This is a genomic window from Burkholderia sp. ABCPW 111 (genome assembly GCF_000773065.1).
GTDB lineage: Bacteria > Pseudomonadota > Gammaproteobacteria > Burkholderiales > Burkholderiaceae > Burkholderia > Burkholderia savannae.
In genome coordinates this window covers 1-57524 of record NZ_JPWT01000063.1, presented here as the reverse complement: position 1 = coordinate 57524, position 57524 = coordinate 1, and the positions used below count along the sequence as shown (strand labels likewise).

General features: G+C 70.3%; 49 protein-coding genes and 2 pseudogenes (1 of these 51 running past the window's edge). 21 read left to right on the top strand and 30 right to left on the bottom strand.

Annotated features, from left to right (window positions below; genetic code table 11):
• The 4 genes and pseudogenes from X946_RS12520 to X946_RS12500 form a co-directional block, all read left to right on the top strand.
• Positions 1-222: the final stretch of a c-type cytochrome gene (locus X946_RS12520; RefSeq protein ID WP_052145074.1), read on the top strand. The gene continues 1077 nt to the left of window position 1, outside the view; 222 of the gene's 1299 nt are visible here — the last part of the coding sequence; its start codon lies off the left edge, out of view; its stop codon occupies positions 220-222.
• A 593-nt stretch (positions 223-815) separates the two neighbouring features.
• Entirely contained in the window at positions 816-2231 is a 1416-nt protein-coding gene (locus tag X946_RS12510; RefSeq protein ID WP_038747886.1) for a CoA transferase, read from the top strand.
• Positions 2232-2379: 148 nt separating this feature from the next.
• Positions 2380-2743: pseudogene (locus tag X946_RS12505) on the top strand (aspartate/glutamate racemase family protein); the annotation flags it as partial.
• A 104-nt stretch (positions 2744-2847) separates the two neighbouring features.
• A complete protein-coding gene (locus X946_RS12500) occupies positions 2848-3747 on the top strand; it encodes a LysR family transcriptional regulator (RefSeq protein ID WP_038747884.1) in 900 nt (299 codons plus the stop codon).
• Between the two features lie 333 nt (positions 3748-4080).
• On the opposite strand, the gene X946_RS12490 is transcribed toward X946_RS12500, so the two are convergent.
• The 4 genes from X946_RS12490 to X946_RS12475 all read right to left on the bottom strand — a co-directional run bounded on the left by X946_RS12490 (position 4081) and on the right by X946_RS12475 (position 7643).
• Positions 4081-4893 (bottom strand): glycine betaine ABC transporter substrate-binding protein, encoded by an 813-nt coding sequence (locus X946_RS12490; protein WP_038747880.1) that lies wholly within the window; start codon positions 4891-4893, stop codon positions 4081-4083.
• 57 nt (positions 4894-4950) lie between these two features.
• Positions 4951-5964, bottom strand: a complete 1014-nt coding sequence (locus X946_RS12485; RefSeq protein ID WP_038747877.1) for a zinc-binding alcohol dehydrogenase family protein — start codon at positions 5962-5964, stop codon at positions 4951-4953.
• A 121-nt stretch (positions 5965-6085) separates the two neighbouring features.
• Positions 6086-6589 (bottom strand): hypothetical protein, encoded by a 504-nt coding sequence (locus X946_RS12480; RefSeq protein WP_152611700.1) that lies wholly within the window; start codon positions 6587-6589, stop codon positions 6086-6088.
• Positions 6590-6671: 82 nt separating this feature from the next.
• Entirely contained in the window at positions 6672-7643 is a 972-nt protein-coding gene (locus X946_RS12475) for a LysR family transcriptional regulator (RefSeq protein ID WP_186448656.1), read from the bottom strand.
• 168 nt (positions 7644-7811) lie between these two features.
• Between X946_RS12475 and X946_RS12470 the strand changes: the two genes are divergently transcribed.
• Genes X946_RS12470 through X946_RS12460 form a run of 3 tightly spaced genes read left to right on the top strand, consistent with a single transcriptional unit; the run spans position 7812 to position 11548 of the window.
• Positions 7812-9131 (top strand): MFS transporter, encoded by a 1320-nt coding sequence (locus X946_RS12470; protein WP_038747872.1) that lies wholly within the window; start codon positions 7812-7814, stop codon positions 9129-9131.
• A 22-nt stretch (positions 9132-9153) separates the two neighbouring features.
• Positions 9154-10500, top strand: coding sequence for a Zn-dependent hydrolase (locus X946_RS12465; RefSeq protein WP_038747869.1), 1347 nt, complete (start codon positions 9154-9156; stop codon positions 10498-10500).
• 25 nt (positions 10501-10525) lie between these two features.
• On the top strand, positions 10526-11548 hold the full coding sequence (locus X946_RS12460; RefSeq protein ID WP_038747866.1) for a histone deacetylase family protein: 1023 nt from the start codon (positions 10526-10528) through the stop codon (positions 11546-11548).
• Positions 11549-12024: 476 nt separating this feature from the next.
• Here X946_RS12460 and X946_RS12455 read toward each other — a convergent pair whose 3' ends face one another.
• The 4 genes from X946_RS12455 to cobA form a co-directional block, all read right to left on the bottom strand.
• Positions 12025-14202 carry a hypothetical protein gene (locus X946_RS12455; protein ID WP_038747863.1) on the bottom strand — a complete coding sequence of 726 codons (2178 nt, stop codon included), beginning with the start codon at positions 14200-14202 and terminating at the stop codon, positions 12025-12027.
• Between the two features lie 1318 nt (positions 14203-15520).
• Positions 15521-16582 carry a CmpA/NrtA family ABC transporter substrate-binding protein gene (locus X946_RS12445; RefSeq protein WP_038747858.1) on the bottom strand — a complete coding sequence of 354 codons (1062 nt, stop codon included), beginning with the start codon at positions 16580-16582 and terminating at the stop codon, positions 15521-15523.
• Positions 16583-16599: 17 nt separating this feature from the next.
• On the bottom strand, positions 16600-17196 hold the full coding sequence (locus X946_RS12440) for an ANTAR domain-containing response regulator (RefSeq protein WP_038747855.1): 597 nt from the start codon (positions 17194-17196) through the stop codon (positions 16600-16602).
• 104 nt (positions 17197-17300) lie between these two features.
• A complete protein-coding gene (gene cobA, locus X946_RS12435) occupies positions 17301-18128 on the bottom strand; it encodes a uroporphyrinogen-III C-methyltransferase (RefSeq protein ID WP_038747853.1) in 828 nt (275 codons plus the stop codon).
• A gap of 791 nt (positions 18129-18919) precedes the next feature.
• Here cobA and X946_RS12430 point away from each other — a divergent pair.
• From X946_RS12430 to X946_RS35875, 5 genes are all read left to right on the top strand, one after another.
• Positions 18920-20245 (top strand): MFS transporter, encoded by a 1326-nt coding sequence (locus X946_RS12430; RefSeq protein ID WP_038747850.1) that lies wholly within the window; start codon positions 18920-18922, stop codon positions 20243-20245.
• Positions 20246-20268: 23 nt separating this feature from the next.
• A complete protein-coding gene (gene nirB / locus X946_RS12425; protein ID WP_038747848.1) occupies positions 20269-22884 on the top strand; it encodes a nitrite reductase large subunit NirB in 2616 nt (871 codons plus the stop codon).
• A gap of 37 nt (positions 22885-22921) precedes the next feature.
• Positions 22922-23275: a nitrite reductase small subunit NirD gene (gene nirD / locus X946_RS12420; protein WP_038747845.1), complete on the top strand. Its 354-nt coding sequence runs from the start codon at positions 22922-22924 to the stop codon at positions 23273-23275.
• Between the two features lie 41 nt (positions 23276-23316).
• A complete protein-coding gene (locus X946_RS12415) occupies positions 23317-27588 on the top strand; it encodes a bifunctional nitrate reductase/sulfite reductase flavoprotein subunit alpha (protein ID WP_038747843.1) in 4272 nt (1423 codons plus the stop codon).
• Between the two features lie 719 nt (positions 27589-28307).
• Complete coding sequence (locus tag X946_RS35875) at positions 28308-29027, top strand: hypothetical protein (protein WP_197427728.1); 720 nt, start codon at positions 28308-28310, stop codon at positions 29025-29027.
• A 304-nt stretch (positions 29028-29331) separates the two neighbouring features.
• On the opposite strand, the gene X946_RS12400 is transcribed toward X946_RS35875, so the two are convergent.
• Both X946_RS12400 and X946_RS12395 read right to left on the bottom strand, forming a co-directional pair.
• A complete protein-coding gene (locus tag X946_RS12400) occupies positions 29332-31044 on the bottom strand; it encodes a peptidoglycan D,D-transpeptidase FtsI family protein (protein WP_038747838.1) in 1713 nt (570 codons plus the stop codon).
• 374 nt (positions 31045-31418) lie between these two features.
• Positions 31419-32489 carry a D-alanyl-D-alanine carboxypeptidase family protein gene (locus X946_RS12395; RefSeq protein WP_038747836.1) on the bottom strand — a complete coding sequence of 357 codons (1071 nt, stop codon included), beginning with the start codon at positions 32487-32489 and terminating at the stop codon, positions 31419-31421.
• 348 nt (positions 32490-32837) lie between these two features.
• Here X946_RS12395 and X946_RS12390 point away from each other — a divergent pair, with 348 nt between their 5' ends.
• Positions 32838-33554, top strand: a complete 717-nt coding sequence (locus tag X946_RS12390; protein WP_052145077.1) for a dienelactone hydrolase family protein — start codon at positions 32838-32840, stop codon at positions 33552-33554.
• Positions 33555-34124: 570 nt separating this feature from the next.
• Here X946_RS12390 and X946_RS12385 read toward each other — a convergent pair.
• On the bottom strand, positions 34125-34670 hold the full coding sequence (locus X946_RS12385) for a lytic transglycosylase domain-containing protein (protein ID WP_081989538.1): 546 nt from the start codon (positions 34668-34670) through the stop codon (positions 34125-34127).
• On the opposite strand from X946_RS12385, the gene X946_RS33700 reads away from it, so the two are divergent.
• The gene (locus tag X946_RS33700) at positions 34669-35154 is read left to right on the top strand and encodes a hypothetical protein (RefSeq protein WP_152611699.1); all 486 of its coding nucleotides are present in this window, start codon (positions 34669-34671) and stop codon (positions 35152-35154) included. The genes X946_RS12385 and X946_RS33700 overlap by 2 nt on opposite strands.
• 177 nt (positions 35155-35331) lie before the next feature.
• On the opposite strand, the gene X946_RS12380 is transcribed toward X946_RS33700, so the two are convergent.
• The 10 genes from X946_RS12380 to X946_RS12335 form a co-directional block, all read right to left on the bottom strand.
• Positions 35332-36474, bottom strand: a complete 1143-nt coding sequence (locus tag X946_RS12380; protein WP_038747830.1) for an EscU/YscU/HrcU family type III secretion system export apparatus switch protein — start codon at positions 36472-36474, stop codon at positions 35332-35334.
• Positions 36471-37253, bottom strand: coding sequence for a type III secretion system export apparatus subunit SctT (gene sctT, locus X946_RS12375; RefSeq protein WP_038747827.1), 783 nt, complete (start codon positions 37251-37253; stop codon positions 36471-36473). Before sctT ends, X946_RS12380 begins: the two co-directional genes overlap by 4 nt.
• A 10-nt stretch (positions 37254-37263) precedes the next feature.
• Positions 37264-37533, bottom strand: a complete 270-nt coding sequence (locus tag X946_RS12370) for an EscS/YscS/HrcS family type III secretion system export apparatus protein (protein ID WP_038747825.1) — start codon at positions 37531-37533, stop codon at positions 37264-37266.
• An 18-nt stretch (positions 37534-37551) separates the two neighbouring features.
• Positions 37552-38202, bottom strand: coding sequence for a type III secretion system export apparatus subunit SctR (sctR, locus tag X946_RS12365; RefSeq protein ID WP_038747822.1), 651 nt, complete (start codon positions 38200-38202; stop codon positions 37552-37554).
• Positions 38203-38287: 85 nt separating this feature from the next.
• On the bottom strand, positions 38288-39442 hold the full coding sequence (locus X946_RS12360) for a FliM/FliN family flagellar motor switch protein (protein WP_038747819.1): 1155 nt from the start codon (positions 39440-39442) through the stop codon (positions 38288-38290).
• A complete protein-coding gene (locus tag X946_RS29530) occupies positions 39423-39998 on the bottom strand; it encodes a hypothetical protein (protein ID WP_052145073.1) in 576 nt (191 codons plus the stop codon). The genes X946_RS12360 and X946_RS29530 overlap by 20 nt, the downstream gene beginning before the upstream one ends.
• Positions 39999-40014: 16 nt before the next feature.
• On the bottom strand, positions 40015-40362 hold the full coding sequence (locus tag X946_RS12350) for a hypothetical protein (protein ID WP_226383140.1): 348 nt from the start codon (positions 40360-40362) through the stop codon (positions 40015-40017).
• An 8-nt stretch (positions 40363-40370) separates the two neighbouring features.
• On the bottom strand, positions 40371-41780 hold the full coding sequence (locus X946_RS12345; RefSeq protein WP_052145072.1) for an EscN/YscN/HrcN family type III secretion system ATPase: 1410 nt from the start codon (positions 41778-41780) through the stop codon (positions 40371-40373).
• A complete protein-coding gene (locus X946_RS12340) occupies positions 41767-43854 on the bottom strand; it encodes an EscV/YscV/HrcV family type III secretion system export apparatus protein (RefSeq protein WP_038747813.1) in 2088 nt (695 codons plus the stop codon). Before X946_RS12340 ends, X946_RS12345 begins: the two co-directional genes overlap by 14 nt.
• A complete protein-coding gene (locus tag X946_RS12335) occupies positions 43851-44219 on the bottom strand; it encodes a secretion protein (RefSeq protein ID WP_226377295.1) in 369 nt (122 codons plus the stop codon). Before X946_RS12335 ends, X946_RS12340 begins: the two co-directional genes overlap by 4 nt.
• Before the next feature lie 160 nt (positions 44220-44379).
• Between X946_RS12335 and X946_RS12330 the strand changes: the two genes are divergently transcribed.
• Entirely contained in the window at positions 44380-47151 is a 2772-nt protein-coding gene (locus X946_RS12330) for a two component system sensor kinase (RefSeq protein ID WP_038747810.1), read from the top strand.
• A 20-nt stretch (positions 47152-47171) separates the two neighbouring features.
• Here the strand turns inward: X946_RS12330 and X946_RS12325 are convergent, their stop codons facing one another.
• Positions 47172-47822 (bottom strand): two component system response regulator, encoded by a 651-nt coding sequence (locus X946_RS12325; protein ID WP_038747807.1) that lies wholly within the window; start codon positions 47820-47822, stop codon positions 47172-47174.
• Positions 47823-47923: 101 nt separating this feature from the next.
• Between X946_RS12325 and X946_RS12320 the strand changes: the two genes are divergently transcribed.
• The 5 genes from X946_RS12320 (at position 47924) to X946_RS36195 (ending at position 51816) form a co-directional block, all read left to right on the top strand.
• Complete coding sequence (locus tag X946_RS12320; RefSeq protein WP_226377296.1) at positions 47924-48328, top strand: hypothetical protein; 405 nt, start codon at positions 47924-47926, stop codon at positions 48326-48328.
• 35 nt (positions 48329-48363) lie between these two features.
• Positions 48364-49851: an EscC/YscC/HrcC family type III secretion system outer membrane ring protein gene (locus X946_RS12315; protein WP_052145076.1), complete on the top strand. Its 1488-nt coding sequence runs from the start codon at positions 48364-48366 to the stop codon at positions 49849-49851.
• Positions 49852-49867: 16 nt separating this feature from the next.
• Positions 49868-51079 (top strand): type III secretion system inner membrane ring subunit SctD, encoded by a 1212-nt coding sequence (gene sctD, locus X946_RS12310; RefSeq protein ID WP_038747805.1) that lies wholly within the window; start codon positions 49868-49870, stop codon positions 51077-51079.
• A 21-nt stretch (positions 51080-51100) separates the two neighbouring features.
• A complete protein-coding gene (locus X946_RS12305) occupies positions 51101-51322 on the top strand; it encodes a hypothetical protein (protein WP_038747802.1) in 222 nt (73 codons plus the stop codon).
• A gap of 338 nt (positions 51323-51660) precedes the next feature.
• On the top strand, positions 51661-51816 hold the full coding sequence (locus tag X946_RS36195; RefSeq protein WP_235364022.1) for a CyaA/EF/ExoY family adenylyl cyclase toxin: 156 nt from the start codon (positions 51661-51663) through the stop codon (positions 51814-51816).
• Between the two features lie 86 nt (positions 51817-51902).
• Here X946_RS36195 and sctW read toward each other — a convergent pair whose 3' ends face one another.
• The 8 genes from sctW to X946_RS12265 are packed head-to-tail and all read right to left on the bottom strand — an operon-like array spanning position 51903 to position 57017.
• Complete coding sequence (gene sctW, locus X946_RS12300) at positions 51903-53015, bottom strand: type III secretion system gatekeeper subunit SctW (protein WP_038747799.1); 1113 nt, start codon at positions 53013-53015, stop codon at positions 51903-51905.
• Positions 52999-53673 (bottom strand): hypothetical protein, encoded by a 675-nt coding sequence (locus tag X946_RS12295; protein ID WP_038747796.1) that lies wholly within the window; start codon positions 53671-53673, stop codon positions 52999-53001. Before X946_RS12295 ends, sctW begins: the two co-directional genes overlap by 17 nt.
• On the bottom strand, positions 53670-54629 hold the full coding sequence (locus X946_RS29525; protein WP_161788662.1) for a type III secretion system domain-containing protein: 960 nt from the start codon (positions 54627-54629) through the stop codon (positions 53670-53672). Before X946_RS29525 ends, X946_RS12295 begins: the two co-directional genes overlap by 4 nt.
• A 38-nt stretch (positions 54630-54667) precedes the next feature.
• Positions 54668-55420 (bottom strand): type III secretion system inner membrane ring lipoprotein SctJ, encoded by a 753-nt coding sequence (gene sctJ / locus X946_RS12285; protein ID WP_052145070.1) that lies wholly within the window; start codon positions 55418-55420, stop codon positions 54668-54670.
• Positions 55417-55761, bottom strand: coding sequence for a type III secretion system inner rod subunit SctI (sctI, locus tag X946_RS12280; RefSeq protein ID WP_038747793.1), 345 nt, complete (start codon positions 55759-55761; stop codon positions 55417-55419). Before sctI ends, sctJ begins: the two co-directional genes overlap by 4 nt.
• Positions 55673-56068 (bottom strand): EscG/YscG/SsaH family type III secretion system needle protein co-chaperone, encoded by a 396-nt coding sequence (locus X946_RS12275; protein WP_063889467.1) that lies wholly within the window; start codon positions 56066-56068, stop codon positions 55673-55675. Before X946_RS12275 ends, sctI begins: the two co-directional genes overlap by 89 nt.
• Complete coding sequence (sctF, locus tag X946_RS12270) at positions 56065-56280, bottom strand: type III secretion system needle filament subunit SctF (protein ID WP_038747791.1); 216 nt, start codon at positions 56278-56280, stop codon at positions 56065-56067. Before sctF ends, X946_RS12275 begins: the two co-directional genes overlap by 4 nt.
• Positions 56281-56294: 14 nt before the next feature.
• Positions 56295-57017 carry a helix-turn-helix transcriptional regulator gene (locus X946_RS12265; protein WP_231752800.1) on the bottom strand — a complete coding sequence of 241 codons (723 nt, stop codon included), beginning with the start codon at positions 57015-57017 and terminating at the stop codon, positions 56295-56297.
• Positions 57018-57337: 320 nt separating this feature from the next.
• Between X946_RS12265 and X946_RS33695 the strand changes: the two are divergent.
• Positions 57338-57524: pseudogene (locus X946_RS33695) on the top strand (secretion protein EspA); the annotation flags it as partial.

The following is a 57524-nucleotide window of genomic DNA, read 5'->3' as shown; positions in this document are numbered from 1 at the left end:
AACGCGGCGTCGCTGATCAACGTCACGCTGAACGGCACCGACGATCTCGTGATCGACGGGCTGCCGGCCGCCTATCCGATGCCGAAGTTCGCGCACGTGCTGACCGACCGGCAGATCGCCGACGTGCTGACGTTCATGCGCGCCGGCTGGAACAACGGCGCGCCCGCGGTGCGCCCGGCCGACGTCGCGAAGCTGAGGAAGGCGACGCAGGCGTCGCGCTGACGGCGGCGGCGCGACGCGCGCGGAGTGCGGCGGCGGACCCGTCGCCGGTTCGCCGCAACGGGCGCTCATCGTCGAAGACGAAACGATGCGCGCACGGGGTGCGCCGAAAGGGTCGCGACGCGCGCGCCGGTTCAAGCGAACGAGCAAAGCGGACGAGTAATGCGGATATAAAGTCAACGTATAGCGGAGCGCCGCGCGTTCGTCGTCCTGATTCGGGGAGTCGACATCGAAGTTCAGATCGCCGAAAAAATGGAAATCGATTAGGCGAATCGGAATTCGATGTGCATTTCAATATCGCGCCACGGAAGACGCATGACGCATTGCCATGATCGATGCGGCGCGATTCGCGTGCCCGCCTGGGAGCGGCGGCGGGCGTCGCCGCTTTCGCCGCATCGGCCCGGAAGCGGGAATCCCGCGCCCGGAGCCCGCGGGCCCGAATAGGGACGCTCGATCGCCCGACGGCCGCACATCCGGATTCGTTTTAAAAGAAGATGCGGACGAATTAAAAAATAACTTGATTCCCGGAATCAACGTTGACACTCGATATTCGCCGGCAATAATCTTGCCGTGATCTCTTCAAATCGGGGAAGTCAATGTCCGATCTCTCTTCGTCGTCGCAATCCGAACAATCCGGCCGTGCGCGCACCGCCGCGTATTTGCACGAAATCTGGCGGGCCGCGAACGGCGATCTCGCCGCCCTGCATGCGTTGAATTTCAGCGGCACGGGCGTGCTGCCGTCGGCGTTTCCGGTCACCGATTTCGCATCGGCCGCGATCGGCGCGGCGAGCGTCGCGGTCGCCGAACTCGTGCATCGCGCGACCGGCAAGCTGCCCGGCGTGCGCGTGGATCGCCGCCGTGCGTCGCTGTGGTTCGGCGCGTCGCTGCGGCCGCGCGGCTGGGACATGCCGCCGCCGTGGGATGCGATCGCGGGCGACTATCGCACGGCCGACGGCTGGATCAGGCTGCACACGAACGCGCCGCACCATCGCGCCGCCGCGCTCGCGGTGCTCGGCGCGCCGCCCGACAAGGCGGCGGTCGCGCACGCGGCCGGGCAGTGGCGCAGCGACGCGCTCGAGTCGGCCGTCGTCGAGCAGGGCGGATGCGCGGCCGCGATGCGCACGCAGGACGAATGGGCGCGACATCCGCAGGGGCTTGCAGTGCGTGCGGAGCCGCTGCTGATTCACGACGGCGTCGCGGTCGAAGGCAAGCGGCCCGCGTGGTCGCCGTCCGCCGAGCGGCCGCTGCGGGGCGTGCGCGTGCTCGATCTCACACGCATTCTGGCGGGCCCCGTCGCGACGCGCTTTCTCGCGGGCTTCGGCGCGCAGGTGCTGCGCATCGATCCGATCGGCTGGGACGAGCCGAACACGGTGCCCGAAGTCGTGCTCGGCAAGCGCTGCGCCCGCGCCGATCTGAAATCGGGCGACGGGCGCGCGCTGCTGCGCCGCCTGATCGGCGAGGCCGACGTGATGGTCCACGGCTACCGGCCCGATGCGCTCGACCGGCTCGGCTTCGATGCAGACGAACGGCGGCGGATCAATCCGGGCCTCGTCGACGTATCGCTCGACGCCTATGGCTGGAGCGGGCCGTGGCGCGGCCGCCGCGGCTTCGACAGCCTGGTGCAGACGAGCGCGGGCATCGTCGCGACGGGCATGCGCGAGGCCGGTGCCGAGCGGCCGGTGCCGCTGCCCGTGCAGGCGCTCGATCACGGCGCCGGCTATCTGCTCGCGACGGCCGCGATTCGCGGTCTCGCGCGACGGTTGGCGACAGGCGCCGGAACGAGGACGCGCGCGTCGCTCGCGCGAACGGCAGTGCTGCTCGCATCGGGTGGCTTGCAGGAAGCCGACAGGCCGGCGATCGCGCGCGAGACGGCGGGCGATCTGGCCGATTGGGTCGAGGAGACGAGTTGGGGGCCGGCGCAGCGCGTACGGGCGCCGTCCGAGGTCGAAGGCGCGCCGGTGCAATGGCCGCATCCGGCGCGCGCGCTCGGTTGGTCGCCCGCCGAGTGGTAGCGGGCGCGGACCGGCGCGGCCGTCACGGCCGCATCGGGGCATGCGCATGGATCAGGCCGTCGTGGCGAGCGGCGGCGGCGCGGGGATCGGTGTCGCGACCGCGCGGCGTTTCGCGCGGCAGCGGGCACGCGTGGCGATCGTCGGCCGCCGCGCCGACGGGCTCGCGCGCGTCGCCGGGCTGATCGGCACGCGCTTCACGATGGAGCAGGATTTCTATCGCGAGCGGATGACGTCGCTTCACGGCATCGACGTGATCGTGCCGGGCGAGCGAGAGCGGGCCGTCCGTCGTCCACGACGTGATCTACGACGAGCTCTGTCACGGCGTCGCGCGCCACGAATCGCGCGCCGCCTACCGGCGGATCATCGACGCGTTGCAGGCGGCGGGCGCCGAAGCCGTGATCCTCGGCTGCACGGAAATCACGCTGCTGATCAAGCCCGCCGATTCGGCGCTGCCGGTGTTCGACACGACCGCGCTGCACGCGCTCGCGGCGGTCGAGCTGGCGGCCGGCTGAACGGCGCGCGCAAGCCGCCGCTCGACCGCCGCACGCGTTCGCAGTACCCTTGCAGCCCGTTGCGCGCCTTTGCGCGCGTCGCTCGCCCCGACGCGCCTCACCCGATGATCCGACTCGACGACCTCGCCGTATTCGTGCTCGCCGCCGACAACGGCAGCTTGTCCGCCGCCGCGCGGCTTCTCGACGTCGCGCCGGCCGTCGCCAGCGCGGCGGTCAAGCGGCTCGAAAGCGAGCTCGACGTGCGCCTGCTCGCGCGCACGACGCGCAGCCTGCGCCTCACGCCGGACGGCGAGCGCTATCTCGCGTACGCGCGCAACGCGCTCGCCGAACTGCGCGCCGGCAAGGACGCGCTCGCGCGCGGCCGTCAGGAAGTGGGCGGCGACCTGACGCTGTCGATGCCGTCCGATTTCGGCCGCAACGTGCTGTCCGGCTGGCTCGACGAGTTTCTCGCGCTGTATCCGGCCGTGTCGCTGCACGTGCGGATCGGCGACCGGATCGTCAACCTGTTCCGTCAGCCGGTCGACGCGGTGCTGCGCTACGGCGTTCCCGACGATTCGTCGCTGATCGCGGCACCGCTCGCGCCCGACAACCGGCGCGTGCTGTGCGCATCGCCCGCTTATTTCGCGCGGCACGGCAAGCCGGCGACGCCGGACGATCTGCGCGGCCACAACTGCCTGCGCTTCGCGCTGAGCGAGCGCACGCACGACCAATGGACGTTCCATTCGGGCGACGCCGCGCACACGGTCAAGGTGACGGGCAGCCGGGCTGCCGACGACGGCGAGCTCGTGCGTCGCTGGGCGGTCGGCGGGTACGGGATTGCGTACAAGTCGCGCCTCGACGTGCTCGACGATCTGCGCGCGGGGCGTCTCGAGCCCGCGCTCGACGCGTGGACGACCGAGCCGACGCCGCTCAATCTCGTCTATACGCACCGGCTCGCGCTGTCGCCGACGCTCGCCGCGCTGCGCGACTTTCTGCGGGCGCGGATCGCTGCGTACCTTGCTTAGCGCGGCGTCGCGTGGCGCGCAGCGAGATCGCGCCGTGCGGCGCTGATTGGCATGGAGCAGCGATTGGCGCGCCTGTCCGCATCGGCCGGAGCAGGTCGATGCCGGGCGAAGCGGGGCGGTGCCGAACAGCATCGAACGGCCCGAACGGCGAGAACGGCGCGAATAGCGCGAACGGCCTGAACAGCCCGCGCAGCCCGCACAGCCCGCACAGCCCGCACAGCCCGAACAGCCCGAACAGCCCGCACAGCACGAACAGCACGAACAGCACGAACAGCACGAACAGCACGAACAGCACGAACAGCACGAACAGCACGAACAGCACGCTCAGTCCGATCAACGCGACACGGCCCCACCCGACACACGTGCCGCAAGCTCGCGCAGATACCGCTCGCCCGCTTCGCGCGGGCTGAGCCCGTCGCGCGAAATCAGATGATCGAGCCGCGTGAGCCCGGCGTTGCCCGGGCGCAGCTGCCGCAGCGCGTCGACGGCGGCGGCGGGCAGCCGCTCGCGCGCCGATTTGCGCAGCACGAGCGTCGCCGCGTCGGCGCCGCGCAGCAGCCCGCGCGGCTCGCGCAGTTCGCGTATCGCGTGACGCCAGTGCAGGTATTGCGGCCGCCACAGCGGCACGACGACCCACGCGCGTCTTGCCGCCGCCTCTTCGAACGCGTCGACGCACTGTTCGAGTGTGCCGTTCGCGAAGCGATAGCCGTGCGCGTCGAGATCGTACGTGGCGAAGATCTCGCGCGAGAAGCGCGAGATGCCCGCGCCCGGGCCGATGCCCTGGATGAGCGGCGTCATCCGCTCGACGACGTCGGTGCGCGTCAGGTCCGCGACGCTCGACACCGCGTCGGCCGGCACGTAGTCGGGCACGCCCCACAGCGCGTACGGCGCGTACATCGCGGACAAGGGCTCGAACGCGTCGGCGATCGCGTCGAAATACGCGCCGTGGCTGCCGGGCAGCCACGCGGCGCACAGCATGTCGGCCGTGCCGTCGCGCAGCAGCTCGAACGCGCCTTCGTGCGGCCGCCTGATTTCGTCGACGCGCACGCCGTGACGCGCGAGCGCCGCGATCACGATGCCCGCCGCCGCGTGATGAAAGGACAAATCGATCGTCGCGAGCGTGACGACCGGGGAAGTTCGGGTCAAGGCGATCTCCGGAGAAAAAGGCGGCGGCGCGGCGGGCCGGCCGCGCCGCCCGGCGGATCAGAAGCCTTCGAGCACGATCTTGCCGCGCGCGCGATGGCTTTCGATGAACGCGTGCGCGCGCTTCAGGTTCGCCGCATTGATCGCGCCGAAGTGTTCGCTGAACGTCGTGCGCAGCGTGCCCGCGTCGACGAGCGCCGCGACGCGATCGAGCAGCGCGTGCTGCTCGAGCTGGTCGCTCGTGCCGAACATCGAGCGCGTGAACATGAACTCCCAGTGCAGCGACGCGCTCTTCGCCTTCAGCTTGCGGAAATCGAGCAGCGCCGGATCGTCGATCAGCGCGAGCTTGCCTTGCGGCTCGAGCGCGTCGACGATCTGATCGAAGTGACGATCGGTCTGGTTCAGGCTCGCGACGTAGTCCACCCGGCCGATGCCGATTCGCTCGAGCTCGGCGGCGAGCGGCTTCGAATGGTCGATCACGTGATGCGCGCCGAGCTCGCGGGCCCACGCGGCCGTCTCGTCGCGCGACGCGGTGCCGATCACGGTGACGCCCGTCAGGCGGCGCGCGAGCTGCACGAGGATCGAGCCGACGCCGCCCGCCGCGCCGACGACGAGCAGCCGCTTGCCGGCCGCGGCGGGGCCCTCGGGGATCTGCAGGCGGTCGAACAGCAGCTCCCACGCGGTGATCGCGGTGAGCGGCAGCGCGGCCGCGTGCGCGAAGTCGAGCGAGCCCGGCATCCTGCCGACGATCCGCTCGTCGACGACGTGCAGCTCGCTGTTGGTGCCCGGGCGCGTCAGCGAGCCCGCGTACCACACGCGGTCGCCCGGCTTGAACAGCGACGCCGCGCTGCCGACGGCCAGCACGACGCCCGCCGCGTCCCAGCCGAGCACGGTCGGCTGGCCGGCTTCGGGCGGCCGGCCGGCGCGCACCTTGACGTCGACGGGATTGACCGACACCGCGCGGACTTCGACGAGCAGGTCGCGCGGGCCCGGCTGCGGGGCGGGCAGCTCGATGTCGACGAGCGAATCGGCGGCGTCGATCGGGAGGTTCTGGTAGAAGGCGATGGCTTTCATGGCGGTTCGAATCGGCGAAAAGTGAAAGGGAGCGCCGGCCGCCGCGCGCAGCGAATGCGCGCGCCGCGATGTTCGGGGCGGCGGGCGGCGCGGGGGGCGCCGCCGTCGTTGACCGTCGTTGTCAGCGGTCGTCGCGGCGCATCCGGGCGCGTTCGGTCGGCTCCGGCTGCGATGATGCGGCGCACGGCGGGCGCGTCACAGCCGGCGGGCGCGATTTCAGTTTCAACGCTGCGATGAAAATGGCCTGACGCGCGGCGAGCGGCCGCCGTTCGGCGAATGCCGACGGCGTGCGCCGCTTCGAGCGTGCGCCGCTTCGAGCGTGCGCCGCCTTGGCTTCGCGCCGATGCGTGGGCGCGGACGCGTTCATCTGCGCATCGCGCAGCGGGCCCGCCTCGAACGAACCGGCCATCGGCGGAACCTCGGCGGACCCTCCGCGGACGTTCATCGCGTTGCAACGGGCGGTGGAAACGGATCGTGCGCCGGCCAGCCGGCCGGCGTGCGCCTGCGCCGCGAAACGCGAATTTGCCGGATCGTTCTCGTTCGATCGGCGCTCGTTCGGCGAACATCGCGCGGTTGCATCGCCCGATCGCGTGCGATGCAACGCAATGCGCCGCCGCTCTTGCATCATCTGGCGCGCGACGTTCCCGCCCCGGCGCGTTCCGAGCCTCGCGCGGCCGGCCGAACCCGAGCGCGATCCGTCGCGCCGCTCAATGCAGCATCCCCAGCCGTTCCGCCATCGGATACCGCTGCACGTAGCGCTGAAACGCGTCGATGAACACTTTCTCGGCCGCGTTCATCCGGCGCTCGCGGTTCCACATCAGGAAGATCTCGACGTCGAGCAGGCCTTCTTCGGGCGGCAGGCGCCAGAGCCGCTGGCGTGCGATGTCGTCGCGCACGATGTGCTCGGGCAGGCAGCCGATGCCGTAGCCGGCGAACACGAGGCGGCGGATTTCGTCGAGGCTCGCCGACGTCGCGACGATGCGCCCGGTGAAGCCGCGCTGGTCGCGAAACACGGTGAGCGGCGCGAGCGCGTCGCCGATCTGGTCACTGGTGAACGAAACGAAATTCTCGGAGAGCAGATCCTCGATTTTCAAGGTCTGCCGGCCAAATAACTGGTGGTGACGTCCGCAAAACATTGCATAGCGTTGGCGCAAAAAACTGCGTAATTCTATTTTATCGACCGGCGTTCGGCATAATGCGAGTCCGCAAGTCGCGGTTTTTTGCAATAAAGAAGAAAGAATATCCGCTGAGCGCATGACTTCGATATGCAGATCGACGCGCGGATAAGCGCGGCGGAATTCGGCGAGAAATTCGTCGTAGACGGGCGATTCGACGCGGCTCACGCACAGCAGGCGCACCGAGCCGGTCAGCTCGCCGCCGCGGTCGTCGAGCTCGTTGTCGAGCCGCGACATGTGGCCGTAGATGTCGGTGGCGATCCGGTAGACCTCTTCTCCGGCGCGGGTCGGCAGGAACTGCGCGCCGCGCCGCTGGATCAGCGTGCGGCCGAGCGAATCCTCGAGCCGCTTGAGCGCCTGGCTCACGGCCGGCTGCGTCAGGTGCAGCCGTGCGGCCGCGCGGCTGATGCTGCGCTCCTGCATGATCGCCAGATAGGTTCGCAGCAGATTCCAGTCGAGGCGGTCCATCAGGACGCGGGAAACATGGCTTCGAATATTCGACATTTATTTTTACCCCAGAGAAACGATTCTGCATCGTAAAACTGGATTAATGAAATTTATTCTTAAGATAATAACTTAGAATTTGACCGATTAATCCCGGTGCGCGATAAAACGCCCATTTGCCGAATCCGCGCGATTCGGCGACGCGTACATTTCTGCGAGGAGATCGCATTGAACCGGGGCTTCCCACCGAGCCTGCCCGCGCGCCAGCCGCGTCGCGCGGCCGGCGCCGCGTTCGTCGGCACGATGATCGAGTGGTACGACTTCTACATCTACGCGAACGCGGCCGCGCTGGTCTTCGGCGAGCTGTTCTTCCCGTCGCGCGACTCGTTCACGAGCACGATGGCGTCGTTCGCGACGTTCGCGGTCGGCTTCTTCGCGCGGCCGCTCGGCGGGCTGCTTTTCGGCCACCTCGGCGACCGGATCGGGCGCAAGAAGGCGCTGATGGCGACGCTCGCGATGATGGGCGCGGCGACCGTCTGCGTCGGGCTGCTGCCGACCTACGAGCGCGTCGGCATGCTCGCGCCCGCGCTGCTCGTGCTGCTGCGAATCGTGCAGGGCGTCGCGGTCGGCGGCGAATGGGGCGGCGCGGTGCTGATGGCGGGCGAGCACGCGCCGCACGGGCGGCGCACGTTCTTCGCGTCGTTCGCGCAGCTCGGCAGCCCGGCCGGGCTCATCCTGTCGCTCGTCGCGTTTCGCGCGGTCGCGTCGATGGAGCACGACGCGTTCATGTCGTGGGGCTGGCGCCTGCCGTTTCTCGCGAGCATCGCGCTGCTCGCGGTGGGTGCGTTCGTGCGGCTGAAGGTCGACGAATCGCCGGAGTTCGTGCGCGAGAAGGCGATGGCGCGCACCGTTGCGCGGCCGATCGCCGAGGTGCTGCGCTCGTCGCCCGCGATGCTGTCGTTCTGCCTGTGCGCGAACACGATCGGCATCGCCGGGCTGTATTTCACGAACACGTTCATGATCGCGTTCACGACGCAGCACGTCGGCGTGACGAAATCGCTGATTCTCGATTGCCTGTTCATCGTCGCGATCATCCAGTTCGCGTCGCAGCCGATCGCCGCGTGGCTCGGCGGCAAGCTCGGCGACGCGCGCTTTCTGAAGCTCGCCGCGCTTTTCGCGATGGCGTCGCCGTATCCGATGTTCGCGCTCGTGCAGACGGGACGCCTCGCGCCGATGGTGATCGGCATCGCGCTCGCGACCGTGTTCCTCGCCGGCTTCTATTCGGTGATCGCGGGCTTCGTGAGCGGCGCGTTTCCGGCGCGCGTGCGCTACTCGGCGATCTCGATCTCGTACCAGATGTGCGGCGCGATCGCGGGCGGGCTGACGCCGCTCGCCGGCACCTGGCTCGCGCATCGCTTCGTCGGGCAGTGGTGGCCGCTCGCGGTGTTCTATACGTGCCTCGCGGCGTTGTCGCTGTTCGGCGTGATCGCGCTCGACGCGCGCAGGCAGCAGCGGGCCGACGTCGCGGACGCCGTGCTCATGCGCTGATTCGGAAAGGGAGGAGGCTGCGGTGTGGGAAATCGACGGTACGCGACTCTGGAACAGTCTGATGGATCTCGCGCGGATCGGCGGCACCGCGCGGGGCGGCGTGCGCCGGCTCGCGCTGACCGACGCCGATCGGCGCGGCCGCGAGCGCTTCGCGCAATGGTGCCGCGACGCGGGAATGACGGTGCGCGTCGATGCGATCGGCAATCTGTTCGCGCGGCGCGCCGGTGCGGATGACGCGCATCCGGCCGTGCTCGTCGGCAGCCATCTCGACACGCAGCCCGAAGGCGGGCGCTTCGACGGCGCGTACGGCGTGCTCGCCGGGCTCGAGCTCGTGCGCACGCTGAACGATCGCGGGATCGTCACCGACAAGCCGATCGAGATCGTGTCGTGGACCAACGAGGAGGGCGCGCGCTTCGCGCCGGCGATGCTCGGCTCGGCGGTGTTCGCGGGCGCGATGTCGCTCGACGCGGCGCTCGCGGTGCGCGATGCGCACGGCGTCGCGCTCGCCGACGCGCTCGACGCGTGCGGCTACCGCGATCCGCTGCGGGCCGCGTGGGCGCTCGGCCCGCATGCGCCGTGCGATCCGGAAGTGGCGCGCGTGCCGATGCGCGAGCGCGTGGATGCGTACTTCGAGGCGCACATCGAGCAGGGGCCGGTGCTGGAGCGAAACGGCACGGCGATCGGCGTCGTGACGGGCGGGCAAGCGATCCGCTGGCTCGACGCGACCGTGACGGGCGTCGCCGCGCACGCGGGCACGACGCCGATGCCGTACCGGAAGTGCGCGCTGTTCGCGAGCGCCGAGATCGCGCTCGCGCTCGAAGCGCTCGCCGCGCGCCGCGCGCCGGATGCGCTCGCGACGATCGGGCAGAGCGTGATCGAGAACGCGTCGCGCAACACGATCGCGGAGCGCGTCGCGTTCAGCGTCGATCTTCGTCATCCTGACGATGCGACGCTCGACGCGATCGAGCGCGAGCTGCGCGACGCGTGCGCGCACATCGCCGCGCGCCGCGGCGTGGCGGTCGACATCCGCTCGCATTGGTCGAGTCCCGCGACGCCGTTCGACCCCGCGTGCGTCGCGCTCGTCGAGGCGGCCGCGCGCCGCTGCGGTTACACGCACGAGCGGATCGTGAGCGGCGCCGGACACGACGCGATTCATCTCGCGCGCTGCGTGCCGGCGGCGATGGTGTTCATTCCGTGCGTCGGCGGGCTGTCGCACAACGCGGCCGAGCGCGCGCTGCCCGAGCACGTCGCGGCGGGCGGGAACGTGCTGCTCGACGCGGTGCTCGCGCGCGCCGGCGTGCATGCGCAAACGGCTCGACCCGCGAGGCCGGCGCACGTGCGCGCCGACATCGCGGCGCAACTGCATTGACGATCGATCCGGGAACCGACCTCGCATGCTGACTTATTTTCATCCGGATCAGTTGAAGCACCGCCCGCTCACCTACCTGTCGCGCGGCAAGATGCGCGCGCCGCACGAAGTGCCCGAACGGGCCGCGCGGCTGCTCGACGCGGCGAACTCGCTCGGCTTCGACGTGCGCGCACCCGCGGACTTCGGCTCGGCGCCGCTCGCGGCCGTGCACAGCGCGCCGTATCTGCGCTTTCTCGCCGACGCGCATCGCGAATGGCGGCGCATTCCGGAGGATTGGGGGCCCGAGGTGATGTCGAACATTTACGTGCGCGAGCCGAATCCGCTGCGCGGCGTGCTCGCGCAGGCGGCGCGCTATCTCGCGGACGGCAGCTGCCCGATCGGCGAGCACACGTATCGGGCCGCGTACTGGTCCGCGCAGGATGCGCTCGCGGGCGCGGCGGCTCTTTGCGGCGGCGTGCGCGACGCGTACGCGCTCTGCCGTCCGCCCGGCCATCATGCGCGGCGCGACGCGGCGGGCGGCTTCTGTTATCTGAACAACGCGGCGATCGCCGCGCAGGCGCTGCGCGCGCGCTACGCGCGGGTCGCGATCCTCGACACCGACATGCATCACGGCCAGGGCATCCAGGCGCTGTTCTACGATCGCGACGACGTGCTGTACGTGTCGATTCACGGCGATCCGACGAACTTCTATCCGGCCGTCACGGGCTACGAGGAAGAGCGCGGAGCGGGGCGCGGCGAGGGCTACAACGTGAATCTGCCGATGCCGCACGGATCGGCCGAATCGGTGTTCTTCGCGCAGCTCGAGCGTGCGAAGGCGATCGTCGAGCGCTTCGCGCCCGACGCGCTCGTGTTCGCGCTCGGCTTCGACGTGTACCGGGACGATCCGCAATCGAAGGTCGCGGTGACGACCGAGGGCTTCGGCCGGCTCGGCGCGCTCGTCGGCGCGTTGCGCTTGCCGACGCTGATCGTGCAGGAAGGCGGTTATCACCTGGATACGCTCGCGCGCAACGCCGCGGCGTTCTTCGGGAGTTATCAGGCGGCGCGCTGAGCGCGCCCGCCGCAACGTCGGGATGGCGAAGTTTCCGTCGCCCGGGCGTTCGATGGGTTTCGTTGGTTCGGCACTAGTGGCTGACGAGGCTAGTGCGCCGCCCGCCATCTGGAGGTGGCCCTTGGATGCAGGCGGATTTTGCCGCGCGAGCGATCGCGCGGCTTTTCTCTTTTTGCGCCGCGCGCTCGCGCGGCGGTGCCGGCGAGGGCGTCCGGTCGTCGACGGAAAGGGCGCGCGGCGTGCGCTTTGCAATGGCGCTCGGCGCTAGGCGCGCGACAGGCTAGGCGTGGCGTGGCGGCGTTAAGCGCGCGATGGCGCGCGATGGCGTGCGATGGCCTGCGTCGCGCGCGCTCGCCGTACCGGCCGGCGTTTCGATCGGCACCGCGCCGGCGCCGCGCGAACCGGCGCGGCGAGCCGCGCTCGTTCGACGCGCGGCCGGCATCGAACCGTCGTCCCGCGATCGATGATTCGAGCGGTCAGGATGCCGCGCCGCTCATGCGGTTCGCCGCCGCGGCTTGCGTCGGGCCGCGCTGCGGCGTCGCGCCGCCGGCCGCGCGCGCGTCCCACCAGTACTTGCCCGCGCGCAAGTTCGGGTCCCGGATCGCCAGATACGTCGTGCTCCACAATTGCGCGGCGTTCGCCTCGGTGACGTCGGCGCTGCGCGTGCCGAACGCCTCCGCCTGGTATTGCCCGTTCGCGTACGACCACGACCACATTTCGGTCGAGCGCATGTCCTTTGCGTTCGAGATCACCTGCCAGATCTGCTGACGCGCCTGCGCGAGCAGCGTGCGCACGTCGCTCGGCAAATCGGTGCGCGCGAGCTGACGGTCGAGGCCTGCGACCCACATCGCCTGTTGCCACGACCAGATCACCGTGCCGTGATACGCGGAGCTCGTGAAGCGCGGCCAGAGCGTCGGGTCCGCGTACGCGGGGTTCGCGATCAGCATCCCGACGTCGGTCACGAGACCGGCCGGGAACGGCCGCATCACGTCGCTGACGATGCGCGCGAGCAACGGCGGCGCAGGATCGCCGAACAGCAGCACGAAGCCGCCGTCCGAGTGCATGATCGGGATCGGGTTGCCGTTCGCGTCGAGCGCGATCGCATCGAACTGCAGCGCGGCGTCCGGCACCGTGCCCGCCGGCACGCCCGCTTGCGGCGCGTACGCGGCGAGCTTCGCGCGCGCGTCGCTCGGCGTGACGGCGATCTGGAAGTACGGCGGCGCGGCGCGCTCCCAGACGGCCGCCGCCGCGCCCGCGTTCGCGAGGACGGCGCGCTGGTCGCCGCTCAGATACGGGTCGAGCAGCCCGCGCGCGAGGAAATTGGCGCACGCGCGCAGCGCGGCCGGCACGAGCGCGACGTTCACGTCGTACGGGTAGACGCCGCCCGCGAGGCCGTCGGTGCTGTCGCGCCAGTTGCCGACGATCTCGCCGGGGCGCAGCCGGATCAGGTTCGCGGCGAGCGCTTGCTGCGCGAACGGCTGCGCGGTCTGCACGACGCGCAGCAGGTTGCTCACGAAGCGGCTGCCGTTCGTGACGCCGTCGCCGCCCGTTTGCGCGAGATACGCGGCGGCGCGCGCCTGGCCGCGCGGGTCCTCGATCAGCCAGTCCGCCATGATCGGCGCGAGCATGTAGTCGCCGTCGATCATCTTGTAGTCGTAGGTCGGCGTCGGATCGTTCGGGCGGCCGTGCCTCAGATTGTCGATCAGCGCGAATTCGCCGATGCCTTCCTCGTGCGCGACCTTGCCGTCCGGCGACAGGCGGCTCAGCACCGAGCCGAGCCCGGCCTCGATCACGTCCGGCTGCAGCACGGGCATCAGCATGCGCACCGAGATCAGCGTGTCGCGGCCGAAGTAGGTGTCGTACTGCCACGAGCCCGCGAGCAGCTTGTCGCTGAAGCTCAGGAATTCGAACACGTTCTGGTTCAGCGGATCAGGGTTGACGGCCGACGTGAACAGATTCGCATGCGTGATCGGTTGCAGCGGCGTTTCGCCGCTGAACGCGTCGATGTGCAGACGCAGCGTCGGCGCGCCCGACGGCGACTGCAGCAGGAGCTTGCCGGCGCCGTCCGACGCCACCGAGCCGCCGTCGAGCACGGTGACGCGCAGCGCGTAGCCCGGCGCGCCGTCGACGCGATCGCGCTGCCACATCGCGACGTTGCCCGACACGGTCGGCGGCGCGACGATGTCGGCCGGCACGGTCGCGCCGCCGTTGTAGTCGCGCAGGAAGCGCACGGAGCTCAGCAGCGCCTGCCTGATCGACAGGCTGCTCGCGTCGGCCGACACGTCGACGCCGATTCCGTACAGCGTCCGGCCCGCCGCGTCCTGCGTGGTGGCGGGCGCGATCGGCGTGTCCTGGCTCCAGTTGACGGGCTGCGACGTATCGTCGAACCAGAGGCCCGCGCCGCTGTTGCCGGCCGGAAACACGACGAGCAGGCGAGGCTTCGCCGACGAGCGCATCAGCAGATGCGCGGCGATCTTGTCCTGTCGATAGAACGCGTTGATCTGGTTGCCGCGGTCGAGCCGGAACGCGAGCGCCGGGGCGGACGGATCGCCGCCTCGCGAAATGTCGTCGTGATCGGAGCAGCTCGCCAGAAAGGCAATGAAAAAGGCAATTAAACAGGTGAAGACTTTCCTCGTATCGAAATACGCCTTCATATCTCCTCCATTTGCTCGTGGGCAACGGAAATTGTGTCGATATGTCCGGTGACCGGATGTCGCCGGACAGACGAAAGGCACGGCTGAATGACGCTTGAATCGGGACGCGCGATGCGAGACGGCCGGATGCTCGCCGTGTCGTGCCGAATGCGGATTGCGCGCGGATTGCGTGCGCACGCCGCAACGTGCGGTTGCCGTGCGCGCGTCGCGCGCGTAGCCGGAGCCGCCCGGGCCGGCGCAAATGCCGCTGCGGCCGCTGCGGCCGCCTGGCGCGAGCCGGGCGAGATGAGGATGTGACGCGGCGCGTCGATGCGCGCCGTGCCGGCCGAGTGCGACGCGAGCCCATCGCGCCTCGGCGGAAACGTTCGAACTTCGGCTACATCGCGTGCTGCGCGCTCGCTTCCACACGAATGCGTGGTACGTCAGCACCCGTGCATGCTAAACCATTCGTCACATGATTGGGGCGGGAGTGAACGTTGCTTTCGAATTTTCTATGTATCGAGTTGTTAATGATTCAAATGAAATCGCATTGAAAAATCATGATTCGTCAATCGATTCGGTCGAATTCGCATGGCAAAAGAACGCCGATTCGCGATCGCGGATTTCAGTGCGGGTGGGCCGTTCTGATCGATTCGTCGGCCGTCCTTCGTCCTTTGTCATCGCTTCGATTCGTCGACGTACCGCGCGACGGGTTGCCGCGCGCATTCGCAATTGGCCCGTCGGCACCGGCTTCTTCGCGCGGTGCGACGAACGGCCGAAGCGATCTCGCGCGCGGCGCGTACGGAATTCGGCGCGCCTCGTCGATTCGCGCGCGTGGCGTGCGGCGTGCGGCGTGCGGCGTGTCGCGTGTCGCGTGTCGCATGTGGCATGTGGCATGTGGCGCGTGGCGTGCGTCGCCGCGTGTCGTTTCGTTCGGCCGCGGCCGGACCGTTCGCGTGCGGGCGAGCCGCGGCGCGCATGGATGCAATCCGCGCCGTGTGCGATGCGCGCGCTTGATCGTCGTCGTCGTTGTCGTCGTGACAATCCGTACCAGGTGATGAGCCAATTCGGAGGCGCGGATGCGACGAAGCCGCATCTGCTCGCCGCGTACAGCGTGCGGGCGGCCCCGGCCGGCACGATCGCCGGCGTGGCGGCGCTATCGTGCAACTGATGTGCGGCTGATGCGAATTGATCGGCCGGGCCGCCGCGAGGCGCAGCGGACTCTTCGCCGCGCGCATCGGCATCGATGCGCGGGCGAGTCGTCGACGAGGCGGCCGGCTCGCGTGCGTCGTGCAAACGTCGCGCGAGCCGGCCGCCGCGCGCGCGACGAAGCCCCCCGTCAGCCGACGCGCCGCGCTCCCGCGAGCGCGACCGCTTCGTCGTAGAGCGCCGTTTGCGCGACGCCGCTCGCGATTGCCGCGTCGTCGACGTCCGAGCGCAGCATGCCCCAGCGCCGGTATTGCGACAGGAACCACACGCCGTCGCTCGCCGCGGGCCGGTTCACCGTTCCGTGCCCGTAGAACCGGATCGGCGCGGGCGGCCGCGCGAACGGGCCCGCGCCGTAATCGCCGAGCAGCCGCGGCGCGATCTGCGCGACCGGCACGCCGATCGCGTCCGGCTCCGCGAGCCATTCGGCCGCCTGCCGCCGATGGTCCGCGTCGTCGAGCCACTCGCACGCGTCGAGCAGCGTGCGCACCAGCAGCCGCGCGGCATTCGGATACAGCGCGACGAATTCGCGCCGGCACGCGAGCGCCTTTTCCGGATGATCGAGCCAGACTTCGCTCGTCGCCGCGACCGTCCTGCCCGCGCCGCTCGCCTCGGCGACCGCGTTCCACGGCTCGCCGACGCACAGCCCGTCGAGCTCGCCCGCCGCGAGCGCGCCGACCATCTCCGGCGGCGGAATCACGACGCTGCGAATGTCGCGCAGCGGATCGACGCCGCGCGACGCGAGCCAGTGATACAGCCACATCGCGTGCGTGCCCGTCGGGAACGTCTGCGCGAACACGGGGCGGCGGCCGAGCGTCGCGAGCGCGGCCTTCAGGTCGCCCGACGCGCGGTAGGCGCCGGCGAGCCGGTTCGAGAACGTGATCGCCTGGCCGTTGCGGTTGAGCACCATCGGCACGGCCATGTCGGCGCGCGGCCCGCCGATGCCGAGCTGCACGCCGTAGACGAGCCCGTACAGCGCGTGCGCCGCGTCGAGCTCGCCCGACAGCAGCTTGTCGCGGATACTGGCCCACGACGGCTGCCGGCACAGCTCGAGCGTGAGGCCGTAGCGCTCGCCGAGCTCGAGCCGCTTCGCGACGACGAGCGGCGCCGCGTCGCTCAGCGCGACGAAGCCGATGCGCAGGCGGCGGCGTTCCGGTGCGTCGGGTGTCGCTGGGTTCATGCGCGCTGTGTTCATGCGTAGTGCACCTTCGATCAAGATTGCGAGTGCGCCGCGAGCAGCCGGCGGGCCGCCTCGACGATCCGGACGCCCTGATCCATCGCGCTGCGGCGCAGCGTCGCGTAGGCCTCCTGTTCGGACAGCTTGCGGCGGTCCATCAGCATGCGCTTCGCGCGATCGATCAGCTTGCGGTCGGCGAGTTCGCTCTCGACGTCGGCGAGCCGCTTGCGCAATTGCTCGTCGTGCGAGAAGCGCGCGAGCGCGACTTCGAGGATCGGCGCGAGCCGTTCGGCGGAGAGCCCCTCGATCAGATACGCGCTCACGCCCGCGCCGACCGCCGCGCGGATCAACTGCTGGTCGGCGTCGTGGCTGAACATCAGCACGGGGCGCGGCGCGGTCGCGTTCATCACCGCGAGCTGCTCGAGCGTGTCGCGCGACGGCGATTCGGTGTCGATGATCACGACGTCCGGCCGCTGCTCTTCGACGGCCGCGGGCAGCCGCGCGGGCGTCGCGACCTCGTCGAGCATCTCGTAGCCGAGGCGCGCGAGCGTGTCGCGCAGCTCGCCGAGCGGCTTGTCGGTGTCGGTGACGAGCAGCACGCGCAGCCTGGAGGAATGGTCAGTCGATTCCATGGATCGGATGGAGGAGGCGGGCGCGCTGCGGCGGCGCCCACCCATGCGATTGTTTTTACCATACGCGCGCGGGCGGCGCGCAACCGCTGGCCGGCGCGCGCGGCTCAGGCCGCGTGCGAAACCTCGGGGCGTTCGAGCGTGCGCGCGGCGGCGTGCGTGCCGCGCGCGTCGTCCGAGCCCGCGTGCGCATTGCGCGCCGCGCATGCGCCGCCGGTCGCGAGCGCCTCGCCGATCGCGCGGCCGACGAAGATCACGGCCGGGCTGCCGAGGCCCGCCTCGGCGGCGCCGGCGGCGAGGCGGCCGAGCGTGCCGGCCCAGCGCCGCTCGGCCGGCGTGCCCGCCCACTGGACGACGGCGGCGGGCGTCGCTGCATCGAGCGTCGACAGCAGCCCCGCGGCGATCCGCTCGATGCGGCTCATCCCCATGTAGATCGCGAGCGTCGTGCCGGCTGCGGCGAGCCTCGCCCAGTCGGGCTCGCCGTGGTCCTGCAGGTGCGCGGTGACGAACGTCACGCCCTGACAGTGATCGCGGTGCGTGAGCGACACGCCGAGGCTCGCGGCGGCCGCGAAGCCCGACGAGATCCCATTGACGATCTCGACCGGCACGCGCGCCGCGCGCAACGCGGCGATCTCTTCGCCCGCGCGGCCGAACAGCAGCACGTCGCCGCCCTTGACGCGCACGACGTGCGCGCCGCGCAGCGCGTAGCGGCACATCAGCCGCTCGATGAACGCCTGCGGCGTCGACCGGCAGCCGCCGCGCTTGCCGACACGGATCACGCGCGCTTGCGGCGCGAGCGCGACGATGTCCGGATTGACGAGATCGTCGAGCAGCAGCACGTCGGCGGCCGCGAGCGCTTTCGCCGCCTTGAGCGTCAGCAGATCCAGATCGCCGGGGCCGGCGCCGAGCAGCGTGACCTTGCCCATCGTGTTCATCTTCGTATCCCCATGTCGCGCGGGCGGCGCGTGCGCGGCGAATGCGCGTTGCCCAAAAAAAGAACGGCGTCCTGCGCACCCCGCCGACGCAGCGGCCGGATGCGTGGGACACCGTTGTCCAAGTGGACCGTCCGTCGGCGGACGGTCCGAAAGAAGTCTCGCGATGCGGCACCGGCTCCGTTGCCGATGACGCTTCATGGTGAGCAATATTCGGGCCAGCGTCGGCGGCGCGCGCTTGGCGAAGCGGGGCGACGGCGCGCTTGCGCGCGTCGTCTCGCGCCGACGCGTCGCGTGCGGGGCGGCGTCGGGCGGGGCGGCGTCGCGCCCGCCCGACGCCAGCCCCGGCTGGGACGCAGCGCGCGACGCGAGCATCCGCGCAAAGCGCCGCACGCCGCTCATCGCTCATAGATCATCGCTCATCGCTCGCCGCGTCCGGACGCACGGCGTCGCGATCGACGCGCGAGGACGCCCGCCGCACCCGGCTGCGCACCGGCATGTCGCACGCCGACAGTGCTGCATCGCACCAGATCTGTGCTTCGCTGCATCACCGCGCATCGTCGGCGCGCGCCGCGAAACCCGGGCGTTTCGGCGCAATCCCGCGTCGCGTCTCGCTTCGCGTCGGCTGGCACGGCACTTGCCTAGCGATCGACGGGCGATTCAACGACGATTCGCCTCGCAGCATCGAATATCGATCCGCCCGGCGACGGGCTTTCTGGGCAACGGCGTCCTACGCATCCGGTCACTCGAGACCGGGTTCGCAGGACGCCGTTTTCGTTTGGTGAGACAACAAGATGTCCGACAAAGCCACCCGTATCGACCTGCTCGACTGGCGCACCGCGCCGATGCGCGCGTTCCATCTGACGTGGATCGCGTTCTTCGTGTGTTTCTTCGCATGGTTCGCGTGCGCGCCGCTGATGCCGCTCATCGCCCGCGAATTCAGACTGAGCGCCGATCAGGTCGCGAACGTCAGCATCGCGGCCGTCGCGGCGACGATCGCGGTGCGGCTCGTCGTCGGCCCGCTCTGCGACCGTTTCGGCCCGCGCCGCGTCTATGCGGGCCTGCTCGCGCTCGGCGCGATTCCGGTGTTCGCGGTGGCGTTCTCGCACGATTACCTGACGTTCCTGCTGTGCCGCTTGGGCATCGGCGCGATCGGCGCGAGCTTCGTGATCACGCAATACCACACGTCGGTGATGTTCGCGCCGAACGTCGTCGGCACCGCGAACGCGACGGCGGCCGGCTGGGGCAACGCGGGCGCGGGCGCGGCTCAGGCGGCGATGCCGCTGCTCGTGGCCGCCGCGCTGATGCTCGGCCTGCCCGACGCGTCCGCGTGGCGCGCGGCGCTCGCGGCGCCGGGCGTCGCGATGCTCGCGATGGCGTTCGTCTACTGGCGCTTCACGCAGGACTGCCCGCAGGGCGACTTCGCCGCGCTGCGCGCGCGCGGCGTGACGATCGACAGCGGCAAGAAGGGCGGCTTCGCGAGCTTCGCCGCCGCGTGCGCGAACTACCGCGTGTGGATGCTGTTCGTCACCTACGGCGCGTGCTTCGGCGTCGAAGTGTTCATGCACAACATCGCCGCGCTCTACTACGTCAATCACTTCCAGCTGTCGCTGAAGGACGCGGGCCTCGCCGCCGGCATCTTCGGCCTCCTCGCGCTCTTCGCGCGCGCGACGGGCGGCTGGCTGTCGGATCGCGTCGCCGCGCGCCGCGGGCTCGACGTGCGCGCGACGCTGCTGTTCACGCTGATCGTCGGCGAGGGGCTCGGGCTGCTGTGGTTCGCGCATGCGGGCAGCGTGGCGGCGGCCGTCGTCGCGATGGTCGCGTTCGGTCTCTTCACGCACATGGCCTGCGGCGCGACGTACGCGCTCGTGCCGTTCATCGATCGCCGCGCGCTCGGCGGCGTCGCGGGGATCGTCGGCGCGGGCGGCAACGTCGGCGCGGTCGCGGCAGGATTCCTGATGAAAGGCGTTGGCGATATCCAACAAACGCTCACGCTGCTAGGCCTATTCGTCACCGTTTCCGCGTTTTGCGCGCTCGCGGTACGGTTCAGCGCCGAGCACAAGGCTCGCGAGGCGGCGCTGCGCGAGCGCGCGCTTGCCGCGAACGGCTTCACGCATTAACAGGGAAACAGAGGGCATCCACCATGAAAATCGTCGTCATCGGTCACGGGATGGTCGGCCACAAGCTGCTCGAATGCATCGCGGCCGGCGCGCGGGATGCGTGCTGCGCGCCGCAGGTCGCGGTGATCTGCGAAGAGCCGCGCCCCGCGTACGACCGCGTTCACCTGTCCGAATTCTTCGCCGGCAAGTCGGCCGACGACCTGTCGCTCGTCGAGCCGGGCTTCTTCAAGCGTCATCCGAACTTTCGCGTGCTGCTGAACACGAAGGCGGTCGCGATCGACCGCCGCGCGCGCACGGTCGCGCTGTCGACGGGCGAGACGCTCGCGTACGACAAGCTCGTGCTCGCGACGGGCTCGACGCCGTTCGTGCCGCCCGTGCCGGGTCGCGAGCGCGCCGATTGCTTCGTCTACCGAACGATCGAGGATCTCGAGGCGATGCAGGCGTGCGGCGCGCGCGCGAAGTCGGGCGTCGTCGTCGGCGGCGGGCTGCTCGGCCTCGAATGCGCGAAGGCGCTGCGCGACATGGGGCTCGCGACGCACGTCGTCGAATTCGCGCCGCGCCTGATGGCGGTGCAAGTGGACGAAGGCGGCGGCCGGATGCTGCGCGGCAGGATCGAGGCGCTCGGCGTGCAGGTGCACACGGGCAAGAACACGCTTGCGATCGTCGACGGCGAGGCGGGCGCGCACCGGATGGAATTCGCCGACGGCACGCATCTCGATGCCGACATGATCGTGTTCTCCGCGGGCATCCGGCCGCGCGACGAGATCGCGCGCGCGTGCGGGCTCGAGATCGGCCCGCGCGGCGGCGTCGCGATCGACAGCGGCTGCCGCACGAGCGATCAGGATATCTACGCGATCGGCGAATGCGCGGCGTGGAACGGCCAGACCTTCGGCCTCGTCGCGCCCGGCTACGACATGGCGCGCGTCGTCGCGCGGCAGCTCGCGGGCGGCGACGGCGCGTTCACCGGCGCGGACCTGAGCACGAAGCTCAAGCTGATGGGCGTCGATGTCGCGAGCATCGGCGACGCGCACGGCAAGACGCCCGGCAGCCGCACGTACCAGTTCGCCGACGAACGCAAGGCGATCTACAAGAAGCTCGTCGTGTCCGAATGCGGGAAGGAACTGCTCGGCGCGGTGATGGTGGGCGACGCGGCCGAGTACGGCACGCTGCTGCAGATGATGCTGAACCGGATCGAGCTGTCCGATTCGCCCGAATTCCTGATCCTGCCGTCGTCGGACGGCGCGGCGAAGCCGGCGCTCGGCGTCGACGCGCTGCCCGACGCCGCGCAGATCTGCTCGTGCAACAACGTGACGAAGGCGCAGCTCTGCGAGGCGCTCGCGCAGGGAGCGACGAGCATCGGCGCGCTGAAGAGCTGCACGGGCGCGGGCACGTCGTGCGGCGGCTGCGTGCCGCTCGTCACGCAGGTGATGAAGGCCGAGATGAAGAAGCAGGGCCTCGACGTGAACAACCACCTGTGCGAGCACTTCCCGCATTCGCGGCAGGAGCTCTATCACCTCGTGCGCGTCGAGCGGATCAAGACGTTCGGCGCGCTCTTGGAGAAGCACGGCCGCGGCCTCGGCTGCGACGTCTGCAAGCCGGCCGTCGCCGGCATCCTCGCGTCGTGCTGGAACGAATTCGTGCTCAAGAAGGAGCATGCGGGGCTGCAGGATACGAACGACTACTATCTCGCGAACATCCAGCGCGACGGCACGTATTCGGTCGTGCCGCGGATGCCGGGCGGCGAGGTCACGCCGGAAGGGCTGATCGCGGTCGGCCAGGTCGCGCGCAAGTACGGCCTCTACACGAAGATCACGGGCGGCCAGCGCGTCGACCTGTTCGGCGCGCGCGTCGAGCAGTTGCCGCTCATCTGGGAGGAGCTGATCGCGGCCGGCTTCGAATCGGGCCACGCGTACGGCAAGTCGGTGCGCACCGTGAAATCGTGCGTCGGCTCGACGTGGTGCCGCTACGGCGTCGGCGATTCGGTCGGCCTCGCGATCGATCTGGAAAACCGCTACAAGGGCCTGCGCGCGCCGCACAAGCTGAAGTTCGGCGTGTCCGGCTGCACGCGCGAATGCGCGGAGGCGCAGGGCAAGGACATCGGCGTGATCGCGACCGAGAAGGGCTGGAACCTGTACGTGTGCGGCAACGGCGGGATGAAGCCGCGCCACGCGGAGCTGCTCGCGGCCGATCTCGACCGCGAGCAGCTCGTGCGCTACGTCGACCGCTTCCTGATGTTCTACATCCGCACCGCCGACCGGCTGCAGCGCACGAGCGTGTGGCGCGACAACCTCGAAGGCGGGCTCGACTACCTGATCGACGTCGTCGTCCACGACAAGCTCGGGCTCGCGGCGGAGCTCGAGGCGCAGATGCAGCATATCGTCGATACGTACGAATGCGAATGGAAGAAGGCCGTCGCCGATCCGGCCACGCGCCGGCGCTTTCGTCACTTCGTCAACAGCGACGCGCCCGATTCGACGATCGCGTTCGTCGAGGCGCGCGGCCAGATTCGCCCGGCGACGCCGGACGAGCGCGAGGCGCTCGGCGCTGCCGGCCCGGCCGCTTCGGTCAGCCCGGCCGCTTCAGCCGACGCGCGCCGCGCGCCCGAGGCGCAAGCGCAAACCGAAGCCGAAACCGCTTGAACGTTCCGTCATCGTCAGCCACTGAAAGGAGATCGCCATGACCCGCCATCGAGACGCTTGCGCGTGGACGCCCGTCTGCGCGCTCGACGACATCCTGCCGAACACGGGCGTCTGCGCGCTCGTGAACGGCGAGCAGGTCGCCGTGTTCCACGTCGACGACGGCGGCGGCCACGGCCGCGCGTTCGCGATCGGCAACGTCGATCCGCATTCGCATGCCGCCGTGCTGTCGCGCGGGCTGATTGGCAGCCTCGGCGAACGGATCGTCGTCGCGTCGCCGCTCTACAAGCATCACTTCGACCTGCGCACGGGCGAGTGCGTCGAGGCGCCGGACCAATCGGTGAGCGCGTATGCGTCGCGCATCGAGGACGGCTACGTGTGGGTCGCGGCCTGACGCGCCGCGCCGACCGATAGCGAACGGCGAGGCGAGCGAACGTGGCGAGCGCGAGCGTGAAGACCGTGTGCCCGTACTGTGGCGTCGGCTGCGGCATGGTGCTGCACGTCGAGGGCGGCGAGGTCGTCAAGGTGTCCGGCGACACCGAGCATCCGACCAACTTCGGGCGTCTGTGCACGAAGGGCTCGTCCGCGCATGTCGCGCTGCGCAACGCGGGCCGGCTCGAGCGCGCGTTCGTGCGCGACGCGCGCGAGCGCGATCCCGCGCCCGTGCCGATCGCCGACGCGATCGCCGAGACCGCGCGCCGGCTGCGCGCCGTGCTCGACGCGCACGGCCCCGACGCGCTCGCGTTCTACGTGTCGGGCCAGATGTCGCTCGAAGCGCAGTATCTCGTGAACAAGCTCGCGAAGGGCTACGTGCGCACGCCGCACATCGAATCGAATTCGCGCCTTTGCATGGCGAGCGCGGGTAGCGGCTACAAGCTGTCGCTCGGCGCGGACGGCCCGCCCGGCTCGTATCAGGATTTCGACCGCGCGGACCTGTTCTTCGTGATCGGCTCGAACATGGCCGACTGCCATCCGATCCTGTTCCTGCGGATGATGGACCGCGTGAAGGCGGGCGCGAAGCTCGTCGTCGTCGATCCGCGCCGCACCGCGACCGCGGACAAGGCGGACCTGTTCCTGAAGATCCGGCCCGGCACCGATCTCGCGCTGCTGAACGGGCTGCTGCATCTGCTGCACGCGAACGGCAGGACCGACGCGGAGTTCATCGCCGCGCACACCGAGGGCTGGGACGCGATGCCGGATTTCCTCGGCGATTACGCGCCCGAGAAGGTCGCCGAAATCACCGGCCTCGCCGAAGCGGACATCCGGCTCGCCGCGCAATGGATCGGCGACGCGCGCGAATGGACGAGCTGCTGGACGATGGGGCTCAACCAGAGCACGCACGGCACCTGGAACACGAACGCGATCTGCAACCTGCATCTCGCGACGGGCAGGATTTGCCGGCCGGGCAGCGGGCCGTTCTCGCTGACCGGGCAGCCGAACGCGATGGGCGGCCGCGAGATGGGCTACATGGGACCGGGGCTGCCGGGCCAGCGCACCGCGCTCGACGACGACGACCGCCGCTTCGTCGAGGACGTTTGGCGCCTGCCTGCGGGCACGATCCGCAAGGACGCGGGCGGCGGCACCGTCGACCTGTTCGCGAAAATGGCCGCGGGCGACGTGAAGGCGTGCTGGATCATCTGCACGAACCCGGCCGCGACGGTCGCGAACCGCAAGAACGTGATCGCCGGGCTGCGGGCGGCCGACGTCGTGATCGTGCAGGATGCGTTCCTCGACACCGAGACGAACCGCTACGCGGACATCCTGCTGCCGGGCGCGTTGTGGGCGGAGGCCGAAGGCGTGATGATCAACTCGGAGCGCAACCTCACGCTGATGCGGCAGGCGGTCGAGCCGCCCGGCGACGCATGGCCGGACTGGAGGATCGTCGCGGCGGTCGCGCGTGAGATGGGCTACGGCGACGCGTTCGACTACGGTTCGGCCGCCGAAGTATTCGACGAGATCCGGCGCTTCGCGAATCCGCGCACCGGCTACGACCTGCGCGGCGCGAGCCACGCGGCGCTGCGCGACACGCCGCTGCAATGGCCGTGTCCGCCGGACGACGGGCGCGACCGCCATCCGATCCGCTACCTGAACGACGGCGCGAGCGAGCCGCTTCGGACGCTGCCCGACGGCGGCGCGCCGCCGATCGCGTTCCCGACGCCGTCCGGCAAGGCGCGCTTCTTCGCGCGGCCGCACGTCGCGCCGGCCGAGACGCCGACGCGCGAATTCCCGATCGTGCTGAACACGGGCCGCTTGCAGCATCAGTGGCACACGATGACGAAGACGGGCAAGGTTGCGATGCTGAACAAGCTGAATCCGCGCCCATTCGTCGAGATCCATCCGCACGACGCGGCCGCGCTGTCGATCGCCGCGAAGGACGCGGTCGAGATCCGTTCGGCGCGCGGCCGCGCGGTGTTGCCCGCTGTCGTCACCGACCGCGTGCAGCCGGGCGCGTGCTTCGCGCCGATGCACTGGAACGACGTGTACGGCGACGACCTGTGCGTGAACGCGCTCACGAACGACGCGGTCGATCCGGTGTCGCTGCAACCCGAACTCAAATTCTGCGCGGTCGCGCTTGCGCGCGCCGACGTGTCCGGCGAAACGGACGCCGCGGCGGGCGGCGACGCGCGCGCGCCGCGCGCAGACGCGCATGAAGTGCGTGAATCGTATGAGGCGCACGCAGGCGGCGCGCCGCGCGCGTTCGGCGCGTGCGAAGCCGCGTGCGCCGCCGACGCCGCCCCCGAGGAACTGAACATGTCCGATATCGACACCTTCGCCGCGCTGCTCGGCGTCCCGGTCACGGCGAGCGCGCCGCAGCTCACGGGCGCGGAGCGCGTCTACGTCGCGGGCTTCGTCAGCGGGCTGCGCTGCGTCGAGGGCAGACGGGCGGGCGGCGTGCCGGTGCTGCCCGCGAACGCGCCGCTTGGCGCCGACACGCGGCTCTGGGTCGACGGGCTGCTCGCCGGGCTGTTCAGCCGCGCGCCGGGCGGGGCGCCGGCGCTGCTCGAGGCGCGGGCGGGCGCGACGTCGCCGCCGCCGCTGCCGGCGGCCGACGCGTCGCCCGCGCCGAGCGGCGTGCGGATCGTGCGCGCGCGGCCGAAGGTCGTGCTGCTGTGGGCGTCGCAGACGGGCAACGTCGAATCGCTGACCGAGCGCTACGCGACGCAGCTGATGGATTCGGGCTTCGAGATCCGCGTCGCGTGCATGGCCGATTATCCGGCCGCGTCGCTCGCGAAGGCGCAGTACGCGCTGCTGATGACGAGCACGTTCGGCGACGGCGACGCGCCGGACAACGGCCAGGAATTCTGGGCGGCGCTGAACGCAGCGCACGCGCCGCGCGTGGACGGGCTGCGCTACGCGGTGCTCGCGTTCGGCGACCGCAACTACGACCAGTTCTGCGGCCACGGCCGCCGGCTCGACGCGAGGCTCGCGGCGCTCGGCGCGACGCGCGTCGTCGAGCGCGTCGATTGCGACGCCGAATTCCAGCCGGCCGCCGACGCGTGGCTCGAACGCGCGATCGCGCGGATCAAGGAAGAGGACGCGGCGCTGCACGCGGTGCCGGCGGACGGGATGATCCCGTCGGGCGCGATCCCGACGAAGACGCGCCCGGCCGCGTCGCGGCTCGTCGCGAACCTGCGGCTCAACGAGCCGGGCGCGGCGAAGGATACGCGCTACGTGTCGCTGTCGACGGACGGCGCGGCGATCGAATACGAAACGGGCGACGCGCTCGGCGTGTGGCCGACGAACTGCCCGGCGCTCGTCGACGAGCTGCTGACGTTGACGCGCCTGAAGGCGGACGCGCCGGTGACGCTCGCGGGCGTGGGCGAGCTGCGGCTCGCCGATGCGCTCGCGAGGCATCTCGACATCACGCGGCCGCATCCCGACGCGCTCGCGCTCGTCGCGTCGCGCAGCCGCTCGGGAGACGCGCTCGCGCGCCTGCTCGGCGACGATCGCAAGGCGGATCTGAAAAACTGGCTGTGGGGGCAGCAGATCGCCGACGTGCTGCACGAGTTTCCGCTCGAGCTGTCGGCCGCCGAGCTCGTCGGGATGCTCAAGCGCCTGCAGCCGCGGCTGTATTCGATCGCGTCGAGCCCGAACGCGCATCGCGGCGAGATCCATCTGACCGTGTCGGCCGTGCGCTACAGCAACGGGCGGCGGCAGCGCAAGGGCGTCGCGTCGACGTTCCTCGCGGATCGCGCGGCCGACGCGGGCGTGCCGGTGTTCGTGCAGAAGTCCGCGCATTTCCGGCCGCCGGCGAGCGGCGACACGCCGATCGTGATGGTCGGGCCGGGCACGGGCATTGCGCCGTTTCGCGGCTTCCTGCACGAGCGGCGCGCGCGCGGCGCGAACGGGCGCAACTGGCTCTTCTTCGGCGAACAGCACGCGGACACCGATTTCTACTATCGCGACGAGCTCGCCCGGATGCGCACGGACGGTTTGCTGACGCGGCTCGATCTCGCGTTCTCGCGCGATCAGAAGGAGAAGATCTACGTGCAGGACCGGATGATCGAGCAGGGCGCGGCGCTGTGGGCGTGGCTCGAGGAGGGCGCGCATTTCTACGTGTGCGGCGACGCGTCGCGCATGGCGAAGGACGTCGACGCGGCGCTGAAGGCGATCGTCGCGCGGCATGGGGGGATGACCGACGAGCAGGCGGCGGACTACGTCGCGCGGCTCGCGAAGGACAAGCGTTATGCGCGAGACGTTTATTGAAGTGGGCGCGCCGCTCGACGGCGGCGGCGCGGCGCCGAGGGACACCGCATACGTGGGGCCGAGGCAGATGTACGGGCGCGGGCGGCGGGTGCGCAGCCGCGCCGGACGGGCACTCGCGCGCATGCACGCGCGGCTGCGCCGAGAGCCGCGCGCGTGCCTGCGCCATGCGGCGGACCGGGGGTCGAGCGTGCGCTGACGCGCGCTGTGCCGGGGGCGTTGGCGCGGGTGAGGTCGACGCCGTTGTGGGGGCGTCTGCGTTCGCGTTCGCGTTGCCATCAACGTCAGCGTCAGAGCGTCAACGTCAACATCGACGTCAACGTCAGCGTCAACCGAGCCGACCGCGTCAGCAGAGTCGGTCGCGTCGGCGGCAGTGGCGGCGATGACGGAGATGGCAGCGATAGCCGCGATGGCACGCCACGTCGCGACACCGCGCGCACGCCGCGCCGCGCATCGCGGCGAATTCGACAAGCGCGGCGCGTTTTCAAAACACGCGCGCTCCGATTTTCGTAACATCGAACCGCGCGTTCGCCGACGGGCACGATGCCCCGACGACACGAACGCGTACGCCGCGGCCGCCGCACGCGCCGGCCGCGCCATGAACCCGACGTCGCCGGCGGCTGCGCCGCACGCGCCGCATCCCGCGTTCGCGCATACGGCGCCCGGCCGCGTCGTGACGACGAACGCCAGCCGGCCGGCCGCGCCATTCGATCGACAACCGCATGATCCGCAATCTCCCGATATCCGCTCATGTGCCGACTGCGGCCGGCGCGCAAGCCGCCGACCGGCTCGCCGGCACGACCGTTCCGGCGCACGCGTCGCGCAAGCAGATTTTCCCGAACTCGTGCGGCGCCGCGAGCCTTCTATGCATCGCGAAGGAGCTCGGCGTCGAGAAGATGCCGGCTTATAAGGGCTCGCTGAGCGAGCTCGGCGACGGCACGCTCGAGCTGAGCAACGCATGCGAGCAGGATCTTTTCATGATCACGAGCGGGATGACGACGCACCGGCGTCATGCGGACCGCATCCATGACGCCGGATATTCGATGCCGCAGCATCTGGTGTTCGCGGGGCAGCTGCTGGGGCTCGAGATGGACATTCACGAGCATCCCGGCATCTTCTCGAAGGTGTTGAACTGGCTGTATTCGGACGTCAAGTCGTCGCTCGCGCCGGGCACCGTCGTCAGGCCGCACGCGGCCGAGCTGCGCGAAGGCGAGGCCGAGCTGAAGGCGCTCGCCGTGTCGTTCGCGAAGGTGCCGGTCGGGCTGCACTGGGTCGCGCATCGCGCCGACGGCAGCTACATGGACCCGGGAACGGGCAAGAACGCCGGCAGCTTCGACGACATGCAGCGCAACATGCGCGCCGAGTCCCATTCGTTCATGGGGTACGCGGATACGGGGATTTCGATCGTCGTGCGGCGGGGCGAATCGATCTCCCGCCCGTGAACGCGGCGCGCGCCGGGCCGACCATGTCGATGCCGCGGCGCGCGTGGAATCCGTCGCCTTGCGCTGCGAGCGCCACGCGCTTCACGACGCGCGGAGTCGCATCGAATGTCGGCGGCACACGGCGTTCCGCACGGCTCGGCGCGCGCGCCGCCGTTCGGAGATTGACCGAAAGCGCGCGGCGTGCGGCGAACGAGCCGGCACAAGCGTTCCGACATGTCGACGTCCGACAAGGATCGAGGGCGCAAACGACGGCTGCGGCTCGGCCGTTGCACGGCGGCTATCGGCGCGACGATCGAATCGCGCGTCATGCATGCCGCGGCGCTGTCCGATCGGGCGGCACGCCGAGCAGATGCAGCGCGTTCTCCATGATCTGCGCCCACGCGGGGCCGGCCGCCGGGCCGCCGTAATACGAGCCGCGCGACGGCTCGTCGATCATCACCGCGACGATCAGCCGGGGATCGCTCATCGGCGCCATGCCGACGAAGAGCGCCCGGTACTTGCCGCGCGCATAGCGCCCGGCGTGCAGCTTGCGCGCGGTGCCCGTCTTCGCGCCGATCCGGTAGTCGGGCAGCCGGGCGACGCGCGCCGTGCCTTGCTCGCCGTCCGTTTCCAGCATCGCGCGAATCTGCCGCGCAACCGCGGGCGGCACGACGCGCACGCGCTCGGCCTGCGCGCTCGCGCGCGTGAGCGACAGCGCAATGCGCTCGCCGTCGCCGGCGAAGGCCGTGTAGACGTCCGCGAGCTGCGCGAGCGACATCGACAGCCCGTAGCCGTACGACATCGTCAGGCGCTCGATCGGCCTCCAATGGCGGGCCGGCCGCAGCGTGCCGCGCGCGACCGCCGGCAGGCCCGCGAGCGGCCGAGCGCCGATGCCGGCACGCGCGAACGTCTGCCACATGTCCTGCGCGCGCAGCCGCTCGGCGATCTTCGCCATGCCGATATTGCTCGATTTCGCGATGATCTGCGTGACGCTCAGCTCGCCGAAGTCGCCGGTGTCGTGAATCGTCGCGCCGTCGATCTCCAGCACGCCGGGCGACGTGTCGAAGCGCGTGTCGGGCGTGACGACGCCTTCGCTCAACGCGAGCGCGACCGTGACGGGCTTGAGCGTCGACGCCGGCTCGAAGACGTCGGTCAGCGCGCGGTCGCGGAAGCGGCCGTCGCCGTCGCCGGCCGCGTGCGGCTCGTTCGGATCGAACGTGGGGGCGTTCACGAGCGCGAGGACGCCGCCCGTCTTCGCATCGACGACGATCGCGCAGCCGGCCGCCGCGCCGGTGCGCTCGATGGTCCGCTCGACGGCGAGCGTGGCGAGATGCTGGACGCGCCGATCGACGGACAGCCTCACGTCCGCGCCGGGCGTGCCCGCCGATTCGACGTCGCCGACGTCCACCGGGCGGCCCAGGCGGTCGACGATGTAGTCCCGCTTCGCGCCGACGCCGGCGAGCGCGGCGTCGGCGGCGAGCTCGACGCCTTCGAGCCCGTGACCGTTCGCGCCGACGAAGCCGACGAGCTGCGCGACGTCGCCGCCGCCCGGGTAATAGCGCCGCGTCGCGCGGGCGACGTGCACGCCGGGCACGTCGAGCCGCTCGACGCGCGCGGCCAGCTCCGGCGCGATCCAGCGCTTCAGATACAGGAACTGCCGCGCGCTGAGCGCCTTGGCGGCGAGCGCGTCGTCCGGCAGGCCGAGCAGCGACGCGAGCGCGCGCATTTGCGGATGCGTCGCGCGGCGCAGCGCGTCGGGCGCGATCCACACGTCGGCGACGGGCTCGTTGATCGCGAGGGCGTCGCCGTTGCGGTCGAGAATGCGCCCGCGCGTCGGCGCGGCCGCGAACGTGTGCTCGTATCGCTTCACGCCCTGCCTGATGTAGAAATCGCTGTGCACGACCTGAACCCACAGCGCGCGCACCGCGAGCGCGCCGAAGCCGGCGCAGAGGAGCGCGAGGACGCAGCGCGAGCGCCAGCGGGGGAGCGTGCCGGGCGTCGGCGGAGGGGGGCGGAGCGATTCGGTGGGTTTCGGCATGGTCGAATGGGTGTCGAGTCGACGTCGTGGCGACGAAGGTGGGTGGCGACAGGGGCGATGCCCCGACCGCGAGGGCGCGGCCGTGAAGCGAGAGCCGCGATGGATGACCGATGCGCTCGCCGCCGTCGGGCGAGCGCGTGCGGAAAGAGGACGCGGCGAAGCGCGTCGGCACGCGCGGCGCGATGCCGCGCGGAGGGATGAAGGCGAAATGACGCTGCACGGCGACGCGCACCGCTTCGATAGGCGATCGATGCCGGCGCGGGCGTCGCGCGTCGCGTCGCGTCTCGTCGCGCGTCGCATCTTGTCGCGCGGGCGCGGGCGCGTCGCCGTTGCCGTCGCGGCGCGCGCGAGAGCGGCGTCGCGCTACGCGAACGTCACAGCATGCGCGCCCGATCTTCCGCGCGGTGCTCGCCGGCCCGCGCGTTCGAGCGGCGCGCCCCCGTCGCCGCGGCTGTAGCGGTTGTAGCTGCCGCAGCGGTCGTAGCAGTCGTAGCAGTAGTAGCACTAGTAGCTGCCGTAGCGGTCGACGCCGCCGATTCGCCGCCGCCGAGCGACGCGAAGCCCCAGTCGAGGAGCTTGCCGGCGTCGGCGAGCCGCTGCTTTTCCGTCGGCTCGCCGAGCAGCACGGCGATCACGCGGTGCAACGCACGCGAGCCGGCGATGCGGCGCTCCGCGGTGACGACCATGCACCAGCCGGCCGCGTTCGTATGGCCCGTCTTCATGCCGTCGATGGTCGGATCGGTACTCAGCAGGCGATTCTTGTTCGTCTTCGAGAAGGTCCCGTATGCGAAGCGCCGCTGTGACGAGAACGCGTAGAACGCCGGAAAATCCCGGTTCAGATGCTGCGCGAGAATCGACAGATCGTGCGCGGTCGAATAGTGATCGGGCGTCGTGATGCCCGACGGCGACACGAAATGTGAATCGCGCATGCCGAGCCGCCGCGCCGTGTCGTTCATCCGCGCCGCGAAGCCGGCGGGGCTGCCGCCGATCCGTTTCGCGAGCACGAGCGCCGCGTCGTTCGCCGACGCGACGATCAGGCCGCGCACCAGATCGCGCACGCGAACGCGCTGGCCGGGCGTCAGATACATGCGCGCTTCGTCGCTGCCGACGGACGCGATGTCGCCGGCGGAAACCGCGACGGTTTCGTCCCAGCGCAGCGTCCCGCGTTCGAGCGCGTCGAACGCGAGGTAGGCGGTCATCAGCTTCGTGAGCGAGGCCGGTTCGCGGCGCGCGTTCGCGTTGTGCTCGCCGAGCGTCGTGCCGGAATCGGCGTCGACGACGAGCCACGAAACGGCGCTCGTCTGCGGAGTCGGGCGCGCGTGCGCGCGGCCCGGCGCGACGCAGGCGGCCACGACGAGCAGCGCGCCGAGCATGCGCGGCGGCGGTGCAGGCAGCGTTCGTGCGGAGCGGGGCGTGGCGGTTGTCGAGGTGAGCGCGTTCGTCATGGTATGGGGCGGGCAAGCGGATGATGGAAAACGGATGCGACGCGAGATCCGGCCGGCGGCTCGCGAAAGCGGCTTGAACGGCGAAGCGAAAATCGCCGGTACTGCAACGACGAGGTCGAATTATATTTTCGTCGTTTCCGACGGAACGTATTCAAATGTGTTTTATTGTCGCGGTATGAGCGGATAGGTGAAACGCGCCGCTTGGTTGATGTTGGTCAAATTCGTCGCATCCGGTCGAGACGCTCGATTTGGGCGCGCGCGCCCGCGCCATTTCATGCATCGCCCCGGCCTGGGCATCGTCGCGAAAGCTCAAGGCGATGACCTTCCGTCGGGCAAGGAGAGATGAAGTTGGAAACACGCACGATAGTCTACGAATGTGAAGGGACCCCGCTGGCGGGCTATTTCGCCGACTGTGCGCCGCACGTGGAAAAGCCCGCGATCCTGGTCGCGCACGAGGCGTTCGGAATGAACGAGCACATACGGGCGCGAACGAGACGCCTGGCCGACCTCGGCTATGCGGCGTTCGCCCTCGATATGTACGGCGTCGAGGGGCTTTCGCTATCGGAGGCGATGAGCCGCCATATCGAGTTGATGTCCGCGCCGGGCCTCATGCTCGCTCGGGCGAGCGCGGGGCTCGGACTTCTGATGGCTCTGCCCGGCGTCGATCGCAAGCGGGTGGCCGCGATCGGCTTCTGCCAAGGCGGAATCAGCGTGCTGGAACTCGCGCGCAGCGGGGCGCCCGTTCGATGCGCCGTGGGTTTTCATCCCGGCCTGAAGCGTCCCGCAGGCAGCCCGGATCAGCCGATCCAGGCCAAGGTTCTGATGATGATCGGCGATCAGGACCCCGATGTGCCGCCGCAGGACCGCGCCGCCTTCGCGGCGGAAATGCAGGGAAAGCAGGTGGACTGGCAGCTTCACCTCTTCGGCGGCGTCGGGCATGCGTACACCAATCCCGACGCCGATCGACTGAACAAGCCCGGCTACGGCTTCAATCCTTCCGCGGACGAGCGGTCGTGGCGGATGATGCTCGCGCTTTTCGACGAGGTGTTCGGCGCGCTTGCTTGATTTTCGCCGCGTCCGGTGGAAATCGGCTTGCCTGCGGCGGGCCGTCGCGAACATCGCGAACATCGCGAACGAGCGGTGCAGGTCGGGCGCTTGCGACGAGAACGCGTGGTGCGCGCGGAGAATCACGAGCGGTGTCGAGACGCAATGCGCGCGTCGATGCGCAAAGTCGCGAGGCGGGGGCGTGGCTGGCATAGAGCCGATTCGGCGCGGCCGTCGGAGCACGGGCGGGCGTTGACGCGGGCGGCTCGCGCGACAGCGCAACGAAGGAAATCGATGTCCGGGGATGCGCCGCGCACGACGAAGCGCTGCATCGCTGCTGCACCGAAACGCCGAAACGCCGAAACGCCGCTCGTCAAGGATGCCGGACGTTCCGCCGGCTCGCGCGCACGCGCGCCATGCGACGAACTCGCCCTTCAGCGCTCGATGCGTACGCCGATACCGTTCGAGCCGCGCGCCGAGCAGATCCGCCGATTCGGGCTGCGGCCGATACGTCTGCGCGATCGGCGGCGCGACGCACTCGCCTCGACGCACTCGCCTCGACGCGCACGCGCAGCCGCGCGCATGCGCGCGTCACGGCGCGGAACGCGCGGGCGTCGACAGCAGCAGCTCGCCGAGTTTCGCGAGGAGCGCGCCGGCGGTGAGGCGCGGCGCATCCGGGCGCGCGGCGCGCGGGCGCGTCGCGGCATCGACGCTCGCGCGGGGCGAACCGTCGCGTCGCGCATCGTCGGGCGGCGGGCATGTGCTGCGGTAGCACGCGAGCACCTGCCGCACGTAGTCCTGCGTTTCCCGATACGGCGGAATCCGGCCGCGGTACTTGCGCACCGCGCCTTCGCCCGCGTTGTACGCGGCGAGCGCGAGCGTCAGGTCGTCGCCGAATTCGCCGAGCAGCCATTTCAGATAGGTCGCGCCGGCGCGCAGGTTCGCATGCGGATCGCGCAGATCGTCGAAGCCGAAGCGCGCGCCCGTGGCGGGAATCACCTGCATCAGGCCGGTCGCGCCCTTCGGCGATATCGCGTTCGCGTCGTAGTCGGATTCGACGCGGATCATCGCGTGCAGCAGCTTCGCGTCGAGACCGAATTCCCGGGCGACCGTCGCGACGAGCGCGTCGTAGCGCATGGGGCGCGACGGCGGCGCCGCGGCGGACGCGAGAGGCGCGGCGGGCGACGCCGCGTTTCGTGATGCGGCCGCCTCGACGGTGCGAACGTCGGTATCGTCGGCGAGGCTCGCATGTTCGTGCGATGTCGGGCCGAAGGATCGCGAAGGCGAAGCGGAAGTCGACAGCGGGGGCGACGCCTGCTTCGCCGCATGTCCCGCCGAGTCGTCAGTCGAGTTTTCCGCCGTGTCTTTCGTGGTGTCTTTGGCGGTGTCTTTCGCGGTGTCTTTGGCCGTGTCCCTCACCGAGTCATTCCCCGAGTCCTTCGCCGTGTCGTCGGCAAGCGCCGCGCGAGACGACGCAAACGCGCGTGTGGCCGCATCGGCCGGCTCGATGGAGGGCGTCGCGGCGTTCGTCGAAGGCGGAGCGAACGCCGAAAGCGCGGCCGTGTTCGCATCGGAGCGACCGCCGGCCGCCGCACTCGATTCCTCGACGTCCTCGACGTAAGGCGTCCAGACGAGCGGCGCTCGCGCCTCCTGCGCATGCGCGCTTCGCGCGTCGATGCCGACGGTCGCGAGCGCGAAGGCGATCGCGAGCGCCCGCGACGTGCGCGATGACGCAACCGCCAGCGGAGCGCGCGCCGCTCGCGTCCGGCGCGGCGCGCTCCGCCGCGCCGCACGACGCTCAGCCGTTTGCATCGTTGCGGGAAGAATGTGCGCGTTCGTCTCGCGCGACGCGACCGCCGTCATCACGACCGCAGCCATCGTCATCGCTGTCGTCATCGCCATCGTCGTACGGCAACTGCATCGCGACGCGCAGCACGTGCGCGACGGCCTCGAACAGGTCGGGCGGAATGCGCTGCCCGACGCCGAGCCGGCTCGCGAGCGCCCGCGCGAGCGGCACGTTCTCGACGACGGGCACGCGCTCGCGCTCGGCGAGCGCGACGATGTGCAGCGCCATCTCGTCGCGGCCGATCTCGATCACCTCGGGCAGCGGCGTCTCGTCGCGCCGGTAATAGAGGCACACGGCGACGTGCGTCGGGTTGCGCACGACGACCGTCGATTTCGCGACGTTCGCGGCGAGGCTGCCGCTTTGCACCTCGCGATGGATCTCGCGCCGCTTGTGCTTGATCTCCGGGTTGCCTTCGGAATTCTTGAATTCCTGCTTGATGTCCTCGAGCGACATCATCAGCTGCTTCGTCGTGTTGTAGCGCTGGAACGCGAAATCGGCGATGCCGAACACGACGTAAAAGCCGATCAGCGCCGCCCACATCCAGTACAGCAGCTGCGTGCTGACCGCGAGCCCGCATTCGACGCTGCAAAGCGGCAGGAACTGCAGCGACGGCGCGTACTGCCGGATCAGATAGAAGAAGATCGCCGACAGCACGCCGACCTTGAACAGCGATTTCGCGAATTCGAACAGGCTCTTCAGCGAAAACATCTGCTTGAAGTTCGCGAGCGGATTGATCTTGTCGAGCGACGGCTTGATCGCGTCGACGGCGAGCAGCGGGCCGATCTGCGCGATCACCGCGACCACCGTCGTCGCGATCACGAGCGCCGCCATGCCGAGCGTGAAGCGGATCAGCGCCGCGCCGAGCGCGCGCATCCAGCGCGCGGTGGCGGCGGCGAAATCGTCGTTGACGACCGCGATCGACACGTCGACGAGCGCCTCGAACGCCTGCAGCAGATGCGCGCCCTCGAACAGGAAATAGCCGAGCAGCACCGCGAGCTGCGCGCCGCTCGTGATCTCGGCGCTTTTCGCGACCTGGCCTTTCTTGCGCGCGTCGGCGAGCTTCTTCGCGGTCGGCTTTTCGGTCTTCTCGCTCATTGCAGCATGCCGCAAAGATGCGCGATGCGCTCGGGCAGCCGCGCGATGTCGGCGAGCGGCAGCCGGAACGCGAAGCTCGCGCACATGACGACCAGCAGCAGCGCGAACGCGCTCTTGATCGGCATCGACAGGAAGAACACGTTCAACTGCTGCGCGGAGCGGTTGACGAGGCCGAGCGCCATGTCGACGAGGAGGATCGCCGCGAGCGCCGGCATCGCGAAGCGCAGGCACAGCTCGACCATCAGATGCCACTGCTGCGCGAAGAACGCGAGCGCGCCGGGGCCGAAGTGGAGCGCGGCGCCCGGCGGCAGCGTCGCGTACGACGCGTAGATCGTCGCGATCAGCGTGTTGAACCCGCCCGACACGAGAAAGAGCAGCGTGAACACTTGCGAGAACACCATCCCGAACGGCGACGACTGCGCGCCGAGCAGCGGATTGAGCACGCTCGCGATCGACGCGCCGCGTGTCGTGTCGATCAGGAAGCCCGCCATGTCGAGCGCCCAGAACGGGATCGCCGCGCAAAAGCCGATCAGCGCGCCGATGCACAGCTCGCCGAACGCGAGCCACAGGTAATGCGGCGTGCCGCCGGCCGCCTGGGGCAACGCCGGCCAGGCATCGTGAAACGGCAGCACGGGCAGCGCGATCATCAGCGCGAGTGCGTTGCGCACGAGCGCGCCGCCGAGCGTGGCCGGCGTGAAGACGGGCAGGATCAGCAGCGCGCCGAACGGGCGCAGCATCGCGATCGCGACGATCGGCAGCCATTGGACGAGCGTCTGCATGGGCGGCGCGCTACGATCGCATCCTGCCGATCTGATCGAAGCTCTGCAGCGTATAGTTGACGAGCACGTCGCCCATCCAGTGATACGTCGCGGCGAGCGTGACGGCGACGGCGAGCAGCTTGATCAGGAATTGAATCGTCTGGTCCTGCACCTGCGTGAGCGCCTGCACGAGACTCACGAGAATGCCGACGACCGACGCGACGACGACGACGGGCAGCGACAGCAGCAGCACGAGCCACATCATCTGCGCGGCGAGCTGGGTGACGACGGCTTCGCTCATGCGTGGCGGCGCGCGGCGTCAGGCGAACGACAGCAGAAGCTGGCCGATCAGCTTCTCCCAGCCGTGCACCAGCACGAACACGAGCAGCTTGAGCGGCAGCGCGATCGTCATCGGCGACACCATCATCATCCCCATCGCCAGCAGCACGTTCGACACGATCAGATCGATCGCGATGAACGGCAGGAACAGCAGCAGGCCGATCTTGAACGCTTCGATCAGCTGGCTCACGGTGAACGCGGGCAGCAGCACGAGCAGCGAATCGTCGGGAATCCGGTTGCGGTACGGCTCGGGCCAGGTCTTGTGGCCGATGTCCGCGAAGAAGCGCACCTGGTCCGGCGCGGTGTTGCGCTCGAGAAACGCGCGGTACGGCGCGAGGATCGTCTTTTCGACCTGCTGCGTGAAGTCCGGCGCGTCGATCCTGACCGGATGCGCGGCGACGTTGTCCTGGATCGCGAGCCCGACGGGCGCCATCACGAACATCGTCAGCACGAGCGCGAGCCCGTGCAGCGCGATGTTCGGCGGGATCTGCTGCGTGCCGAGCGCGTTGCGCAGCAGCGCGAACACGACCGACAGCTTGAGGAACGACGTGCCCAGCACCACGAGCAGCGGCAGGATCGACAGTGCGAACAGCACGGCGATCAACTGGAGGGGCTGGTCGAAAAGGTTCATCCACGAATCCGGAAAGGGCGATACGCGACGCATTATCGGCGCGCGTCGCGCACCGACCCATCCGGCCGACACCTGAAGTCGCGCGTCATGCGGGCAGCAGATGCTCGATGCGCACGGCGAGGCGCCCGCCGATGTCGAGCAGCGTGCCGCGTGCGAACGGCTTGCCCGCGACCTGCAGCGTGACGAGCCCGTCGGGCTGCGCGGGGCCGTCGAGCACGTCGCCCGCGCGCAGGCTCGCGAGCCGCGCGAGCGGCACGTCGATCGTCGCGACCTGCGCGACGACGCGCACGCGCGCGTCGAGCCGCAGCGGCGGGGCGTGTCCTTCGTGCCCGTCGTGCATGTCGGGCGCATCGACAGTGTCGGGCGCATCGAACCCGTCGGCCGCGCCTCGCGCATCCGGCAGCGCGGCAGGCTCGACATCGATGTCGAGCCAGTCATCGAACGTATCCATCGTCGTTCCAATCGTGTAAGGGCCGTGCCGGCAATCGAGCACGGTCGCGAGCGGGCGCTCGGCGAAGAGCGCGAGCTCGCCTTGTGCAACCGCGTATGCGTGTTGCAGCAGCAGCGCGTCGCCTGCGCGCACGCGCGAGAGCGTCGCCGTGTCGACGATGCTCCAGCCGGCCGCGAGCGAGAGCCGGAGCGCGGGCGAGGCCGCGCGGCCGCCGTGCGGCGGCGTGCGCGGCGGCATGGTTGAAGAACCGACCGGCGAATGGGGCGGCAGATCGATCGGCTCCAAATCGATCGGCTGCGGATCGACCGGCAGAAAATCATCCGGCAGCGGATCGAGCCCGTTCGCGAGCCGTTCGAGCCATGCGAGCGGAGCGTCGACGATCCGCATGTCGAGCGCCGCATGCTCGCGCTCGATGCGCAGCGACCACGCGGGCTCGGCCGCGCACGCGCCGCGCTCGATCGCGTCGGCGCGCAGCCACGACACGCCGAACGACGCGAGATCCGGCTCGATGCACGCGCACGTCCACGCGGCGAGCGCGCCGCGCAGCTCGACGGGCACCGCGTCCCAGTGCGGCACGCTCAGCACCGGCTCGATCCATCGGCACCACGGCGCGGCGTCGACCCATAGGCGCACGGGGCCGTCGTCCGTGCGCGCCGACAGGATCAGGCCGTCGCCGCCCGCGCGCAGAAAGCGCAGCGCGAGCGCGCCGTCGCCGAGCGCGAGCCGCCGGCCCGCGCCGACCGCGCGCAGCAGCGCGAGCGTCGTGCGATCAATCCGCAGCGGCTGCATCGGACCACTCCAGCGTGACGGGCTGCGCGAAACGTGCGGCGAGCGCCGCCTCGAGCCGGCCGCGCATCCGCCGCGCCCGCGCCCGCAAATGCGCGTGCTCGCCGCCCGAATCGAGCGCGACGACGAGCGCGCCGCCCGCGAAGCGCGCGCGCAGCGTGAGCCCGGCGAGCGGGCCGTTCGCGATGCGCAGCGTCAGCACGTCGGCGGGCGACGGGCGCGGCGCGGCGGGCGCGCCGTCGAGCCGCGCGCCCGCACCGCCTGCCGGCGCGCGTCGAGCGTGCGCGCGCGAGCCGGCGGCTGCGGCGCTCGAGCCGTCCGAGCCGCTCGAATCACCCGAGTCACCCGAGTCACCCGAGTCGTTCGTGCGGATCGCCGGCGCGTCGTCGGCGGGCGTGCGCGGTGGCCGCGCGTCGCCCGGCCCGGCGTCGAGCCAGGCGCAAAACGCATCGGCGGCGTCGCCCGCCGACATCTCGCTGCGATCCGGCGCGCGCGCGGCGTGCGGCGCGCACGGCCCGTACGATTCGCGCAACCGCGCGCCCGTCGTCATCGTTTTCACGGCGCACCTCGTCGCGTCATTCCAGCAGCGCGTTCAGTTTTTCCTGATCGACGAGCGCGCGGCGCAACTGATCGAGCTGGCCGTCGCGTTCGAGCCGCAGCGCCTGCCACTGCGCATCGACCGCCTCGATCCGGTCGGCGAGCGTCTGGTCGCGTTGATGAAAGCCCGCGAGCTCGCGCTTGAGCGCCTGCAGCGATGCGTAGTCGTGCACCGCGTCCTCGTCCGCGCACTCGCGCCATTCGACCCAAAGCGCGCGACGCGCCTCCAGCAGGCTCGCCTTGCTTGCAAGGAGCGTCGCCTCCTGTTGCTCGAGCATCGCGAGCGTGCTGCGTATGCTGCGCTCGCGACGCTTCTTGATTGTCACGAGCGTGGTCAGCGTTGACCGTCCACCGTTGTCCATAACTGATCGATCGTCTGTTCAAACGTAGTCTTCTCCGTCACCGGCTGGCACAGGAAGCGGCGGATCGCGTCGCGCCGCGCGAGCGCGTCGTCGGCTTCCGGATCGCGTCCCGGCTGATATTCGCCGACCCGCACGAGCAGCTCGATTTCGCGATAGACGGCGTCGAGGCGTCTGAGCCGCGCGGCGAGATCCCGATGGCGCGCATCGACGATCTGGCTCATCACGCGGCTCACGCTCGCGCCGACGTCGATCGCCGGATAATGGTTCGCCTGCGCGAGCTTGCGCGACAGCACGATGTGGCCGTCGAGGATCGAGCGGGCCTCGTCGGCGACGGGCTCGTTCATGTCGTCGCCCTCGACGAGCACCGTGTAGAGCCCGGTGATGCTGCCCGTTGCGGCGGGCCCCGCGCGTTCGAGCAGGCGCGGCAGCCGCGCGAAGAAGCTCGGCGGATAGCTGCCCGCCGCGGGCTTTTCGCCGGCCGCGAGGCCGATCTCGCGCGCCGCGCGCGCGAAGCGCGTCAGCGAATCCATCATCAGCAGCACGTCGCGGCCCTGGTCGCGGAAGTGCTCGGCGATCGCGGTCGCCGCGTACGCGGCCTTCAGCCGCTCGAGCGCCGGGCGATCGGACGTCGACACGACGACGACCGCGCGCGCGCGCGCCTGAGGCGTCAGCACGCGTTCGAGAAACTCGCGCACCTCGCGGCCGCGCTCGCCGATCAGCGCGAGCACGGTGACATCGGCGAGGCTGCCGTCGCAGATCATGCCGAGCAGCGTGCTCTTGCCGCCGCCCGCGGCCGCGAAGATGCCGATCCGTTGCCCGCGCCCGCACGTGAGCACGCCGTCGATCGCGCGCACGCCGAGCGGCAGCGGCGTGTCGATCACCGCGCGCGCGAGCGGGCCGGGCGCCGCGCGATCGAGATCGATCCGCGCGGCGTCGGCGGGTATCGCGGGGCCGTCGTCGAGCGGCCGGCCGAGCCCGTCGACGACGCGCCCGAGCAGAAAATCGCCGACCGCAATCCGGTGCGGCCGCCCGAGCGCGCGCACCGCGCTGCCCGCCGCGATGCCGCGCGGTTCGGCGAACGGCGACAGCAGCGCCGCGTCGCCGTCGACCGCGACGACTTCGGCGTCGATCCCGCTCGGCTCGAGCCGGCACAGATCGCCGAAGCCGACGCCCGGCAGCGTCGCGCGCACGAGCGTCGGGCCGATCTCGACGACGCGGCCGAAGCGCACGCCGGCCTCGGGCGCGACGCCGCGCGGCGCGAGCCGCGCGTCGACGAGCGCGGCGACGCGCGCGCGATCAACTAGGCGATCAAGTAGGCGATCGAGCGAGCGATCGCGCGGGTGATCAGGCGGGTGATCAGGCGGGTGATCAAGCGGACGCATCGGCGAGCTCCCCGATCAGATCGGCGGTGCCGATCACGCGCAATTCCGCCTCGTCGCCGATTTCCTGGAACGACAGCACGGGCAGATCGCCGAACTCGCGCTCGACCATCTTGCGCATGAAACGGCGCACGTCGATCGCGGTGACGAGCACGGTGCGCCGCAAATCGGCGTCGGCGAGCGCGCCTTGCAGGCGCGTGACGATCGCGTGCGTGTGCTCGGGCGCGAGCGACGAATACGAGCCCGCGGCCGTCTGCCGGATCGATTCGCGAACCATCGATTCGATGCGCTCGCCGATCATCCAGCAGCTGATCCACGGTTGGCCCGCGCGATGGCGCGTCGCGATGTGCCGCCGCAGCGCGACGCGCACGTATTCGGCGAGCATCACGGGGTCCTTCTCGCGCGGCGCCCATTCGACGAGCGCCTCGAAGATGCCGCGCAGATCGCGCACCGACACGCGCTCGTCGACGAGCCGCTGCAGCACGTCCGCGATCCGGCCGATCGGCATCTGGCGCTGCACTTCCTTCACGAGCTCCGCGTAGCGCGCCTCCATCGCGTCCATCAGGAAGCGGGTTTCCTGCACGCCGATGAACTGCGCGGCGTGACGCTCGACGACGAGCGACACGCAGTGCGCGACGCGCGCCTCGTCGCGATGAACGGTGACGCCGAGCGCGGCGAGCGCGTCCGCATGAGCGGGGTCGATCCATTGAAGCCGCAACTGCGCGAACGGCAGCGCCTCGACGCGCACGCGCTGCGCAACGCTTGCGCTGCGCGCGTCGGCGAGCCATTCGTTCGCCGGCATCGCGAGCGTGAGAACGGGCTCCTGATAGAGCAGGATCTGCACGGCGTCGGCGGCGAGCCCGGCGTCGGCTTGCAGATGGATCTCGGGCAGCGGCAGGCCGAGCTGCTCGAACGTGCGCGCGCGCAGCGCGTCGAGCGCTTCGGCGAGCTTCGCGGGCCGCACCGCCGTGTCGCCGTGGCGGATCATCAACGGGATCGCGCCCGGCGTCAGCGCGAAGCCCGGCGAGCCGGGCGCGTGTGCCGCGAGCGCGCCCGCCGGCGCGGCCGCGCCGTGCGCCGCGGTGCCGATGCCCGCCGCGCCGCGCTTCGCGCGCCGGCGCAGATGCCACGCGCAGCCGAACACCAGCGCGGCGAGCGCGACGAAGTAGACGACGGGAAAGCCCGGCAGCAGCGCGAACACGAGCAGCACCGACGCGGCGAGCCAGAGCGCCTGCGGCTGCTTGCCGATCTGCTCGGCGAGATCGGCGGCGAGCGGCTGGCGCGTGTCGCCCGGCACGCGCGTGACGATGATGCCCGCGGTGATCGAGATCAGCAGCGCGGGAATCTGGCTGATGAGGCCGTCGCCGATCGACAGGATCGCGTACGTCGACATCGCCTGGCTCGCGCTCATGCCGTGCATGAACACGCCGACCGCGGTGCCGCCGAGGATGTTGACGAGAATGATGATGATGCCCGCGATCGCATCGCCCTTGACGAACTTCATCGCGCCGTCCATCGCGCCGTAGAGCTGGCTCTCCTTCTGCACGAGGCCGCGCAGCCGGCGCGCGTCGTTCGCGTCGATCGTGCCCGCGCGCAGGTCGCCGTCGATGCTCATCTGCTTGCCGGGCATCCCGTCGAGCGAGAAACGCGCGCTCACCTCGGCGACGCGCTCGGAGCCCTTCGTGATCACGATGAACTGAACGATCGTGATGATCACGAACACGATGAGGCCGACGCCGAGATTGCCGCCGACCGCGAAGCTGCCGAACGTGTAGACGATCTCGCCCGCGTCCGCCTGCAGCAGGATGAGACGCGTCGTGCTGATCGTGAGCGCGAGCCGGTAGAGCGTCGTGATCAGCAGCAGCGACGGGAACACCGAGAATTCGAGCGGATCGCGGATGTACAGCGACATCATCAGCAGGATGATCGACACCATCAGGTTGAACGCGATCATCAGGTCGACGAGGCTCGTCGGCAGCGGCACGATCATCATGAACACCGCGACGAGCAGCATCACCGCGAGCACGATGTCCTGGCGGCCCGCCGCTCGCGCGAGCCACGGCGCGAGCCGTTTCATGCGGCGTCTCCGGCGTGCGCGTCGAGCAGGCGCCGCATCGTCCGGTGGCCGGCCAGCCAGTCGTCGACGTTCGTGTCGCGCGGAAACGCGCAGCTCACGACGAGCTGCGTGCCCGCCGCGAACGCGCGCAGCACGAGGCCCTGCATGCGCATCGGATCGCACCGCGCGATGACGCGAATCAGCGCGTCGCGGCGGCGCGCGGCGTCCACCGCGCTCGCGAGCGACAGCGTGAGCCGCCCGCCGTCGACTTCGACGAAAAGGCGCGTACCCGCCACGGCGAATTCCATGCGCTCGGCGATGCGCTCGCAGGGCAAATCGAGCAGGCGCAGCAACTGCTCGAGTCGGCGTTCCGTTTGCAAATCCATTCGGTTCCTTCGTACGCCGAAGATGCGTCGTGAGACAAGGTCGAGACATCTTCGCGAATCGGGCCCGAGCGGGGCATACGGTAAAGACCTGAACCGGCCGGCGCGCGAAAATGCAAAATGCGATAATTACGCCGCAGATGTTGCGGGGTACACATCAATAATGAGTGCATTGTGGGAAAAGTCGCTGACCGCGCGGATCATGGTGATCCTGAGTTGCGCGATGACGGCTTTCTGGCTGTTGTCCGAGTCGATCGGCTTTTATTTTCGATACATCGAGGCGCAAAGAGAGCTGCGCAGCGAGCTCACCTGGCAGCTCGAATCGATCGCGCAGGAGGAAAGCCGCCGTTACGAATACGCCGAGCGCCAGGCGCGGATGCTGCTGTCGTGGTGGAACATGCTCGACGACCGGATCATCCTGCGCCCGAAGGCGCAGGCTTCGGGGCAGCATGCGATTTTCGTGCCGTTCAAGGACGCGAAGGGCGATCGCGAGCTCGTCGATCGCGCGCGTGAAATCGTCGAGATCTACGGGCACGCCGATCCGCGCAACCGGATGGACACGTTCCTGCTGCTGCCGACGGAAGGCATCGTGCTGTTCGAGCCGGAAAGGATGTCGAAGAACGACATGCAGCGCAAGATCGCCGCGCTGGCGACGCTGCGCACGCTGCCGAAGCTGCCCGTCGTGCATTGGGGCGCGGCGATCACGGATTCGAAGGGCGTGCTCCGCGCGGCGGCGGCCGTCGTCGATCCGCACACGGGCATCGTCGCCGGCCAGAATCTGCGGGTGGGCGACATCCCGTCGATCGCGAAGGACATGGGGCTCGAGGCGCCGCCGCGCTTCGCGCTGCAATCGCAGGCGGGCGACGTGTTCTGGATGGGCGCCGACACGCCGATGAAGCCGCCGCCCGCGTTCGTGCTCACGCCGAAGTGCGACCGCACGAACTGGAATCGCCGGGGCAACTACTATGTGATCTGCACGCCGCTGTCGGGCCCGAACTGGCAGCTCGCCGCGATCTATCCGGTGAGCGCGGTCACGGACAAGGCGATGTCGCTGCTGCCGCTGACGACGCGCTGGACCTTCGTCGTGCAGCTGCTGCTGATCGCGTTCGTCTACGTCACGCTGCAGCGGCAGCTCGGCCGGCCGCTGCAGCATTTCGTCGACATCATCGACGCGCAGCGCGAGGGCGACCTCGGCCGCCGCCTGCCGACCGGGCGCCGCGACGAGCTGGGCCGGATCGGGAGCGCGTACAACTCGCTGCTCAGCACGGTCAACGCGTACTACAAGACGCTCGAGAGCAAGGTGCGCGAGCGCACGCGCGAGCTCGCGGAGGCCAAGCGGATCGCCGAATCGGCGAGCCACCGCAAGAGCGAGCACATCGCGAGCATCAGCCACGAGCTGCGCACGCCGCTCAACGGGATCGTCGGCGCGCTCGCGCTCCTGAATCGCAGCGCGCTGCAGGCCGAGCAGCGGGATCTCGTGCGCGTCGCGCAGCAGTCGTCGTGCTATCTGCTCGGGATCGTCAACAACGTGCTCGACTTTTCGCGAATCGAGGCGGGCCAGCTCGAGCTCGCGAGCGAGCAGACCGATCTGCTCGCGCTGCTCGACCAGGCGATGCTGACGATCCACATCCGCGCGCACGAGAAGAGCCTCAGCCTGCGGACCTTCGTCACGTCCGACGTGCCGCGTCGCGTGTGGCTAGACGGCCTGCGCGTGCGGCAGATCCTCATCAACCTGCTCGGCAACGCGATGAAGTTCACCGAGCAGGGGCACATCCACCTGAGCGTCGAGCGCCGCGCGGACATGCTCGCGTTCGTCGTCGAGGATACCGGCAAGGGCATTCCGGACGAATACCAGCTCGACATCTTCAAGCCGTTCGTGCAGGTGCGCGCGCACGACAGCGGCAACGGCCTCGGCCTGCCGATCGCGTCGCGGCTCGCGAACCTGATGAACGGCGAGATCCTGCTCGACAGCAAGCTCGGCAAGGGCACGCGCTTCACGGTGCTGCTGCCGCTGCAGGCCGACGAAATGCCGCCCGCGCCGCTCGCGGGCCATCTCGTCGCGCCGGCCGCGCTGCACATGCAGCTGCGCATGTGGGGGCTGCAAGTCGACACGGGCGACAACGTGCAGTTTCCGATGCCCGAATCGGGCTATCTGCCGGGCAAGCTGTGGGACAAGGTCGTGCTCGCGCTGCGCGGCGAGGCCGTGCAGGAAGAGGTTGCGCCGAAGGCGATCTGCCCGTGGTCGCTGAAGATCCTCGTCGTCGACGACGTCGCGGTCAATCGCGACATCGTCGGCAAGATGCTGCGCGAGCTCGGGCATCGCACGCGCGCGGCCGCGTCCGGGCAGCTCGCGCTGAAGCTCGGCCGCTCGCACGTGTTCGATCTCGTGCTGATGGACGTGCGCATGCCCGAGCTGGACGGCATGGCGACCGCGAAGCGCTGGCGGCACGTGGCCGAGGGCGTGCTCGATCCGGATACGCCGATCGTCGCGCTGACGGCGAACGCGTCGCCCGCCGAGCACGAGCGCGCGAGGGCGGCGGGAATGAACGGTTATCTGACGAAACCGGTTTCGCTCGAGCAGCTGGCCGACATGATCAATCAGGTCGCGTCGACGCAGCTCGCGCGCGGCGTCGAGCTCACGCCGAACGCGAAGTCATGCTCGCCGCTCTTCGATCTGAACGACGCCGCGATGCGCGAGAAGCTGCATCAGGCGCTCGTCGATCTGCACCGGCAGATCGACGCCGCATGGCACGCGAATGACGTCGCGTCGATGCTGAACGTGCTGCATGCGCTGAAGGGCTGCGCGGGCCAGGGCGGGCTCGACCTCGTGCGCGAGGCGGCCGAGCAGCAGGAGCGTCAGGTGCGCGCGGGCGGCTGGACGAGCTGTCAGGACGTGCGGGACCTGGCGGAATTGATCTCGATTCAGTTTGCGTGACCGCAGCGGCGGGCGCCGCGTCAGTGCAGGCCGAGGCGGTGCGCCCAGTTGGCGAGCTCCGCCGCGTTGTGCGCGTCGAGCTTGCGCATTAGGTTCAGTCGATGGGTCTCCACGGTCTTGATCGTAATCGTGAGCTTCTCGGCGATGTCGCGGTTGCGGCAGCCTTCGGAAATCAGTTTGAGCACCTGACGTTCGCGCGGCGTGAGCGCGACCGCGCCGTCGGCAACGGCCTTGGTCGTGACCTGCTCGACGTTGAGCGCCGGATCGATCACCGTGTGGCCGCGCCACACTTTCCAGATCGCGTCGAGCAGCGTCTGCTTCGAGCTGTTCTTCAGCAGGTAGCCGTTCGCGCCGGCCGCGAGCGCGGCGCTCGCGCGATGTTCGGTGGTCTCGGCGGTGACGACGAGGATGCCGAGGTCCGGCCAGCGCCGCCGCAACTGATGGATCACGTCGAGGCCGTTCATGCCGGGCAGGCCGAGATCGAGCAGCACGATGTCGGGATCGAGCCGCTGGCACGCGGCATAGACGTCGAGGCCGTTGCTGATTTCGTCGACGACGGACAGCGGCGGCGAAGCATCCAGCAGGTTCTTGAGGCCCAACCGCAGCAGGGGATGGTCCTCCACGACCAGGATGCGTATCTCGGCGGGAGCGGCGGTGTGCGTGAGAGCCATGGGGCGGGTGCCAGACGATGATGAAAAATTACTCAAGGCGTCCGAAATTCAGGTGATGACCGGATCGATTCTATCAAGGTCTATCTTGAAAATGTCACGCCATGAAGCACGGATACCTGATTGACGCTCCCGCATGCATCCGGCATGTCGGATCGGTTTCGATCGGCGACGCGCGGCGCGGACGCTGGTCGCTGACGATGGACGAGCTGGACGGCTGGTGCGGCGAAGGCGCCTACGGCGTATGCGTTGCGTTCGCCGTGGACGGCGCGCCGCACGACGCCGCATGGCTTGCGCACGCGGCGCTGTGGCTCGCGTCGCTGCGCGGCCAGCCCGACGATGCGCTGTGGCTGGACGAGGGCACGCTCTACTTCGTGCGCCGCTACGATTGCGACGTCGATGCGGCCGCGCTGCGCGCGGGGCTCGAGCAGCAGGGCGCGGTCGTGCGCTGGCTCGGCGCGCATCACGCGGCCGCGCGCGGCATGCGTCGCGCAGGGCCGCTCGAATGACGCGCGCGATGACGCGCGCGTTTCGTCGCACGCGAATGCGCGCGCGGGCCGCCGCGGCGCTTGCCGCGTGCGTGGCGGCGAACGCGGCGGCATGGGCCGCGCCGCTGCCGACGCACGGCGCGGCGCCGTTCTTTCTCGCCACGCGCGGCGCGAAGCTCGCCGACGTGCTGCGCGATCTCGGCGCGAACTATCGGGTGCCCGTCGTCGTCAGCGAGCAGGTCGACGGCGCGTTCATCGGCACGCTCGACGGCGGCCCGCCGGACGCGGCGCTCGATCGTCTCGCGCGGCTCTATCAGCTCGCGTGGTACTACGACGGGCAAACGCTCTACGTGTATCGCGCGCAGGAGGTGGCGAGCCGTCTGATCGCGCTCGACTACCTGCCTTCCGCCACCTTGATCGCGCAATTGCGCTCGGCCGGGCTGCTGGATCGGCGGCAATGCCGCGTGCTGGCGATCGCGCAGGCGAACGCGATCGAGGCGTACGGCGTGCCCGTCTGCCTCGAGCGCATCGCGCAATTCGCGAAGCGCCTCGATCAGCAGGCGATCAATCGCGAGCAGAATCAGGAGTCGGTGCGCTTCTTTCCGCTCAAGTACGCGACGGCCGCCGACACGTCGTACAGCTATCGATCGCAGCAGGTGACGGTGCCGGGCGTCGTGTCGGTGCTGCGCGAGATGGCGCAGGGCCGCGCGCTGCCGCTCAAGGACAGCCAGGGGCAGCAGCCGGCGAGCGACCGGCTGCTGCCGATGTTCGCCGCCGACGCGCGGCAGAACGCGGTGATCGTGCGCGACAAGCGCGCGAACATGAGCCTCTACGGCGACCTGATCGCGCAGCTCGACCGCAAGCCGAAGCTCGTCGAGATCTCGGTCACGATCATCGACATCAACGCGGAGGACCTCGGCGCGCTCGGCGTCGACTGGCAGGCGTCCGCGCGGATCGGCGGCGGCACGGTGAGCTTCAACAGCGGCGGCCAGCCCGGCGCGGGCAGCTTCTCGACGGTGATCTCGAACACCGGCAACTTCATGGTGCAGCTCAGCGCATTGCAGCAGAACTCGAAGGCGCGCATCCTGTCGCGCCCGTCGGTCGTCACGCTCGACAACATGCAGGCGGTGCTGGATCGCAACATCACGTTCTATACGAAGGTGAGCGCCGAGCGCGTCGCGCGGCTCGAATCGATTTCGACGGGCTCGCTGCTGCGCGTGACGCCGCGCATCATCGGCGACGCGGGCCGCCAGGAGGTCATGCTGACGCTCGTCGTGCAGGACGGCCGCCAGACGAGCCCGCTGAGCCGCCAGGAGCCGTTGCCGCAGACGCTCAGCTCCGAGATCGCGACGCATTCGCTGCTCAAGGAGGGCGATGCGCTGCTGCTGGGCGGCTTCGTGCAGGACGAGCTGAGCGAGGGCGAGCGCAAGATTCCGCTGCTCGGCGACATCCCGATTCTCGGGCGTCTGTTCAAGACGACGAGCCGGAGCCAGCGGCACACGGTCCGGCTGTTCCTGATTCGCGCCGATCCGTGGCAGACGTAGCCGGCATGACGATCCGATGCACAAGCTCAAGTGGCTGAACGGCCCGCTCGCCGGCCTCGAGTTCGATCTGCCGCCGGGCGCGACGCGCATCGGCGGCGACGACGCGGACATCGCGCTGCCGCTCGAAGGCGATGCGCGCGCGGAGCTGACGAGCGGCGAGGACGGCGTGCGCGTGTCGGCCGACGCGCGCGCGTGGGTCGACGGCCGGCCGTGGAATGCGCACGGCGCGTTGCCTCTCGGGCGGGCGATCGACGTCGCGGGCGTCGCGTTCGTGCTCGGCGAAAGCGGCGATACGCTGTCCGCGCTGCCGGTGCCCGCGCGGCGTCGCGCCGCGACGGCGGCGTCGACGCGCGCGCTCGCATGCGCGGCGTTCGCGTGCGCGGCGATCGCCGCGATCGCCGCGGGGCTCGCGCTGATTCTGTGGCGCCCGCCTGCGCCGGCGCGATTCGATGTCGACGCGTGGCTCGCGCAACAGATGCGCGCGCCGGCGCTGCACGGCCTGCATGCGCGGCGCGCGGCGGACGGCTCGGTGGAGGTGAGCGGGCTTTGCGCGTCGTCGGGCGACGTCGAGCGGCTGCGGGCGCGGTTGCGCGCGCGCGGCATCGCGATGCGCGACGCGAGCCTCTGCGCGGACACGCTGCGCGAGAACGTGCGCAACGTGCTCGCGCTGAACGGCTACCGCGACGTGGACGTGCGCAGCGACGCGACGCTCGACGGCGTCGAGATCCGCGGGCCGATCGTTGCCGATGCGGCGTGGCAGCGCGTCGCCGCGCAGCTTCAGATGCTGCGCGGGCTGCGCGCATGGCGCGCGGTCAACGATCGCGCATTGTGGTTCGGCCGGCTGTACGAAGCGCTGTCGGCTCGCGTGCCGCTCGACGGCCTGAACATCGTGATGTCCGGCAAGACGCTGATCGTCAGCGGCGCGGCGGACCCGGCCCGCGCGGCGGCGCTTTCGGCCGTGATCGCCGAATTCAACCGCTCGGCCCGCGACGGTTTCGCCGCGACGTGGCAGGACGTGCCGTCGCAACAGACGGCGAGCGCGTATCTGCCCGCGCCCGTCGTGACGGTGGGCGGCCACGCGGGCGCGATCTACGTCGTGCTCGCGAACGGCATGCGGCTGCAACTGGGCGGCGTGCTGCCGAACGGCTATGCGATCGTGCGCGTCACGCGCCGCGCGATGAGCCTGCGCAAGGACGAGCGCCTCGTGTCGGTGCCGCTCGACATGTGATCCTCCCGCAAGGAACCTCCGATGGTACGACTGACTGCTCTCGAAGAAACGCTGTTCGCCGACGACACGGGCGAGGCGCGCGACCGGCTGCTCGCCGTGCTCGCGCGCGCGTGCGCGCCGGGCGGCGATTGTCCGGACGCCGTGCGGCTCGCGGCGAGCGCGGCGCGCGACGTGATCGACACGCTGTGGGCGCGATATCACGGCAGCCCGCCCGGCCAAGCGGGGACGTCGCCGCGAGGCTGAATGCTCCGGCGAGCGCTCACGATGGGGAAACCGGCCGTGCGTGCCGGATTGCGCGAGCGGCGCCGCGCGATATCGCACACGATCGAATGTTCCGGATCGGCGCGGATACCGGATGCCCGAGCGCGGCCGCGGATTCGTGACGGCCGATCGAAGGCGTTCAGCGGCGATTGGTCGATTGTCGGCGCGTCCGGCGTTGCGGAAGCGCCGGGTCACGAACGGCATGACGCGACGGATTCGGCGCGGCCGAGCGCCGCCGGCGGTACGGCCGAATGCCGGCTCGCCGCGCCCGTCGAGCGCGTGCGAGGTGAGGCCGGAGCGCGCCCGCGCATCTGATCGAATTGCGGCGCGTCGCGCGCGAACATGCTTGCCAGACTTGCCTGATCGGCACTCGGCGCGCCGATCGGTTCGCGACCGGCCGGATCGAGAGCGGCCGTCCGACGAAGGGCGGTCGCATCAAGGGCAAGCGCGCGAACCGGGGCCCGCCGGCCGGGTAAGGGAAGCGGCGCGCGTGCGGCGCGAGCCGTTCCTGTTCGCGCGCGAGCGATTGCCCGCCCATCTTCGCGCACGAGCGCGCGCCGAACTACAGCCCGGCGTCGGCCAGCGCTTCGAGATGCTCGGCGAACGCGCCGAGGATCGCGTCGCGCTGGCCGGCGTCCTCGTAGCAGTCGACGGGCAGCAGCTTGACGAGCTCCTGCATCGCCTTCGCGTAGCGGTAGCGGAACGCGTCGTCGCGGATCGCCGCACCGGTGCGCTCGGCGAGCCAGCCCGCGTTGATCCAGCTTTGCTCGACGCATTCGACGAGCGATTGCAGCAGCACGTCGGCGTCGACGCCGGGCGCGTTCAACGCGTCGGCCGCGCGCGCGCAGTGATCCTCGACGCCGAGAAACTGCAGGATGCGTTTCAGGTCCGTGATCACGGCCGCGAGATGCGCATCCATCGCCGGCCCCTGTGCGGACAGCTCGAACGCGAGCGCGCGGATCAGCGTCTTCAGCTTGCGCCGCCGGTCGCGCAGGCGGCGAAATTCGTCGAACCATTCGGTCAGGCGCTTTTGCCGCGCGGCCGCGCGCTGATAGAGCCGCCGCAGCTCGCTCAGGCCCGCGCGGCCGGCCACGCCGAATTCGAGCCGGGCGAACAGCTGCAATGCCCATTCGTCGCCGTCGAGAATCGCGGCGAGCGCGTCTTCTGCGCGCTTGCGCCGCATGCCGGACAGCTTGCCTTCTTCGAGCATCGCGCCGAGCAGCAGCGCGATTTCGCCCGCGTTGAAGCCGGCGTCGCGCATCGCGTCGGCCGCATCGTCGAGTTCGTCGACGCCGGGAATCCGCTCGCGCAGCTCGGCGAGCTCGGCCGCCGACACCGCGCCGATCTGCTTGATCAACTGATGCAGCATCGAGCGCGCGCGCGGCCGCTCCGGGCGGCCGTCCGCCGTGCCGCGCCGCGGCTCGCGAAAACGCGCGCCGATCGCGAAGCCGATGTCCTCGAGCGTTTCGGCGAACGATTCGCCCGACACGCCCGCCGCTTCGAGCGGCGCGCCGCCGAAGTCGAGCGGCGCGTCGGCGAGCTCGCGTTGCGCGAGCTCGTGCGCGGACTGCGGCGGCACGATCCGCTGGACCGGCTGCGCGGAAGCCGCGCCGGCGCCGGCCGGCGTCGCGGCGGCGCTCGCCTGCGCGGCGGCCGGATCAATACGGTTGAGCATCGGAGCGAGTCTCCTCGGTTGGGCCCGCGAGGCGCGCGAGCAACAGGCGCAGATGCCGGTCGAGATCGAAGCGGACGATCGCGTCCGGCGTTTCGAACCGTGCGGCGCGGTCCGACAGTGCGGTGTCGGCGTCGATTCGCACGCGCGGGTCGTGCCCAAGCGCGTCGCGCGTGCGCGGCAGGTTCGCCGGCGATACGAAGACGCGGAACGCTTGCCCGTGCGCGTCGGCGCGAACGCGCACGCGCACGCGTTGCGCGAGCAGCGCGACGGGCTCGTGCGTGCCGAGGTACGGCTCGACCACGCTCGCGACGAGCGCGCGCACGCGCGCGTCGATCCGCTCGGCGATCCGGGCCTCGGCTTCGCGCGCGTCGATCAGCCAGCGGACGGTATCGTCGATCAACGTGTCTCGCCGGCATTCGAGCTCGGCTTCGGCGCGGGCGGCGCCTTCGCGGTACGCGTCGTCGCGCACGCGCTCGGCCGCTTGCCGCGCCGCGTCGAGCTCGCGCCGCGCCTGATCGACGAGCGCACGCGCTTCGTCGCGCGCGGCCGCGACGACGGCCGCCGCGTCGCAATAGCGCGCGAGCGCGTTCGCCGGCAGATGCACGTCGAGCGGCGCGGGGCCGGGCAGCGAGACGATCGGAGGAACGAGGCCGTTCATAGGAAGCGGGCGAGTTTCAGGAGCTTGTCGGAGGCGGAGCCGGCGGTTGCCGGCGGCGATGCGTCGAGCGGGTTTCGCACGGCGAGCGCGTGCGGCGCGATCGATGCGGTCGGCGCGGTCGGTACGGTCGGTACGGTCGCTGCGGTCGATGGGCTCGCCGCGTCGGGGGGCGCGGCGAGCCGTTCACACCCGTCGGTCGCGCCGGGCGTCGCGCGCAGGACCCGGGCGTCTCGCATGTCGTGCATGTCGTGCATGCCGCGCGTCTCGTGCATCTCACGCATCTCACGCATCTCATGCGTTTGATGCGTTTGATGCGTCTGGTGCGTCTGGTGCGTCTGGTGCGTGTCGAACGCATCGGCCGCATCGAACGCAACCGACGCATCGAACGCAGCCGGCCGCACGGCCGCATCCGGCCCGTCGAGCGGCGCATCGTCCGCCGGCGGCAGCCGCGTCGCGAGCAGCGTCGCGACGACGCACGCCCCCGCGTCGCGCCGCCACCATCGCACGCCAGCCGCCGTCGCGGCGTCGACGAGGCGCTCGGGCGATGCGACGCGCGCGGGCGAGCGCCATCCGCGATGCAGCGCGAGCAACTGCGCGCAGCCGCGCTCGCCGATCCGCCCGGCGAGGTGCGTGCGGTATCGCGTGACGAGCAGATGATCCGCGCAATCGAGCGCGATCACGCCGAGCGCGACGATCAGCGCTTCGATCCGCGGCTCGACGGACAGCAGCGCGCTTTGCCTGTCGTCGAGCCGCGCGGGCAGCGGCGCGCGCGGAAAGCCGCGCCGCGCGACGATCAGCCGGTCGATCGCCGCGCGGCACGCCGGATGGCGACGATAGCTTTCGCGCCACGCGGCGAGCCCGAGATGCGGCCACCAGCCGTCGTGCATCGTCGCGCCGGGCTGCCAGCCGAGCCGATGCAGGCGCTGCAGCGCGGGCGTGAAGGGCATGGACGACATGGAGGGCGCGACGGGCATGACGGGCGGCTCGCTCATGATCATGACGCGCGCGGCTCGCCCGCCGAGCGGCCGCGCGACGCGACGACGGCGACCGCGAGGCTCGCGACGATGCCGAGCGCGCCGAGCGCGAGCCCGAGCCCGAGCCGGTGCGCGCGCAGCCACGCGATGAGGCCCGCGTCGGCTTGCGGCCCGACTTCGGCCGGCATGTCGTAGCGGTAATCGGCGGGCTGCAGCACGACGCTCACGCGATCCGCCGCGAGCCCCGGCGTGCCGGTGACGACGAGGCTGCGGATCTCGGCTTCGCGCGCGGCGAAGTTGCGCTCGGGGCTGTACTTGACGAATACCGACGCCGACGGCTGCGGCGGATCGCGCCGGTTCTGCGGATCGCCCTCGGCGATCGACACCTGCGCGTCGACGATGCCGTCCATCGCGCGCAGCATCTTCTCGAGCTGCTGCTCCTTGAGGAACGTGATCTTCGCCTGCTCCTGCGCGGGCGACGTGACGAGCTGGCCGGACGGAAACAGATCCTCGAGCGCGGCCGCCTTGCGTCGCGGCAGCCCGTTCTGCCGCATCAGCTCGACCGCGTTGACGAACTGGTCGGAATCGACGCGAATCGTCACGTTGCCGTCCTTCGACAGCTTCTTGTCGACGTCGATGTCGCGCAGCATCAGCAGCGCGATCATCTGGTTCGCCTCGGTTTCGGGCAGGTTCGTGTAGAGATCCGTCTTGCAGGCCGCGAGCGACAGCGCGAGCGCGGCCGCGCACACGGCGCGTGAAGCGCGTGCGGTCATTGCATGTTCACCAGCTTGTTGATGCCCTGCGACACCGCGCCCGCCGCCTTCGCGGTCAGGTCGACTTCGAGGATCGCGCGCAGCATCGCCGACTGGTTCGCGAGCATGTCGAGCGGCTGCATCAGCGCGGCGCCGGGATCGCGCGCCGCGTCGAGCGCGCGTTCGACGCCGAGCGAGCGATGCTGGAAGCCGCTCGCCGCGCGCGCTTCGGGCGTGCTCGCGTCCTGGCCGAACAGCGCGCGCGTGAACGCGTCAATCTGGGTCTGGTCGACGGGCGTCGCGCCCGGCTGCTGCGCCGCTTGCAGCGTCTGGAGCGCGTGTTGCGCGGCTGTGATGTCCATGGAGGCTCCTTGCGAATTCGGATGAGAACGGGGGCGGCGCGCCGGACGGCGCGTGCGCGGGCGCGAGCAGCCCGCGCAGCAGCGCGGCGTCGGGCCCCGGCATCGACGCGAGCAGCCGCGCGGCGCAGCCGTCGCGGCCGAGCCCGATCAGCATCGTCGCTTCGACGAGCCGCCGGTCGCCTGTGGCCGCGACGAGCGCCGGCAGCGCGTCGTAGATCGCCCATGCGTGCCGCGCGAGCCCGTGATTGACGGCCGCGAGCCCGCACTCGACGAGCAGGCGGCGCGCGTCTTGCGAGAGCGCCGTCATATCTTCTGGATGATGCCGGACAGCATGTCCTTGACGGCCTTGAGCACCGCGCTCTGATAGCCGACGAACACCGAGTACTGCTGGATCGCGAACTGCGCCTGCAGCATGCTGGTCGGATCGTTGAGGTCGGACGCGTTCATTTTCGACTCGACGTCGTTGCCGACCTTGTCGACGAGACGCGAGAGCTGCTGATTGACGGCTTCGATATCCATCGCAGGGCCCTCCGTCAGGCCACCGTGGCCGCCGGCCGCTTCGCGCGCAGCCGGTACTGCGTCGGATTGCAGAGGTAGCGGCGGCGGAAGCTGTCGGTGAAATGCGCGTGATTCGAGAAGCCGCATTCGTGCGCGATGTCGAGAATGCGCATCGACGTCGACACGAGCAGATGCTGCGCGTGCGCGAGGCGGCGCTCGACGAGCCAGCGCTTCGCGGACATCCCGTATTTCTCGACGAACAGCAGGTTGAACTTGCGCGGCGGCAGCCCGAACTCCTCGGCGAAGCGCGCGACGCTCCACGGATTGAGCGCGTGCGCGTCGACGAAGTCGACGAACTCGGTGTCGCCCGCCATCGCCGCGTGCAGCAGCCGCGAGAAGTACGCGCGATCGGCGCCGAGGCAAAACACGTACAGGAAGCTGAGGAGCGCCGGGCGCGACACGGGCGCGAGCAGCTCCAGCATGCCGATCACCTCGGGCGAGGTCGGCACGACGCGCAGCGGCTCGCCGCGAAACGGCGTCGCCTCGGGCCGGTCGATCAGCGCGCTGATCTCCGCGTACAGCGTGCGGAAGTCGGCCGCGTAGAAGTCGGCGAACTGGATGTCGGTGCCCGCGCCGGCGTCGCACAGCGCGGCGTCGTCACGGGTGACGACGATACAGTCGCCCGGCACCGCATGGATCATGCCGCGCGTCCTCACCTGGCCGCTCAGGCGGCCGAACAGGAATCGTACAACTTGCATCAAGCCCCCGTGGCTGTTGTTGCTGCCCGGTCCGAATCATCGGCCATTTGGCTGAAAAATCGTCTCAGGTCATCACCTGAAACCGTCGGTCGGCGAGGCGGCATGCCGCACTTGCGCGCGTCGCCGGCCCGTTGCCGAAAAACCGGAATGCGCGGCCGGATTCCGACAAAGCGCGGCCGGATGCGTGGCTACGATGGACGCAACGGATCGGGGCGCGGCCGTTCGGGCGCGCCGATCGGCGCTCGTCGCGGACGCAGTCGGACGCGGCGGGCAGCGCCGAGTCAACCACCGGCTGCACGATAAAAAAGGAGGGTCCCACGATGCAAGTTGGCATTGAGCGCCAGGGCGCGGCTTCCGTCGGCACGCAATACGCCGTGGACGCGCCGGGCGAGCGCAACGTCGCGAATTCGCACCCGATCGGCGACAGCATCGCGATGATGCTGGTGATCATGGATCTGCTGAGCCGGCAGACGACGGCGAAGCTGGACGACATGCAGAAGAAGTCGA

Bases quoted from the DNA above. Each gene is read 5' to 3' on its own strand.
- X946_RS12510 (WP_038747886.1), top strand. From the start codon at position 816: ATGTCCGATCTCTCTTCGTCGTCGCAATCCGAACAATCCGGCCGTGCG.
- X946_RS12500 (WP_038747884.1), top strand. From the start codon at position 2,848: ATGATCCGACTCGACGACCTCGCCGTATTCGTGCTCGCCGCCGACAAC.
- X946_RS12485 (WP_038747877.1), bottom strand. From the start codon at position 5,964: ATGAAAGCCATCGCCTTCTACCAGAACCTCCCGATCGACGCCGCCGAT.
- X946_RS12480 (WP_152611700.1), bottom strand. From the start codon at position 6,589: ATGCAAGAGCGGCGGCGCATTGCGTTGCATCGCACGCGATCGGGCGAT.
- X946_RS12475 (WP_186448656.1), bottom strand. From the start codon at position 7,643: ATGTCGAATATTCGAAGCCATGTTTCCCGCGTCCTGATGGACCGCCTC.
- X946_RS12460 (WP_038747866.1), top strand. From the start codon at position 10,526: ATGCTGACTTATTTTCATCCGGATCAGTTGAAGCACCGCCCGCTCACC.
- X946_RS12455 (WP_038747863.1), bottom strand. From the start codon at position 14,202: ATGAAGGCGTATTTCGATACGAGGAAAGTCTTCACCTGTTTAATTGCC.
- X946_RS12445 (WP_038747858.1), bottom strand. From the start codon at position 16,582: ATGAACACAGCGCGCATGAACCCAGCGACACCCGACGCACCGGAACGC.
- X946_RS12440 (WP_038747855.1), bottom strand. From the start codon at position 17,196: ATGGAATCGACTGACCATTCCTCCAGGCTGCGCGTGCTGCTCGTCACC.
- cobA (WP_038747853.1), bottom strand. From the start codon at position 18,128: ATGAACACGATGGGCAAGGTCACGCTGCTCGGCGCCGGCCCCGGCGAT.
- X946_RS12430 (WP_038747850.1), top strand. From the start codon at position 18,920: ATGTCCGACAAAGCCACCCGTATCGACCTGCTCGACTGGCGCACCGCG.
- nirB (WP_038747848.1), top strand. From the start codon at position 20,269: ATGAAAATCGTCGTCATCGGTCACGGGATGGTCGGCCACAAGCTGCTC.
- nirD (WP_038747845.1), top strand. From the start codon at position 22,922: ATGACCCGCCATCGAGACGCTTGCGCGTGGACGCCCGTCTGCGCGCTC.
- X946_RS35875 (WP_197427728.1), top strand. From the start codon at position 28,308: ATGATCCGCAATCTCCCGATATCCGCTCATGTGCCGACTGCGGCCGGC.
- X946_RS12400 (WP_038747838.1), bottom strand. From the start codon at position 31,044: ATGCCGAAACCCACCGAATCGCTCCGCCCCCCTCCGCCGACGCCCGGC.
- X946_RS12395 (WP_038747836.1), bottom strand. From the start codon at position 32,489: ATGACGAACGCGCTCACCTCGACAACCGCCACGCCCCGCTCCGCACGA.
- X946_RS33700 (WP_152611699.1), top strand. From the start codon at position 34,669: ATGGGGCGCGACGGCGGCGCCGCGGCGGACGCGAGAGGCGCGGCGGGC.
- X946_RS12385 (WP_081989538.1), bottom strand. From the start codon at position 34,670: ATGCGCTACGACGCGCTCGTCGCGACGGTCGCCCGGGAATTCGGTCTC.
- X946_RS12380 (WP_038747830.1), bottom strand. From the start codon at position 36,474: ATGAGCGAGAAGACCGAAAAGCCGACCGCGAAGAAGCTCGCCGACGCG.
- sctT (WP_038747827.1), bottom strand. From the start codon at position 37,253: ATGCAGACGCTCGTCCAATGGCTGCCGATCGTCGCGATCGCGATGCTG.
- X946_RS12370 (WP_038747825.1), bottom strand. From the start codon at position 37,533: ATGAGCGAAGCCGTCGTCACCCAGCTCGCCGCGCAGATGATGTGGCTC.
- sctR (WP_038747822.1), bottom strand. From the start codon at position 38,202: ATGAACCTTTTCGACCAGCCCCTCCAGTTGATCGCCGTGCTGTTCGCA.
- X946_RS12360 (WP_038747819.1), bottom strand. From the start codon at position 39,442: ATGCAGCCGCTGCGGATTGATCGCACGACGCTCGCGCTGCTGCGCGCG.
- X946_RS12345 (WP_052145072.1), bottom strand. From the start codon at position 41,780: ATGCGTCCGCTTGATCACCCGCCTGATCACCCGCCTGATCACCCGCGC.
- X946_RS12340 (WP_038747813.1), bottom strand. From the start codon at position 43,854: ATGAAACGGCTCGCGCCGTGGCTCGCGCGAGCGGCGGGCCGCCAGGAC.
- X946_RS12335 (WP_226377295.1), bottom strand. From the start codon at position 44,219: ATGGATTTGCAAACGGAACGCCGACTCGAGCAGTTGCTGCGCCTGCTC.
- X946_RS12330 (WP_038747810.1), top strand. From the start codon at position 44,380: ATGAGTGCATTGTGGGAAAAGTCGCTGACCGCGCGGATCATGGTGATC.
- X946_RS12325 (WP_038747807.1), bottom strand. From the start codon at position 47,822: ATGGCTCTCACGCACACCGCCGCTCCCGCCGAGATACGCATCCTGGTC.
- X946_RS12320 (WP_226377296.1), top strand. From the start codon at position 47,924: ATGAAGCACGGATACCTGATTGACGCTCCCGCATGCATCCGGCATGTC.
- X946_RS12315 (WP_052145076.1), top strand. From the start codon at position 48,364: ATGCGCGCGCGGGCCGCCGCGGCGCTTGCCGCGTGCGTGGCGGCGAAC.
- sctD (WP_038747805.1), top strand. From the start codon at position 49,868: ATGCACAAGCTCAAGTGGCTGAACGGCCCGCTCGCCGGCCTCGAGTTC.
- X946_RS12305 (WP_038747802.1), top strand. From the start codon at position 51,101: ATGGTACGACTGACTGCTCTCGAAGAAACGCTGTTCGCCGACGACACG.
- sctW (WP_038747799.1), bottom strand. From the start codon at position 53,015: ATGCTCAACCGTATTGATCCGGCCGCCGCGCAGGCGAGCGCCGCCGCG.
- X946_RS12295 (WP_038747796.1), bottom strand. From the start codon at position 53,673: ATGAACGGCCTCGTTCCTCCGATCGTCTCGCTGCCCGGCCCCGCGCCG.
- X946_RS29525 (WP_161788662.1), bottom strand. From the start codon at position 54,629: ATGTCGTCCATGCCCTTCACGCCCGCGCTGCAGCGCCTGCATCGGCTC.
- sctJ (WP_052145070.1), bottom strand. From the start codon at position 55,420: ATGACCGCACGCGCTTCACGCGCCGTGTGCGCGGCCGCGCTCGCGCTG.
- sctI (WP_038747793.1), bottom strand. From the start codon at position 55,761: ATGGACATCACAGCCGCGCAACACGCGCTCCAGACGCTGCAAGCGGCG.
- X946_RS12275 (WP_063889467.1), bottom strand. From the start codon at position 56,068: ATGACGGCGCTCTCGCAAGACGCGCGCCGCCTGCTCGTCGAGTGCGGG.
- sctF (WP_038747791.1), bottom strand. From the start codon at position 56,280: ATGGATATCGAAGCCGTCAATCAGCAGCTCTCGCGTCTCGTCGACAAG.
- X946_RS12265 (WP_231752800.1), bottom strand. From the start codon at position 57,017: ATGCAAGTTGTACGATTCCTGTTCGGCCGCCTGAGCGGCCAGGTGAGG.